The following is a 56,657-nucleotide window of genomic DNA, read 5'->3' as shown; positions in this document are numbered from 1 at the left end:
CTCGTCCATGAGGCCGGTCTTGGTGTGCAGGCGCCCGGCGGTGTCGATGAGCACCACGTCGGTGCCCATCTCCTTGCCCTCCTTCACCGCGTCGAACGCGACGGAGGCGGGGTCGCCGCCCTCCGGCCCGCGCACGGTGTAGGCGCCGACGCGCTCGCCCCAGGTCTGGAGCTGGTCGGCGGCGGCGGCCCGGAAGGTGTCGGCGGCACCCAGGACCACGCTGCGGCCGTCGGCCACGAGGACGCGGGCGAGCTTGCCGGTGGTGGTGGTCTTGCCGGTGCCGTTGACGCCGACGACCATCACGATGCCGGGCTTGCTGGTCTCGGGCTCGGTCTTGACCACCCGGTCCATGTCGGGGCCGACCAGCTTGAGCAGCTCCTCGCGCAGCAGGCCGCGCAGCTCCTCGGGGGTGCGGGTGCCGAGGACCCGGACGCGCTCGCGCAGTCCGTCCACCAGTTCCTGGGTGGGCTGGACGCCGACATCGGCGGTGAGCAGGGTGTCCTCGATCTCCTCCCAGGTGTCCTCGTCGAGGTGCTCGCGCGACAGGAGCGTGAGCAGCCCCTTGCCGAGGGCGGTCTGCGAGCGGGAGAGCCGGGCGCGCAGGCGGATCAGGCGGCCCGCGGTGGGCTCCGGGACCTCGATCGCGGTCGGCGGGAGCTCCTCGACGACGGGCGGTTCCTCGACGGCGACCCCGGTCGAGCCGTCGGGAAGGTCCACCTCCTCTATGGTCCGGCGCTCTTCGTCGCGCGGTGTCTCGGCCTCGTCGCCGACGTGCGGCTCGGCCGGTGGGGCGGTGATGTCGGGGGCGGCGGGCGGCGGCGGGGGCGGCTGCTTCCTGCGCCGCGTGCCGACGAGGAGCCCGCCGAGCGCGGCGAGCACCACCACGGCGATGACTACAGCAAGGATGACGATGTCCATAACCCGTCCAGTATCAGCCATGGAGTCCCGCGACACCCCTATGGATGTCTGACACACCGTCAGCTAACGTCCACCTCCACACCCGCCCGGTGAAGGGGGACCCCCATGCCCGTCACGGTCGTACGCTTCAACCTCGTCGAGCCCGACGCGACCCCCGCCTCGCTCACCGCCCGCTACCGGGCGGCCCTGGAGATGGCCGCGTACGCCGACGAGCACGGCATCACCACCGTGCAGACCGAGGAGCACCACGGCGCCGACAACAACTGGCTGCCCTCGCCGTTCGCCTTCGCGGCGGCGGTCTTCGGCGCGACACGGCGCCTCGCGGTCACCGTCTCGGCGATCATCGGCCCGCTGCACGACCCGCTGCGGCTCGCCGAGGAGATCGCCGTACTGGATCTGCTGAGCGGCGGCCGGCTGGTGACGGTCGCCGGGATCGGGTACCGGCCCGAGGAGTACGAGATCTTCGACGTGGAGTGGAAGCGGCGCGGGCGCCTCCAGGACGAACTGCTGGAGACGCTGCTGAAGGCGTGGACCGGCGAGGAGTTCGAGTACCGCGGCCGTACGGTACGGATCACCCCGCGCCCGTACACCGACCCGCACCCCCTGCTCCTGGTCGGCGGTTCCTCGAAGGCCGCCGCCCGCCGGGCCGCCCGGCTCGGCCTGCCGTTCTTCCCGAGCGCGCACCTGCCGGAACTGGAGGCGTACTACAAGGAGCGGCTGGTCGAGTACGGCACCGAGGGCTGGACCATGATGCCCGCGGCCGAGACACCGCTGCTGCACATCGCCGAGGACCCCGACCGGGCGTGGGCGCGGTACGGCGGTCACTTCCTGCACGAGGCACGGACGTACGCCTCCTGGCAGTCCGGGGACATCCGCTCGGCGGTGAAGTCGGGGGCCACGACGGTGGAGGAACTGCGCGCCGAGGGCGTCTACCGGATCGTGACGCCGGAGCAGTGCGCGGCGCTGGGGTTCGACAACTACGTGCTGCATCCGCTGTCGGGCGGGATGCCCCTGGAGGAGGGGTGGCGGAGCCTGCGGCTCTTCTGCGAGCGGGTGCTGCCGGCGCTCGACGCCTGACCCGTCGTACACGACACCGCCGCCCCGGCTCGGGCAGTGGCCGAGCCGGGGCGGCGGCGGGATTACGGGGAGAGGGGCAGCGGGGACTTGGCCCTTCTCCCCGAGTCGGGGGCGGTCAGCCCATCTCCTCCAGCTTCTTGCCCTTGGTCTCGGGCACGAACTTGAGGATGAACGGGATGGAGAGGAAGGCGAACACCGCGTACGCGACGTAGGTGAGCGACAGGTTCCAGTCCGCCAGGTCCGGGAAGGTGATCGTGATCAGCCAGTTGGCGATCCACTGGGCCGAGGCGGCCACGCCCAGGGCGGCGGCGCGGATCTTGTTCGGGAAGACCTCGCCGAGCATGACCCAGACGACCACGCCCCAGGACATCGCGAAGAAGAGCACGAAGGCGTTGGCGGCGATCAGCGCGACGTAGCCCTGCGCGGTCGGCAGCGGGTCGTTGCCGTGCTGGAAGGAGAACGCCCAGGCGGCCGCGGCGAGCGAGATGCCCATGCCCACGGAGCCGATGAGGGCGAGCGGCTTGCGGCCGATGCGGTCGACGAAGATCATCGCGATCACGGTGCCGATGATGTTGATGATCGAGGTCTCGAACGAGTAGAAGAACGAGCTCGACGGGTCGACGCCCACCGACTGCCACAGCAGGTTCGAGTAGTAGAAGATGACGTTGATGCCGACCAGCTGCTGGAAGACGGACAGGCCGATACCGATCCAGACGATCGGCAGGAGGCCGAAGCGGCCGCCCAGCAGATCCTTGAACGTCGACTTGTGGTCGCTCTTCATGGCCTGCTCGATCTCGCTGACCCGGCCGTCCAGGTCACCGTCGCCCTCGACGTCGGCGAGGACCTTCTTCGCGTCGGCGATGCGGCCGACGCTGATCAGGTAGCGCGGGGACTCGGGGATGGCGAAGGACAGCAGCCCGTAGATGACGGCGGGCAAAAGCATCACGCCGAGCATCCACTGCCAGGCCTCCAGGCCCGCGATCGTCCCGCGTTCCTCGCCGTCGGCCATGTTCAGGATGGCCCAGTTGACCAGCTGCGACACGGCGATGCCGATGACGATGGCGGCCTGCTGGAAGGAGGCGAGCCTGCCTCGGTAGGCGGGCGGGGCGACTTCGGCGATGTAGGCCGGGCCGATGACCGAGGCCATACCGATGGCGATACCACCGAGGACACGCCAGGCGGCGAGGTCCCAGGCGGCGAACGGCAGTCCGGAACCGACGGCGCTCACGGCGAACAGCACCGCCGCGATCTGCATGACGCGGATGCGGCCGATGCGGTCGGCTATGCGGCCGGCGATCGCGGCGCCGAGGGCGCTGCCGAGCAGGGCGCTGGCGGCGACCGTGCCGGTGACGCCGGAGCTGAGGTCGAAGCGGGCCTGGATGCCGCCGTTGGCGCCGTTGATGACGGAGCTGTCGTAACCGAACAGGAAGCCGCCCATTGCGGCCGCCGCGGTGATGAAGACGACGTGCCCGAGATGTTCGGGATGAGCCGTCCTTGCTCCTGGCGTGGATGCCTGCGCTGTGCTGGTCACGTGTACTCCTCGGGCCCCGGCAACGCTGCCGGGTGGGGGTCAGCCGCTTCAGGCAGTGATACCTGAAGTTAAAAGCAACGTTGGAGACCCTATGCCTTCAAGTTCCGAAGTCAATAGGCCTACTGCTGTGACTTTGGAGACGCAGTTGAGTGGAGAGTGTTCACTTCTTGAAGTGATGGTGAAGAAGTGAAGCCAGGCTCCGTGAGCGACCGGGCCCTAGCGAAGCCGCTGGCTGATGACCTTGGACACGCCGTCGCCCTGCATGGAGACGCCGTACAGCGCGTCGGCGACCTCCATCGTGCGCTTCTGGTGCGTGATCACGATCAGCTGCGAGGCCTCCTGCAGCTCCTGCATGATGCGGATCAGCCGCTGGAGGTTGGTGTCGTCGAGGGCGGCCTCGACCTCGTCCATGACGTAGAACGGGCTCGGCCGGGCCTTGAAGATCGACACGAGCATCGCCACTGCGGTGAGTGAGCGCTCACCACCCGAGAGCAGGCTCAGCCGCTTGACCTTCTTGCCCGGCGGTCGCGCCTCGACGTCGACGCCGGTGGTGAGCATGTTGTCGGGGTCGGTCAGGATGAGCCGCCCCTCACCACCGGGGAAGAGCCGGCTGAAGACGCCCTCGAACTCCCGGGCGGTGTCCCGGTAGGCCTCGGTGAAGACCTGCTCGACGCGCTCGTCGACCTCCTTGACGACCTGGAGGAGGTCGGCCCGGGTCTTCTTCAGGTCCTCCAGCTGCTCGCTGAGGAACTTGTGCCGCTCCTCCAGCGCCGCGAACTCCTCCAGGGCGAGCGGGTTGACCTTGCCGAGCTGCTGGTAGGCGCGCTCGGCCGCCTTGAGCCGCTTCTCCTGCTCCGCCCGCACGAACGGCCTGGGCTGGTTGCGCGGGTGCTCGGGGTCCTCGGGGAGCTGCTCGCCCTCGGCCGCCAGGGAGGGCGGCACGAGCTGGTGGGGGCCGTACTCGGTGACCAGGCCGGCCGGTTCGACGCCCAGTTCCTCCAGGGCCTTGGTCTCCAGCTGCTCGATCCGCATCCGCTTCTCGGCGCCGAGGACCTCGCCCCGGTGGACGGAGTCGGTCAGCTTGTCCAGCTCGGCCTTGAGGTCGCGACCGGCGGTGCGGGCGGCGGTCAGCTCCCGCTCCCGCAAGGCCTTGGCGGCCTCGGCCGCGCCGCGCTCCTCCTGCGCGCGGGCCACGGACACCTCGACGTGCGCGAGCAGCTGCCGGGTGCCGGAGGCGACGGCCTCCGCGACGGCCGCCTCGTGCCGCAGCCGGGCCCGCCGCTGCTCGGCACGCGCGCGTGCCTCGCGCTCCGCTCGGGCCGCGCGGTCGAGGGAGTCGGCGCGCCCGGCGAGGCCCTTGACCCGTTCTTCGTGTGTACGGACCTGAAGGCGAGCCTCCATCTCGGTCTGCCGCGCGTTGGCGCCGTCGGCGGCGAGACGGTCCCGTACCGAGGTGTCGGGCTCCTCCTCGACCGGCATCTCCTCGGCGACGGCCAGGCGTTCGGCGAGTTCCTCGACCTCCGTCAGCGCCTTGTCGAGCGACTCCTGCGCCCGCGCGGCGGCGGCGACGGAACGCTCCGCCTCGCCGGCCGCGCCCCGTGCCTGGCCGGCGAGCCGGCCGAGCTGCTGGGCCACGCCCGACTTCTCCCGGTCCGCCGCCCGACGCCGCTCCCCCACCGCCTCCACGAGCGCGGCGCATTCCTTACGCCGCTCGGTGGCCGCGTGCTGCGCCTCGGTGAGTTCCTCGCACCGCACCGCCAGCTCCTCCAGCTGGGCGGCGGCCTCGTCCACGGAGGCCTGCACTTCCAGGAGGCTCGGTGCCCCGGCGGAACCGCCTTGTGCGAAGTGGGCGCCGAGGAGATCGCCTTCGGCGGTGACGGCGGTGAGGTCGGGGTGGGCGTAGACCAGGTCTTCGGCGTCCTCAAGGGTGCCGACGACGACGATGCCGTTAAGGAGGCGGCGTACGGCGGGCATGAGTTCGGAGGGGCCGCGGACGAAATCCGCCGCGTACGGTGGTCTGGCGTCTGCGGGCTCGTCGTGGCTGGTCGCGCCCTGCGGCGGAGCCGCATATTGATACGGCCCCGCGCCCCCTGGGTCGGCTGCCGTACCGGTGTCTTCCTGTGCCCCCGCCAGCAGCAGCGCCGCCCGGCCGCCGTCCTGCTTGCGCAGCAACCGGATCGCGTCGGCCGCGGCCGACGGCGATGTCACCGCGATCGCGTCCGCCGCCGCCCCGAAGGCGGCCGCGAGGGCCACCTCGTACCCCGGCGTCACCGTCAGCAGCTCCGCCGCCGGACCCAGCAGCCCCGTGAGGCGGTCCTTCGCGCCGAGCAGCGCGCCCGTGCCGTCCTTGCGCCGCAGGCCGAGTGCCAGCGCTTCGTGCCGGGCCTGGGTCGCGGCCCGCTTGCGCTCCGCCGCCGTGGCCGCCTCGCGGGCCGCCGTCAGGGCGGCCTCCGCCTCCGCGAGCTGGGACTTCGCGGCCTCGTGCTGCTCGGCGAGTTCCGCGTCACCGGCGTCCAGGCCGTCGACCTCGGCCTTCAGCGCCTCGTACTCCTCCTGCGCGGTGAAGGCCCGCTCCTGCGCCTCGTCCCGCGCGGAGGCCAGACGCTCTATCTCCGACTGGGCGGCGGCGGCACGCGAACGGGCCGCGTTGACCTGGCCGTTCAGCCGGGCGAGCCCCTCGCGCCGGTCGGCGATGGCGCGGGCGACGTCCTTCAGGCGGCGCTCTTCGAGGGTGAGCTCCCGCTCCAGTTCGGCACGGTGGGCGACCGTGTCCTCCAGGGCCCGCTCGGCCGCCTCCAGGGCCGCTTCCAGCTCGGCCTCCTGCTCACGGATGCGGGCGGCCTCTCGCTCCATGTCCTCGGGGTCGCGGCCCCGGCGCTCCTCCGGCGGCGCGGACGTCGCGCTCTTCACCCGCGCGTCGGCCAGCGAGATCGTGCCGCGCACCCGCTCGGCCAGCTGGGACAGCTCGTACCAGGTCTGCTGGGCCCGCTGCAGGCGCGGCGTGAGCTGCCGTACCTCGTCCTCCAGGAGGGCCTCGCGCTGGAGCGCCTTCCTCAGCTCCTGCTCGGCGGCCTCCTTGCGTTCCTTCAGCGCGGCCTCGTCGGCGACCTCGGTCTGGAGCGCCTCCCGCAGCCGTACGAGGTCGTCGGCGAGGAGGCGCAGGCGGGCGTCGCGCAGGTCGGCCTGGATGACGGCGGCCCTGCGTGCGACGGCGGCCTGGCGGCCGAGGGGCTTGAGCTGTCTTCTGAGCTCGTCGGTCAGGTCCTGCACGCGCGCGAGTTTGGCCTGCATCGCGTCCAGCTTGCGCAGGGCCTTTTCCTTGCGCTTGCGGTGCTTGAGGACGCCCGCGGCCTCCTCGATGAAGGCGCGGCGGCCCATCGGGTCGGCGTGCAGGACGGAGTCGAGCTGGCCCTGGCCGACGATCACGTGCATCTCGCGGCCGATGCCTGAGTCGGACAGCAGTTCCTGGATGTCGAGGAGGCGGCATGTGTCGCCGTTGATCTGGTACTCGCTGCCGCCGTTGCGGAACATGATCCGCGTGATGGTGACCTCGGCGTATTCGATGGGGAGCGCCCCGTCGGAGTTGTCGATGGTCAGCGACACCTCGGCGCGGCCCAGCGGGGGGCGGCCGGTGGTGCCGGCGAAGATGACGTCCTCCATCTTGCCGCCGCGCAGCGACTTGGCACCCTGCTCGCCCATGACCCAGCTGAGCGCGTCCACGACGTTGGACTTGCCCGAGCCGTTCGGACCGACGACGCACGTGATGCCCGGCTCGAACCGGAGCGTGGTCGCCGACGCGAACGACTTGAACCCTCGGAGGGTCAGGGCCTTGAGGTGCACGCCGGTGGACTCTACCTTCCGGGGAAGTGTCACTCCATGAACGCACGGTTTCACCACTGAACGTGCAGGGCACACCAGACGTTAAAGAGGGTGAAAGGATGCGCGGGGCATTAAGTCGGGGGGAAAGAAAGAAGGGACGCCGAAGCGTCCCTTGCAACTTCTGACGGCTGGCATGCCAGACGTCTGACAACTTAGCGGTTGACAACGGGTTGATACGGGCCGCCCAACCACTGCTGATGCTGTCGTGGAGCGATGCAGTGATCAGGTGAGCGCAGGCTCCGCCTGGTGTGCGTCGATGCTCTCCATGATCCTGTCGTGAGAAGCGGCAGCCGTCAGCGCGTCGTTCTCGGCCTGAATCCGTACGAGCTCGGATTCGAGGTCCTGGACGCGCTGCTGGAGCCGTCGCATCTCGGCGAGGAGTCGCGGGTCGGAGCCGCCGACGTAACCGAGAAGCGCCTTTGCCATGATGGATGGTCCTCCACACTGAGTGACCGACCGAAGCGGTGTGGGTCGTGAGGGATTCGCACCCGCGTCTGCTTGGCAGGCCTGGAGTTGTACTGCCGTTCAGCCACGCCAAACAGCGAAGGTGCGCGGGGCTTTCAGCGTCTCACCAAAAAGTTTGACGGTCAACACGATCACGCCCCGTATTGGCGGGCAAACCCGGGGGCACACGGCCGAAAGCGGCGGTGCGGCGACTCCTGCGGGCCCCTGGAGGCGTGGCGATCATCCTTCAGTGCGGAGCCTGCCACCGCGAGCCGTTCTTGGCAACCACCTGCTCATTTCTGCTCGGGGCAGTTGCCGGTGGCAGGTCCGTCCGGTTGTGCCTGGGCCGCTTTACAGAACCGGCTCAGCGGATGGCGAAGCCGTCGTAACCCCCGCGGGGTGTGTCCCAGATCTCGGTGACGCCGTCCACCCGCCCGGGCGTGTCGTCGCCCTGGAGCCAATCCAGGAGTCCCTCACAGCCCCTTCGCGGGCCCTCCGCGACGACCTGGACCCGGCCGTCGGCCAAATTGAGAGCAAAACCACTCAGGTCGCCGATCTCGAGGGCCTTGGCCCGCGTGAACCAGCGAAAACCCACACCTTGGACGCTTCCACGCACCCAGGCGACCAGCCGCACATCCTCGCTCATGACTGCAACCTAACGGGCCAATGTCTCTCCGGGCACTTCCTCCTCTGGCGCCATGCGGTACCGTCCCCACCCAATGAATCTCATATGAAACTCACCTGATCGTGTGAGTTCAGTGAGGACGTTGAGACCGCAGGACGAGGAAGGCCAGGACATGGGACGCCACCGACGCTCCGCCGCCGGACGCGCCGCCACGGGCCGCGCCACGGGGGTCACACATACGGACGGCTCCTATACGGAGGGCCACGACCCACGGGACTCGTACGCGAGTGACCGACCCAGGGGCATCGCGCCCTATCTGAACCCGGAGGCGTACGCCGAGGCCTACGCGAGGAGTGACGCCTACCTCTTCGCCACGGAGGACGGCTACGGCCGCATCACCGACACCACGACCTTCCCGGACGAGGGGACGGCCTTCCGCAGCGAGGGCTTCACCCCCGACTCCGGCGCCCGGCGCCCCGGCACGCACCGCCGTCGCAAGAAGAAGGCCGCGGCACCGGTGAAGACCGGGCTGCTCGGCGTCTCCGCCGCGGTGGCCCTCGGCACGGTCGCGGTCGCCACGGGCGTGGTGCCCGGCATCGACAACTACCAGCTCGGTGGCGGCAGCGGCAGCGACCGGGTCCAGGCCGCCGACTCTCCGACCAACACCCCCGCCGAGCAGGGCGGCACCTCCGGCAGCGCCGACCGGGACGACGCGACCAGCCGCGACGCCCAGCGGCCCAGCTCGCCGGCCCCGTCGACGTCCTCGGCCGCGCCCACGAAGGCCCCGTCGAAGAAGCCGTCGGCGACGCCGAGCGAGAAGCCGAAGGAGACTCCTTCGCGCAAGGCCACGAAGGCCCCGGCTCCGCAGAAGACCAAGGAGCCGGAGAAGGAGCAGACCAGCGCCCCGGTGCAGGTCTCCGCGGAGGCCGCCGCCGCGGCCGAGGTGCTGCGGCTCGTGAACGAGGAGCGCGCGCAGGTCGGCTGCAGCGCGGTCGCCGCGAACAGCTCGCTCACCGATCTGGCCCAGGCCTTCAGCGAGGACATGGCCAAGCGGGGCTTCTTCGACCACACCGACCCCACCGGCGCCTCCCCGTGGGACCGCGCCGCGAAGGTGGGCATCACCGACCTCGGCGGCGAGAACATAGCCCGCGGCCAGGCCGACGCCGCCGCCGTGATGGAGGCCTGGATGAACAGCCCGGGTCACAAGGCCAACATCCTGAACTGCGACTTCACGACCCTGGGGGTCGGCGTGCACTTCGGTGCGGGTGGGCCGTGGTGGACACAGGACTTCGGCTACTGAGACAACCGCAGGTCGGAGACCTGGGAACCCTTCTGCGCCGCCTCGGGGCCGTCATCCGCGGATCCGTCGTCCCCAAAGACGCGATCCACGGCGGCCCTGGGGCCGACACGTGGGCGAAGATCCCGCGCCGGTACCCCGCCGACAGCCGGGGGCTCGGACGCCGGGATGGACGGGGCGACGTATGCGAGTGCTCGCCGCCTCGGCTCTGAAAATCACTGTCCGATCGTCGGAACGCAGTGATAGAGACTCCACGTGACGACGACACTTACGTTCCCCGCTCTGTTGCGACTGATCGACGAACGGTCGAGCGCCTTCCGCGCCGCGGTCGCCTCCGCGCCCAGCCTCGACGTACAGGTGCCGACCTGCCCCGAGTGGACGCTGTTCGATCTGGCGGAGCACATCGGCGAGGGGCGCCGCGCCTGGGCCGCCACCGTCGCCGCAGGGCCCGCTCCGGCCAAGTCCGAAGCGGAGGGCGCCCCGGAGGCGCCTCGGGAGCGCGAGGCCCTGCCGGCATGGTTGGCGGAGTCCACGGAGCAGTTGCTGGACGCACTGCGGAAGGCCGGCCCGGATCGCGGTTGCTGGACGTGGTGGGGTGCCTCCCAGTCGCCGCAGACCTGTGGCGCCGTCGCCCGGCACCAGCTCCAGCAGATGGCGGTGCACACCTACGATGCCCAGGTCACTGTGGGTGCCCCGGAGCCGCTGCCGGATGAGGTGGCACTCGACGGTGTCGAGGAGTTCCTGTTCACCTGCGTCGCGACGCCGAGTGCCTGGCCGCACAAGCCCACCGCCTTCGACTTCCACGCCACCGAGGGCCGCTCCTGGCGCCTTACGGTCGACGCCGACGGCGCACGCTCCACCCGTATCCCCGCGCCCGGCACGACGTCTGTCACCGCTGCCGACGAGGGCCCGAACGCGCCTGGCGTCTCCGTTCGCGGCACGGCCAGTGAGCTGGTTCTCTTCGTGTACGACCGGATCCCGGCGGACTCCCTGCAGCTCGAGGGAGACGCAGGTTTGTTCGACCTGCTCCGCGCGTGGGAGCCGGAGGAGTAGGACGGGTGCGGGGTTCGGCACCCCTTCCCCGTTGCCGCCCTGCAAGACCTCCGGCGGAGCCCCTCGTCGCTTCGGCGCTTACGCGGCGAGCGCGGTGCGCCCCCGGGCGAACACCTTCGCCGTCTCGGCCACCCGGCGCCCCAGGTGCTCGGCCGTCGCCACGTCGGACTTGTGGACGGCCTCCGGGCCCTGGTCGACGTTGGTCTGGGCGGCGGCGCCGGTGAAGACGCCGAGGCGGTTGAGGTCGTTCTCGGAGCCGGCGCTGTGGTTCCAGCCGGGCAGCAGGCCGAGGTTGATCCAGTGCATGCCGAGCTGGGCGGCCAGGATCTGGAAGAACTGCAGGGTGTGCAGCTTGTCGCCGCTCTTGGAGGCCGAGTTGGTGAAGCCGGCGGCCAGCTTGTCCGTCCACGCCTGGTCGGCCCAGCGCTTGGAGGTGGCCTCCGCGAAGACGTGGAAGGCGCCGGACGCGGTGCCCATGTAGGTCGGCGAGCCGAAGACGATGGCGTCCGAGGCGTCGAGGATCGCCCACTGCTCCTCGGTGATCTCGTCCACCTTGATCAGGTGTACCTCGGCGCCGGCGTCCAGGGCACCGGTGCGGACGGCCTCGGCGATGACGGCGGTGTGGCCGTAGCCGGAGTGGTAGGCGATGGAGACGACAGGGGTGGTCACGTGGGTACTCCTGAAATAGGCAGTTCACTGGCGATGAGGAAAGGAAAGCACTAACCAGAAGTTAGTGCAACCTGCCGGTTAGCGCTGCGCTCGAGTACGCTTCAGATATGGACACCACGCAGGAGCGCACGGAGGCGCAGGACCTCCCGTACAACGTGTTCGCCAAGGCCTGCCCCTCGCGCGGCACGCTGGAGCACGTCACGGGCCGCTGGGGCGGGCTCACGCTCAGCGCCCTGTACGAGGGCTCGCTGCGCTTCAACGAGCTGCGCCGCCGGGTCGACGGCGTCAGCGAGAAGATGCTGTCCCAGACGCTGCACGCCTTGGAGCGGGACGGCCTGGTGCACCGCGACGCCCAGCCGACCAACCCGCCGCGGGTGGACTACGAACTGACGCCACTGGGACGCGGGGTCGCCGAGCGGCTGCTGAGCCTCATCCACTTCGTGGAGGGGCAGATGGACGACGTGCTCGACGCACGCCGGCGTTACGACGACACGCGCGGCGGCCTCTGACACTTCGGGCAGAAGTAGCTGGACCGGTTCATCCAGGGCCGTCGGCGCATCGGCGTACCGCACCGCTTGCACGGCAGTCCTTCACGGCCGTAGGCGTCCAGTGATCGGTCGAAGTAGCCCGACTCCCCGTTGACGTTGACGTAGAGGCTGTCGAAGCTCGTGCCGCCGACCGCGAGGGCGGCGTTCATCACGTCCCTGACGTGGCCCAGGAGTTCGAGGCTGCGCGGGCGGGTGAAGGTGGCGGTCGGGCGGTCGTAGTGGAGGCGGGTGCGCCAAAGGGCCTCGTCCGCGTAGATGTTGCCGACGCCGCTGATCAACGACTGGTCGAGCAGGGCTCGTTTGACGGTCGTGCGCTTGCGCCGCAGGGCCTGGTGGAACGCCTCGTCGTCGAAGAGCGCGTCCAGCGGATCGCGCGCGATGTGCGCGATGACGTCGGGCAGGCCGTCGGGGGTGTTGTCGTGCAACGACAGTCCGCCGAAGGTGCGTTGGTCGACGAAGCGGAGCTCCGTGCCGAGCTCGTCGGCGAACCGGACGCGGATGCGCAGATGCTTCTCGGCGGGCGCCTCGTGCGGCTGCACCAGCAGCTGCCCGCTCATGCCGAGGTGGGCCAGGACCGACTGGTTCGTGTCCTCCAGGGGCAGCCATAGATACTTGCCGCGACGGCTCGGGACACCGATGCGATGGCCCTTGAGCCGGTGCGCGAAGTCGTCGGCACCGGCGATGTGCCGACGCACGGCACGCGGGTGCATGACCTCGGCGTCGGCGACGGTGCGATGGGCGACCCACCGCTCCAGACCGCGGCGGACGACCTCGACCTCGGGCAACTCGGGCATGGGATCCCCCGTACGCACCTTGCGGGTATGGACCGAGCGCCCGCCCCAGGGCCGGGACGGGCGCTCGGATCGCGCTGTTCGGTCAGGCGGAGGCCGACGACGCGTCCGCGTCGGGCTCGGCGGTGTCGGCCGCCGACTTGCGGGCGCGCTCGTCCGCGGCGGCCTTGATGGACCGCCACGCGGACTCAGCTGCCTGCTGCTCCGCCTCCTTCTTGCTGCGGCCGGTGCCGGTGCCGTACGAGACGCCTCCGACGCGGGCGGCAGCAGTGAAGGTCTTCTCGTGGTCGGGGCCGGTCTCCGTGACCAGGTACTCGGGCACACCGAGCCCCTCGATCGCGGTGAGCTCCTGGAGACTGGTCTTCCAGTCCAGGCCGGCTCCGAGGTTCGAGGACTTCTCGATCAGGGGGTCGAACAGGCGGTGCACGAGCTCCGCCGCCGATTCCAGGCCCTGGTCGAGATAGACCGCGCCGATCACCGCTTCGAGGGTGTCGGCGAGGATGGACGCCTTGTCCCGGCCGCCCGTGCCCTCTTCACCGCGGCCGAGCCGGATGAAGGAGCCCAGGTCGAGCCCGCGGCCGACCTCCGCCAGCGCACGCGAGTTGACCACCGCGGCCCGCAGCTTGGCCAGTTGGCCTTCGGGCAGGTCGGGGTGGGTTCGGTACAGCGTGTCCGTGACGACGAGACCGAGCACGGAGTCCCCGAGGAACTCCAGCCGCTCGTTCGTCGGCAGACCGCCGTTCTCGTACGCGTAGGAACGGTGGGTCAGCGCACGCACCAGAAGGGCGGACTCGAGCTTGTACCCGAGCCGCCCTTCCAACAGCGTGTGGGACGAGGCTGTGTTGTCCGCAGCGTTCTTCCTGGGCGTGGACACAGTGCCTCTCACCAGCCGCTCAGACCTCGAGGACCTGGCGCTTGTTGTAGGTGCCGCAAGACGGGCACGCGATGTGCTGCTGCTTGGGCTCGTGGCAGCGCTCGCACGCAACCAGGGTGGGGACCGCAGCCTTCCACTGCGACCGGCGGTGGCGCGTGTTGCTGCGCGACATCTTCCGCTTCGGAACAGCCACGGCTACTTCTCCTGCTTCTCGTCGACGCCCGCTTCCGCTTCGGCGCCGCTCATCTCGTCCTTCTCGCCGTCTCCGAGTGAACCGGCGAGTCCCTGCAGTGCCGCCCAACGGATGTCGACGGCGTCATGGTGGTGGTCCGGGTCGTCCGCGAGGCGTGCGCCGCACTCGGCGCACAGTCCCGGGCAGTCTTCCTGGCACACCGGCTGCATCGGCAGTGCGAGCACCACCGCATCACGCAGCACGGGTTCGAGGTCGAACAGGCCGTCCTCGAGAAAGAGCCTGTCCTCGTCGTCCTCGGCGTCGTCGCCGGGTTCCGCGTGGTGAACGCGGCCCCGGTCGTCGGCGTCAGGGTACGAGAACATCTCCTGGAATTCCGCTTCGACGTCGAGCTGAAGCGGCTCCAGACACCTTACGCACTCCCCCTCGGCCTGTGCACGGGCGGTGCCTGTGACAAGCACCCCTTCCATGACCGACTCGAGCCGGAGTTCGAGCTCCACCGGGGCGCCTTCCGGCACTCCGACGACCCCCTGGATACCGAAGTCCTTGGGAGCGTCGATCTCGCGGGTCAGGCGCTGCAGCGCACCGGGCCGCCGACCCAGCTCGTGTGTGTCGAACACGAGAGGGTTGCGGTGGTCGAGGCGGGCTGTCACGCCATTCCTGCTTTCGATCTGCTGAGCTCAGAGGGTCACTGCCCAGTGGTGCCTGCGGGCAGCGTTGATCGCGGACGTACGCGCGACCGAAGAGCCAGGATACTGGACCTTTCGCTCACGGCCCAATCCGCAGGTCTCCTACTGGCCGCGACCCTGCTCGTACGCCCTCAGCTGCTCCGGAGTGATCATGCTGGTGTCGAAGAGGCTGGTCTCGTCGAGGGCGTACGACTGGTGGGTCGCCTGCTGAGGCTGCTGGGGCTGCTGAGGCTGCTGGTCGTAGCCGGTCTGCTGGTCGTAGCCCTGATAGGCGTACGGGTCGGCCTGCTGGTAGCCGTACGGGTCCGCCTGCTGGGCGTAGGCCTGCTGCTGCGGGTAGCCCCCGTAGGTGTCCTGCTGCTGGTAGCCGTACGCCGGCTGCGGGTCGTACTGCGGCTGTGCCGGTACGGCCGGCGCCGGCTCGGCGGGAGCCGCCGGGGCCTCCTGCTCCGCGAGCGCGGCGAGGTCGGCGAGGTAGTCGGCGTCGCTGGAGTGCCGGACGGTGCTGGTGTCGTCGGCGAGGGCGCCTAGGTCGTCGGTGGCGATCCGGCCGTGCAGCTTCTGCCGGCCGCGGCCGACGGCCTCCAGGGTCTTGGCGAGGACCGCCTCGAAGGCGCCGAGCTTGACGTCGACGTACTGGTCGGCGCTGTGGCGCAGGGTCTCCGGGTCGTGGCTGCGCTCGGGGGCGTCCTCGTCCTCGTAGCCGTTCTCGTCCAGGCCCGGGCCGGTGCCGAGGAGCTTCTCGCGGCCGCGGCCGACGGAGCCGAGGGTCTTGGTGAGGACGACCTCGAAGTTGGCGAGCTTGGAGTCGACATAGTCGTCGGCCTCCGCGCGGATCTCCTCGGCCTCCTGGCGGGCCTCGGTGACGATCCGTTCCGCCTCGGCCTGGGAGCGGCGGGCGACCTCCGTGTCGGAGATCAGCGAGCCGCGCTCGGCGTGGGCGCCCTGGATGATCCGCTCGGCCTCCTGACGGGCCTGCTCCACCATCTGCTCGCGGCCGCCGATCAGCTCCTGGGCCTGCGCGAGGGAGCCGGGCAGGGCCTCACGGAGCTCCTCGAGCATCGAGAGCAGTTCGGCGCGGTTGACCACGCACGAGGCCGACATCGGCATCGAACGGGCACCTGAGACCGACGCGACGATCTCGTCGAGCTTCTTCTGTACGTCCACCGTGTGCTCGCCACTCTCTACAGCTGTGATGGAGACGGACGGGACGACTGTAGCCCCCCGTTCAGCCCTGGCGCAGACGCTTGTTGAGGGCCTCCAGCACCAGCGGCGGCACCAGGTGGGAGACGTCGCCTCCCCAGGTGGCGACCTCCTTCACCAGCGAGGAGGAAAGGAAGCTGTAGGTGGGGTTGGTCGGCACGAAGAGCGTCTCCACGCCCGACAGGCCGTTGTTCATCTGCGCCATCTGCAGCTCGTAGTCGAAGTCGCTGACGGCGCGCAGGCCCTTGACGATGGCCGGGATGTCGCGCTGCTTGCAGAAGTCGACGAGGAGGCCGTGGAAGGCCTCGACGCGGACGTTGCCGTACTCGGCCGTGACCTCACGGATCAGGTCGAGTCGCTCGTCGACCTCGAACAGGCCCTTCTTGGCCTTGTTGATCATGACGGCGACGTAGACCTCGTCGTACAGCCTGGAAGCGCGGGAAATGATGTCGAGGTGTCCGTTGGTGATCGGGTCGAACGACCCGGGACAGACGGCGCGGCGCACTTGTGATCCCTCGCTCTCCGGTCCGGTCATCGTGCGTCTTCGCACGTAGAGGCGTTGTCGCCGATGGCGGCGGCGCGACCGTACCAAAACGTTCCCTCGCCGTAGCGACGGGCCCGGATCGCTTCGAAGCCGTCCGGCCATCGGAACTCGCCGCCTCTGGTGCTGCGCTCCACGGTGACGAGGGCTTCCGGCGCGAGCCAGCCCCCTGAGCGGAGTGTGAGCAGAATCTCGCGAAGATCGTGATCTGTGACTCTGTAGGGCGGGTCGAGGAAGACGAGGTCGTACGGCTCGGCCGGTGCCGGAGTCTGGATGATCTGTTCGGCTTTGCCCGCCCTTACCTCGGCGCCTGGGAGGCCGAGGTTCTTGACGTTCTCGCGGACGATGCGGGCCGCTCGCGCGTCGGCTTCGACGAGGAGGGTGTGGCCGGCGCCTCGGGAGAGGGCCTCCAGGCCGACGGCGCCCGAGCCCGCGTACAGGTCGAGGACGCGTTCGCCCTCCAGGGGGCCGCCGAGGAGGGACTGCCAGGTGGAGAAGAGACCTTCGCGTGCGCGGTCTGATGTGGGGCGGGTGCCGGTGCCTGGCGGCACGGCGAGGCGACGTCCGCCGGCTGCGCCGGCGATCACGCGGGTCATCTTGGGTCCTTGGTTGTGGGCGGCTTTGGGTTCAGTGTGGCTGGTCGCGCCCCCGCGGCGGTAGCCGCATATGGATTACAGCCCCGCGCCCCTCAGGTGAGTCCGCATCACCCCTTTTCCAAGTACTGCTCCCTGTCCTCGTCCAGGAGGGCGTCCAGGGCTGTACGCAAGCCGGGGAGGTGCCGCAGCTCCGGATCCGCCGCCACCAGTCCCGCCGCCTCCTCCCTCGCCTCCGCGATGATCTCCTCGTCCTCGATCACCGCCAGGACCCTCAGGCTGGACCTCGCGCCCGACTGCGCCTGGCCCAGGACATCGCCCTCGCGGCGCTGCTCGAGGTCGATGCGGGAGAGCTCGAAGCCGTCGAGCGTGGAGGCGACCGCGGTGAGGCGCTGGCGGGCCGCGCTGGCCTCCGGCATCTCGGTGACCAGGAGGCAGAGGCCGGCCGCCGAGCCACGGCCGACGCGGCCGCGCAGCTGGTGGAGCTGGGAGACGCCGAAGCGGTCGGCGTCCATGATCACCATGGCGGTGGCGTTGGGGACGTTCACGCCGACCTCGATGACGGTCGTGGCGACCAGGACGTCGGTGTCCCCCGCGGCGAAGCGGCGCATGACCGCGTCCTTGTCGTCGGGGTGCATCCGGCCGTGCAGCACCTCGACGCGCAGGCCTTGGAGGGGGCCCTTGACCAGCTGGTCGGCCACGTCGAGGACGGCGAGCGGCGGGCGCTTCTCCGCCTCGTCCTCCGGGGACTTCGTCTTGCCGGCCTTCTTCGGGTCGTCCTCCTCGTCGCCGATGCGGGGGCAGACGACGTACGCCTGATGGCCATTGCCGACCTCCTCGCGCACCCGCTCCCAGGCGCGGGCCAGGAAGTGGGGCTTGTCGGCGGCCGGGACGACATGGGAGGCGATGGGCGAGCGGCCGGCGGGGAGCTGGTCGAGGACCGAGGTCTCCAGGTCGCCGAAGACGGTCATCGCGACCGTGCGCGGGATGGGGGTGGCCGTCATGACGAGGAGGTGGGGCGGCTGCTTGCCCTTGCCGCGCAGGGCGTCGCGCTGCTCCACGCCGAAGCGGTGCTGTTCGTCGACGACGACCAGGCCGAGGTCGTGGAACTGCACCTTGTCCTCGATCAGGGCGTGCGTGCCGATCACGATCCCGGCCTCGCCGGTGACGAGGTCGAGCAGCGCCTGGCGGCGGCCGGCGGCGCCCATGGATCCGGTCAGCAGCACGATGTTGGTGGCGTGCTCGGAGCCGCCGAGCATGCCGCCCTCGGCCAGCTCGCCCATCATCTCCACGATCGAGCGGTGATGCTGCTGGGCCAGCACCTCGGTGGGCGCCAGCATGGCGGCCTGACCGCCGGCGTCCACGACGGCGAGCATGGCGCGCAGCGCCACCATCGTCTTTCCGCTGCCGACTTCCCCCTGCAGCAGCCGGTGCATCGGATGCTCGGTCGCCAGGTCGTCGAAGATCTCCTTGGAGACCTTCTGCTGGCCCTCGGTGAGGGTGAACGGCAGGCGCGCGTCGAAGGCGGTCAGCAGGCCGTCGGGGGCGGGCCTGCGCGCCGCCGCGGGCAGTTGGGCGTCGGCGAAGCGGCGGCGGGCGAGGGCCACCTGGAGGACGAAGGCCTCGTCCCACTTGAGGCGGGAGCGGGCGTCGTCGATGTCGGCCTTGGTGTGCGGGCGGTGGATCTTGAGGAGGGCTTCGGGGAGGGTGACCAGGCCGCGGCCCGCGCGGAGGTTGTCCGGGAGGGGGTCGACGGCTTCCTGGGCGCTGGGCAGGACCGTCTGGATCGCCTTGCCGATCTTCCAGGACTCCAGCTTGGCGGTGGCGGGGTAGATGGGGATCAGGGCGCCCGCCCAGGTCTCGACCGTCTCCGCCGCCTCGTCGTCGGCACCGCGCAGCAACTCGTACGCCGGATGTGCCAGTTGCAGACGGCGGTTGAAGACGGAGACCTTGCCCGCGAACATCGCGCGTGTGCCCGGCAGGAGCTCCTTGTGGGGCTTGTGAACGCCGTTGCCGAAGAAGACCAGTTGGAGGCGGCCGCTGCCGTCCGTGATCGTGACCTCGAGGCGCTGGCCCTTGCCGCGCGGGGCCTTGCTGGAGGCGAAGGTGTGCAGGCGGGCGTCGGCGACCATGGCGACCACCGTGACGTGCTCGTCCATGGGGAGGTCGGCGAGATGGGTGAGCTGGCCGCGCTCCTCGTATCTGCGGGGGTAGTGGTGCAGAAGGTCGCCGACGGTGTGCAGGCCGAGGTGCTCGGCCATCACCTTCGCGGTGGGAGGGCCGAGCACTTTTTTCAGTGGTTCTTCCAGTGCGGGCACGAGATCCATTCCACACCACGGCACTGACAATGCCGTAGAGGTCGCGGCCCCCGTCCTGGTAAACGTCCCGGAAACCCCTGGTCAGGCGGTTCGTTTGGGCCCTAGGATGGCGCGCTCCGGCCATCCTTTCGCGGTCACCGCCTCACCGGGGCCGCCCGACCCCGCGCCGTCGACAGTCCCCCCACCGGCGTTGTGACGATGGACTCCCAGACCTCACAGTCATCCCAGGCACCTCAGCCATCCCAGCCACCTCATACGTTCCAGGTCGACCTGCGCGGTCTGGTGGACCTGCTCTCCCACCATCTCTACTCCAGTCCGAAGGTCTACCTGCGCGAGCTGCTGCAGAACGCCGTCGACGCCATCACCGCCAGACGCGCCGAGGAGCCGGGCGCGCCGGCCAAGGTGCGGCTGTACGCCGAGTCGGGCGCGCTGCGGGTCGAGGACTCCGGGGTCGGGCTGACCGAGGCGGACGTGCACAACCTCCTCGCGACCATCGGGCGCAGCTCCAAGCGTGCCGAGGGGCTGCAGGAGGCCCGCTCCGACTTCCTGGGGCAGTTCGGCATCGGTCTGCTGGCCTGTTTCGTGGTCGCCGAGCGGATCCGGGTGGTCAGCCGCAGCGCCCGGACCCCGGACGCGGCGCCGGTGGAGTGGACGGCGGCGGACGACGGTTCGTACACCGTGCGGACGCTGCCGGCCGACGCCCGGCCCGAACCGGGCACGACCGTGCACCTGGTGGCGCGGGCGGGGGCCGCCGAGTGGCTGGCCGAGGACCGGGTGCTGGCGCTGGCGCGGGACTTCGGCTCGCTGCTGCCGTACGACGTCCGGGTCGGCGGCGAGGCGGTCACCGATCTGCCGGCGCCCTGGGACCGGCCGTATCCCTCCCCCGCCAACCGCAGGGTCGCCCTGGCCCGGCACTGTCACGACCTGTTCGGCTTCACCCCGCTGGACTCGATCGAGCTGAACGTGCCGCTCGCCGGGATGCGCGGGGTGGCGTACGTGCTTCCCTCGGCGGTCAGCCCGGCCCAGCGGGCCGGTCATCGCGTCCACCTCAAGGGCATGCTGCTGACCGAGCGGGCCGAACAGCTCCTGCCCGACTGGGCGTTCTTCGTGCGGTGCGTGCTCGACACGGACAGCCTGCGGCCGACGGCGTCGCGGGAGGCGCTGTACGAGGACGAGACGCTCGCGGCCGTGCGGGAGGCGCTCGGCGAAAGGATTCGGTCCTGGCTGACGGGGCTCGCGGCGGGTGATCCGCAGCGGCTGGCGGCGTTCCTGTCCGTGCACCACCTGGGCGTCAGGTCCCTGGCGCGGCACGACAAGGAGATGCTGCGCACGATGTTGCCGTGGCTGCCCTTCGAGACGACCGACGGGCGGCTGTCCCTGGAGGAGTTCGCGCAGCGGCACCCGGTGGTGCACTTCACGCGGACGGTCGAGGAGTACCGCCAGGTCGCGCCGATCGCGTCGGCGCAGGGCGTCGGGGTGATCAACGGCGGCTACACGTACGACAGCGAGCTGGTCGAGGCGCTTCCGTCGGTGCGGCCGGGGACGGTCGTCGCCGAGCTGGACGCGGACACCGTGACCGCACACCTGGACGCGGTCGACCCGGCCGAGGAGCTGGCCCTGTCGGGCTTCCTGGCGGCCGCGCGGGCGAAGCTCGACCCGCTGGGCTGCGACGTCGTCCTGCGCGCCTTCCATCCGCTGTCGGTGCCCGCGCTGCACCTGGACGACCGGGCGGCCCGGCACGAGCAGGCGCGTGCGGAGGCCGAGGAGCAGGCCGACGACCTGTGGGCGGGCATCCTGGGCTCGCTGCGCGGCAGCGCGCCACGCGCGCGTCTGGTGCTGAACCACCTCAACCCGCTGATCCGCCGCATCAGTTCGCTGGGCGATCCGGAGCTGATCGGCACCGCCACCGAGTCCCTCTACGGGCAGGCCCTGCTGATGGCGCAGCGCCCGCTCAGGCCCGCCGACTCGGCACTGCTGAACCGGGCCTTCATCGGCCTGCTCGAATGGGCCACGAACGGCGAGGGAGGCCGCTGATGAGTGAGATCACCGACTTCGACTCGCTGCGCCGGGCCATGGCGGAGAACGGCGAGGAGCCGGAGGGCCCGGCCCGCAACGCGCGCGCGGAGCAGCTGCTCGCCGAGGCCGAGAAGCTGAACATCCCGCTCGCCGTGATCGAGGCGCTCGGACACCAGCTGAAGGTCTACAACTACAGCTCCGAGAAGGACAAGATGTTCGTCCCCTTCGCGCGTCTGCTGCGCATGTGGGACGAGCGGCCCGAGGACTTCGACGAGTACGAGACGCATTCGCTGCACTGGGTCTTCAAGTGGATGTCGTCCGGCATGCTCGACCAGCCGCACGTCCCGCTGGCCTCGATCGAGAAGTGGCTCGGCGAGATGGAGCACCGCTACCGGCTCGCCGGGCACTCCGAACGGGCCGTGCGCAGCGCGGAGTTCAGCGTGGCCGCGCATGTCGGGGACGTGGCGCGGGCCGAGCGGGCGTACGGAGCGTGGCTGGCCGCCGACCGCGACAGCATGGCCGACTGCCACGCGTGCGAGCTGCACGGGCAGGGGTGGTGGCAGGCCGAGCTGGGCCAGGACGCCGAGGCGGTCCGGCTGTGGGGGCCCGTCCTGGAGGGCGAGTTCACCTGCGCCCACGAGCCGCACACGGTCCTCGCGTCCTCCCTGGTGCCGCTGCTGCGGCTGGGCCGGCTCGACGAGGCCCGCGCGCACCATCTGCGGGGCTTCAGGCTCGTACGAACCATGGAGAGCATGCGCGGCGCGTACGCGGACCACGTGGAGTTCTGCGCGCTGACCGGCAACGAGGCGCGCGGCCTCGAGCTGCTCGCGGAGCGGCCGGCGTACTTCACGGACGACGGGCATCCGCGCAGCAAGCTGGAGTTCATGACGGTGGTGGCCCTGCTCATGGACCGTCTGAGCGCGCTCGGGCTCGGCGATCAGCGGGTGCCCGGTCCCGCGGGCCGCACCTGGACCGCCCGCGAACTCGCCGCGCACGCGCGCGAGGAGGCCCTCGCCCTGGCCGCGCGCTTCGACGAGCGCAACGGCACGACACACCTCAGCGAGCGGGCACGCGCGCGTATGGCACAGCTGCCCCTGGTGGAGCGGCTGCCGCTGGGGGTGCGTACGGCGGCTCGGCCGGCGGCCCCGGCGATGCCCGCGCCGGCCGCGGTGAACGGGTCCGAGGACACACCGCCCGACCTGCCCGCCCTGATCGCCGAGGCGCGGCGGCTGTCGGACACGCTCCAGCCCAACGCCGTCGAGGCGTGGGCCGCCGTCTCCCGGGCCGCCCGGGGCGTCGAACTGGACGCCCTCGACCGCGCGGAGATCGCCGACCACCGGGCGATGGATCTGGGCCCCGAGGGCGTCCCCCTGTTCGAGGAGGCCGCGGAGCTGTACGCGGAGGCGGGCGACCCCGGGGAGGCGCTGGCGGCACGCGCGCGTGGAGCGTACGTGCGGGCGCTCACGGGCGAGGTCTCCGAGGCCCTCGCGGCGATCGACGGGCTGTACGACCGGGTGCTCACGCTGTACGCCGAGGACGGTACGGGCGTACGTCAGACGGCGGCCGTGCTCATGAGCCGGGCGCGGATCCTGATGCGGCGGGTGCACGAGGCGGAGGGCGAGGTGCCGCGGTCCCTCGCGGCCGACGCCGGGACCGCCGCCCGTGAGGTGCTGGCGCTGGTCGACGGACGGGCCGGGGACGACGTACGGCTGGCCTCGCGGGCCGCGGAGGCGCAGGCGATGCTCGCGGAGCTGGCGGCGCTCGCCGGGGACGTGGCGGGGGCGGCTGGGCTCTTCGCGCGGGCCTCGGCGGCGTTCGTCGGGGCGGGGCTGCCGTGGTTCGCGGTGGAGTACGAGGCACGGCTGGCCGGGCTCGCGCACCACCTCGGCGACATCGCGGAGGCCGAGCGGGCGCTGCGGGCGGCCCTGGAGCACGGCGGACCGCATCTGGAGGCCACGGGACGCGCTCAGCTGCACCTTCAGCTGGCCGAGGTGGTCGGCGGGCGCGGGCAGTTGGAGGAGGCCGCCGAGCACGCCCTCCAGGCGGCGCACTGGGCCGACGAGGCGGGCGAGAGCCGCACGCTGGGCGCCTGGGCGCGGCACCAGCTCGGCGGGTTCCTGCTGCGGCAGGGGCGGTTCGCCGAGTCCGCCGAGGTGCTGGAGTCGGCGCTGCCCGACCTGAGCGCCGAGACGCACGGCGACGGGGCGGTCGTCCAGACGCAGTGGTGGCTCGGCGACTGCCTGAGCGAGCTCGGCGAGCACCGGGCGTCGGCCGAGCGCCGGCTGCAGGCCGCCGAGATCGCCCGGCACTGGCCCGAGCAGCACGACCACGCCACCCTCGCCCACCTGGCCGCCGAGTCGCTGTCCCACGCGGGCCTGCACGCGGAGGCGGACCAGGCGTACGCGCGCGCGGGCGCGCTGTGGCGTTCGCTGGGCAACGCGCACGGCCTCGTCCGCTCGCTGCGCGCCCGCGCGTGGCTGGCGTTGCGGAAGGACGAGGGGGCCGGGCCGGCTTCCGAGCTGATGGCGAGCGCGGTCGGGGAGTGCCGGGCGGCGCTGGAGGCCGCCGACGACGCGGAGGCCCGCGAGCGGCTCACGGTCGAGCTCGCGCACACCCACCGGCAGTTCGGCGACCTCCTCGCCCGGTCCGCCACCGAGGACGCCGAGGACGAGTCGATCCGCACCGCGCTGGAGGACGCCCTGTCCCAGGTGACCGAGGCGATCACGGTGTTCGCCGCCCTGGGCGAGGACGCCCTGCACGACCGCACCGGCGCCGAACTCGCCGCGGGCTGGCTGGAGGCGGACCTGAGCCGTCCGTCCGACGCGGCCGCACGCGCGCGTGCCGTACTGGCGGCCTACGCCGGTGCCGCCGAGGACGACGAGGCGGCGCGGGAGCGGCGGGGCGAGGCGGAGCAGATGCTCGAGGTCGTGGAGGAGCGGACGCCGTAGAGGTCACTCCACGCCGATGAGCAGCAGCGCTCCCTGCCGGCCGCCCCGGTACACCACCGTGTCGACGGCGAGGTAGGACTCACGCACGCGTGCTTCGAGGTGGTCGGCGATCGTGTCGGGCGCCTCGTCGCCGAGGACGAGGGTGACGAGTTCGCCGCCCGCCGAGAGCATGCGGTCGAGGACGGTCTCGGCGGTGGCGGTGACGTCCGCGCCGATCACGGCCACGTCGCCGTCGATGAGGCCGAGGACGTCGCCGGCCTGGCAGATGCCGGCCATGGTCCAGGACTGGCGTTCGGCGACGGCGACCTCGGCGTAGCGGGTGGCGCCGGCCGCCGAGGTCATCGAGACGACGTCCTCGTCGAAGCGCCGCTCCGGCTCGTGCACGGCGAGGGCCGCGATGCCCTGGACGGCGGAGCGGGTGGGGATGAGCGCCACGCGGATGCCCTCGGTGCGGGCCTGCTCGGCCGCCGCGGCTGCGGTGTGGCGCAGTTCGGCGTCGTTGGGCAGCAGCACGACCTCCCGCGCGTGGGCGCGCCGTACGGCCTCCACCAGCTCCCCGCTCGCGGGCGGCTCCCCGGGGCGCGCGAGGACGGTGGTGGCGCCGGCCTCGCCGTACAGCCCGGCCAGTCCCTCACCGGGCACGACGGCGACCACGGCCCGCTGGACCCGTTCGCGGGGCGAGCGCTCGCCCGTGGTGTGCGCGTCACCGGCGCCGAAGTGGGTGATCCGGATCCGGTACGGCCGCCCGGCCTCGACGCCGGCCTCCACGGCGGCCCCCGCGTCGTCGACGTGCACATGCACGTTCCACAGCCCGTCGCCGCCGACGATCACGAGCGAGTCGCCGAGACCGTCGAGCCGGGCCCGCAGCCGCGCCACGGCCGCGTCCTCGGCCTCCAGCAGGTAGATCACCTCGAAGGCGGGGCCCCCCTCGTCCACGGTCTCGGCGCAGTCCTCGGCGTCGGTCCGCACGCGGCCCATCCCGCCCACGCCGCCCACGCCGCCTTCCACGCGCGCGTGGACCGCGGAGAACACCGGAACCGATTCCCCCGTGAACGTCTCCACCAGCGCGCCCAGCACCGCCACCAGCCCCCGCCCGCCGGCGTCGACCACCCCCGCACGCTCCAGGACCGCGAGCTGTGCGGGCGTCGCCGCCAGTGCCGCCCGCGCCCCCTCGTACGCGGCCCGGGCGACCGCACCGCAGTCCCCCTCCGCCCCGTCGGCCGCGTCGGCGGCGGCCGAGGCGACCGTGAGGACCGTGCCCTCGACGGGGTGGGCCACGGCCTGGCGGGCGGAGTCGGCCGCCTGCCTCAGGGCGAGGCGCAGACCGGAGCCGTCGGTGTGAGCCGTCTCACCGTCGGCGAGCACCTGGGCCATGCCCCGCAGCAGCTGGGCGAGGATCGTCCCGGAGTTCCCGCGGGCGCCGATCAGGGCCCCGTGCGCCATCGCGCGGGCGGCGTCGGCCAGGGTGGGCTTCCCCACCTCGTAGGCGGTGAACACGGCCTCCACGGCCGCGACCGCCGACTCCACGGTCAGGTAGAGATTGGTCCCGGTGTCCCCGTCGGCCACGGGGTAGACGTTGATCGCGTCGATCTCCTCGCGGGCGCGACCGAGCGACTCCAGCGCCAGGCCGCACCAGGTGCGCACCGCGAGAGCATCGAAGAATGTCTGCGGCACCTGCGCCACCTGCGCCTCCTTGAACGGCCGAACGTGGCACGCAGCGTAGACCCAGGGCCCGTGGGCGGCGGAAGAGGGCCGGGAGCGGGCTCCTGATCAGCCATGGTAGTTTCGTTGGACTGGCGCAGTCGTTGTATGCTGCTCCGGTTGCCCGATGAAAATCGGGCCGTCCCCTGGCAACGCCACTCAGATCTCTGATCGTAGATCTCGATCCCGGCATGCCGGGATTATCCGTAAGAGCATCTGAAGTCTTTGGAGTGACCCGTGGCTGCCAACTGCGACGTCTGCGGCAAGGGGCCGGGCTTCGGCAACAACATCTCGCACTCGCACCGCCGTACGTCCCGTCGCTGGAACCCGAACATCCAGCGCGTCCGTACCGTGGTCGGCGGGACGCCGAAGCGCGTGAACGCCTGCACCTCGTGCATCAAGGCCGGCAAGGTCTCGCGCTGACGCCCACAGCTGAGCGCGCGGCCACTGCTGGTTCGCTGCACTGAGCCGGTCCACCTAGGTGGACCGGCTCTTTGCTGTGCCCGGCGACTGCCCGGGGCGCCGCCGGGCGCTACGCTCCGTCGCGGAACCGCCACCCGTGATCCACCGGCCCGATCCCCGCGCCGAGCGCGAACCCGGCCTTGATCGCCCCGGTGACGTACTCCTTGGCCGCCGCCACCGCCTCCGGCACGGGAAGCCCCTTCGCCAGCCCCGAGGCGATCGCGGAGGCGAGCGTGCAGCCCGTCCCGTGGGTGTGCCGGTTGTCGTACCGGGGAGCGCGCAGCCAGTGCTCCGCGGAGCCGTCGGTGAGCAGGTCCACGGCGTCCCCGGACAGATGACCGCCCTTGATCAGCACCCAGCGCGGCCCGTACGCCAGCACGGCCGCCGCGGCCTCGGGGAGCTGCTCCTCGGACTCGACGTGCACGCCGGTCAGTTGCGCCACCTCGTCGAGGTTCGGCGTCGCCACGGTCGCCACCGGCAGCAGCTTCGTCCGCACCGATGCGAGCGCGGAGGACGCCAGCAGCGAGTCGCCGTGCTTGGAGACACCCACGGGGTCGATCACGGCGGGCGCGTCCGTGTCGGCGATCAACTCCGCCACCGTCTCGACGAGTTCGGCCGACGCGAGCATGCCGGTCTTGACCGCCTGGACGCCGATGTCGTCGACGACGCTGCGGTACTGCGCCCGCACCGCGTCCACCGGCAGCTCCCAAGCGCCCTGCACACCGAGCGAGTTCTGGGCGGTGACCGCGGTGATCACGCTCATGCCGTGCACGCCGAGCGCGAGCATCGTCTTCAGGTCGGCCTGGATGCCCGCGCCCCCGCCGGAGTCGGAACCGGCCACCGTGAGGACGTTCGGGATCATGACTCGATGTCCCCGCCGAAGTGGTCCCAGCCGCCCTTCTTGGTCCACGGGGCCCCGTCGACCGTGACCTGCGGCAGCGCCGAGGGGTTGAGGACCTCGCCGATGACCTTCCAGCGGGCCGGCAGCTTCACGTCCGGCGGGAAGGTCGCCACGATCGCGTGGTCCTCTCCCCCGGTCAGCACCCACTGCATGGGGTCGACGCCGACGGCCTGCCCGATGTCGTTCATCTGGGTCGGGATGTCGATCGCGCCCGAGCGGACGTCGATGCGGACCTTGCTGGCCTCGGCGATGTGCCCGAGGTCGGCGATCAGCCCGTCGCTCACGTCGCACATCGCGGTCGCACCGAGCCCGGCGGCGGCCGGACCCGCGTGATACGGCGGCTCCGGGCGCCGGTGCGCCTCCACGAAGGCCCGCGGCGAGCGGAAACCCCGGGACAGCACGGCGTATCCGGCCGCGGACCAGCCCAGCCAGCCGGTCACGGCGACGAGGTCGCCGGGCTGCGCGCCGGCCCGCGTGACCGGCTCCTGGTTGCGCAGATCGCCGAGCGCGGTGATCGACACCATGATCGTGTCGCCGCGTACGACGTCCCCGCCGACCACCGAGGCGCCCGCGACCTGGCACTCGTCGCGGATTCCGTCCATCAGCTCGCTCGGCCAGGTGACCGGGAGTTCGGCCGGCACGACCAGGCCGAGCAGCAGCGCGGTCGGCACGGCGCCCATGGCGGCGATGTCCGCGAGGTTCTGCGCGGCGGCCTTGCGGCCGACGTCGTACGCCGTGGACCAGTCGCGGCGGAAGTGCCGCCCCTCCAGCAGGATGTCGGTGCTGGCGACCACCCTGCGGTCGGGTGCGGCCACCACCGCGGCGTCGTCGCCGGGGCCGACCCGGACCGCCGGGGTGGTGGTCAGACGGGAGGTGAGCTCCCTGATGAGCCCGAACTCGCCGAGCTCACCAACAGTGCCCTTCATTGCCCTTACGCCCCTTCTGTCCCTGTCCGCACCCGGTCGCGCGTCCCTACTGCCCTCGATACCGTCGAGGTGTTCGTCAACTTCTGTCGTGTCCGCGCCGCGGCGCGGGGGCCCTGGCCACCGCGGGTCTCCCCGTGACGAGCGGCGACGCGATACCGTGGCGTTCCTTTTCCCCACATGATCCTCGTGGCCGCCCTGGAGGTTCCGTGGTACAGGCGTACATCCTGATCCAGACGGAGGTCGGCAAAGCGTCGACCGTCGCCGAGACGATCAGCAAGATCCCTGGAGTCATCCAGGCCGAGGACGTCACCGGACCGTACGACGTCATCGTGCGCGCCCAGGCCGACACCGTCGACGCACTGGGTCGCATGGTGGTCGCCAAGGTCCAAGCAGTGGACGGCATCACCCGCACCCTGACCTGCCCGGTCGTACATCTGTAGCCCCCGTCTACCCTTGGCCGGTGAACTCTTTCCGTCACCGGCCCATTTCTGTCATCGGGCTGCCCGCGCTCGTCCTGCTGATCACCGCTGCCGGCTGCTCATCAGCAGACGGCAGCGCGTCGGCGGCGGTTCCCAGCCCCGGTACGAAGGCCGCGAAGCTGTGCCAGAACCTGGACAAGGTTCTGCCGGCCGAGGTGGACGGTGCCAGCCGTGAGGATCCCTCGCCCGCGTCCGCGCTGACCGCGGGCTGGGGAGACCCGGCGATCATACTGCGGTGCGGTGTCCTACGACCGGCCAAGATGAGCGACCCGAAGGTCGCCGAGGGCAGGGACGACGACGCGGTGGCCGGCGGTGTGAACGGCGTACGGTGGCTGATGGAGGAACAGGGCGACGGGACCTACCGGTTCACCACCGCACTGCGTCGCGCGTATGTCGAGGTCAGCGTGCCCAAGGGCCGGGACAGTTCGGGTGTTCTGATCGATCTGGCGGCGGCCGTGAAGAAGGCGATCCCCGTGGGGATCGCCGACTAGAACACGGCCCGCCGAGCCGTACGGGGCCTACCTCAGGCCGGTGGAACGCCTGAGCGCCGCCTGGATCAGCCGGTCCACCAGGTCCGGGTAGCTGATCCCGCTCGCCTGCCACATCTGCGGGTACATCGAGATCGGCGTGAAGCCGGGCATCGTGTTGATCTCGTTGATCACGAACTCCCCGTCCTCGGTGAGGAAGAAGTCCGCGCGGACCAGGCCCTCGCAGGAGGCCGCCTCGAAGGCGTCCACGGCCAGGCGCTGCACGTCGGCCGTCTCCTCGGGCGTCAGCGGCGCCGGCACGATGCCGGGCGTGGAGTCGATGTACTTGGCCTCGAAGTCGTAGTACGCGTGCGCGTCCGGCGGCGGGATCTCGGCGGGCACGGAGGCGCGCGGGCCGTCCTCGAACTCCAGGACGCCGCACTCGATCTCCCGGCCGCGCAGGGCCGCCTCGACGAGGATCTTCGGGTCGTGCCGCTGCGCCTCGGCGATCGCGTCGTCCAGGCCCGCCAGGTCCTCGACCTTGGTGATGCCGATCGACGAACCCGCGCGGGCGGGCTTCACGAAGAGCGGCCAGCCGTGGTCGCCGGCGAGGTCGATGATCTTCTTGCGGGCGGCGGACTCGTCCTGCTCCCACTCGCGCGGCCGGATCACCACGTACGGGCCCACCTTGAGCCCGAAGGAGGTGAACACCCGCTTCATGTACTCCTTGTCCTGGCCGACGGCCGAGGCGAGCACGCCGGAACCCACGTACGGCACGCCGGAGAGCTCCAGCAGGCCCTGGAGGGTGCCGTCCTCGCCGTAGGGCCCGTGGAGCACCGGGAAGACCACGTCGATCTCGCCGAGGGCCTTGGGCACCGATCCGGGCTCGGTGTAGACGACTTCGCGGCTCGCCGGGTCGACGGGGAGCACCACGCCGCCCTCGCTGGACTCGACCAGCTGCTCGACGCTGGGCGTACGGCGCTCGGTGATCGCCATCCGCTCCGGTTCGTCGGCGGTGAGCACCCAGCGGCCACTCTGCGTGATGCCGATCGGCAGGACGTCGTACTTCGTCCGGTCGATCGCGCGCAGTACGGCGCCGGCGGTGACCATGGAGATCCCGTGCTCGGAGCTGCGGCCGCCGAACACGACGGCCACACGCGGCTTGCGCTGCGGCTGGTCAGGGCTCTGGGGGAGGTTCTCGGTGCTCATATCGCGTTGAGCGTACCCGCCCGTAGGGGCCGAGTCAGCGTCCGGAGGGGGGCATTCCCCCAGGCGTCGCTCAGCGTCGCTCGGGCTTGGCGCTGCGCGACATCAGCTCCTTGAGAGCGACGACGGGCGGCTTGCCCTCGTGCACGATGCCGACGACCGTCTCCGTGATCGGCATGTCGACGCCGTGCCGGCGGGCCAGATCCAGCACGGACTCGCAGGACTTGACGCCCTCGGCGGTCTGCTTGGTGACCGCGATGGTCTCCTGGAGGGTCATGCCCTTGCCGAGGTTGGTGCCGAAGGTGTGGTTGCGCGAGAGCGGCGAGGAGCAGGTGGCCACCAGGTCGCCGAGGCCCGCGAGTCCGGAGAACGTCAGCGGGTCGGCGCCGAGCGCCATCCCGAGCCGGGTCGTCTCGGCGAGGCCGCGGGTGATCAGCGAGCCCTTGGCGTTGTCGCCGAGTCCCATGCCGTCCGCGATGCCGACGGCGAGGCCGATCACGTTCTTCACGGCTCCGCCCAGTTCGCAACCCACCACGTCCGTATTGGTGTACGGGCGGAAGTACGGCGTGTGGCTGGCGGCCTGGAGGCGCTGGGCGACGGACTCGTCGGTGCAGGCCACGACGGCCGCGGCGGGCATGCGGGAGGCGATCTCACGGGCCAGGTTGGGGCCGGTGACGACGGCGATGCGGTCGTGGCCCACCTTGGCGACGTCCTCGATGACCTCGCTCATCCGCATGGTGGTGCCGAGTTCGACGCCCTTCATCAGGGACACCAGGACCGTGCCCGGCGCCAGCATCGGGGTCCACTCGGCGAGGTTGGCGCGCAGCGTCTGGGAGGGGACGGAGAGCACCGTGAAGTCGGCGCCGGCCATGGCCTCGGCGGGGTCGGTGGTGGCCCGCACACCCTGCGGGAGCTCGACGCCCGGGAAGTAGTCGGGGTTCGTCCGGGTCGAGTTGATGGCGTCGGCGACCTCGGGGCGGCGGGCCCACAGCGTGACGTCGCAGCCGGCGTCGGCCAGGACGATGCCGAAGGCCGTACCCCACGAACCGGCACTCAGGACTGCCGCCTTGACGGGCTTGCTCACGTGCCCTGCCCCTCTTCCTGCTCGGCCTTCGGCTGCGTCTGCCGGCTGTTCTGCGCGGCGGTCCTGCGGCGCTGCTCGATGCGCTCCTGGCGCGGGTCGTACGTCGTCTCGGGCGCCTTCTCGCCGCGGATCTCCTCCAGGTGGCGGGTGATGGCGGCCATGATGACCTCGGTCGCCTCCTTCAGGAGCTCCGGGGTCATGTCCTTGTCGTAGAAGTCCGTCAGGTCCACCGGCGGGCCCGCGAGCACGTGGTGGGTCTTGCGCGGAAGGATGTTGGGCTTCTTCGCGTAGGGCGGCAGCAGTTCGTTGGCGCCCCACTGCGCGACCGGGATGACGGGGCACTTGGTCTGCAGGGCGACCCGTGCGGCACCGGTCTTGCCCGTCATGGGCCACTGGTCGGGGTCCCGGGTGATGGTGCCCTCGGGGTAGAAGGCGACGCACTCGCCGCGCTCCACGGCGTCGATCGCGGCCCTGAACGCGCTCAGCGCGTCCGTGGTCTCCCGGTAGACGGGGATCTGCCCGGTGCCGCGCATCGCGGCGCCGACGAATCCCTTCTTGAAAAGCCCGCTCTTCGCCAGGAATCGCGGAACCCGCCCGGTGTTGTACTGAAAGTGCGCGTACGCGAAGGGATCGATGTGCGAATTGTGGTTCACCGCGGTGATAAATCCACCCTCGGCCGGAATGTTCTCCATTCCACGCCAGTCCCGCTTGATCAGAACCACCAGCGGCGGTTTGCAGAGCACCGCGGCGAAGCGGTACCAGAAGCCGATTCTGCGGCGGGGCACGCGTGCACCTTCCTCTAGGCATCAAGGACGTCGGGCCGGGGGGCCGCACAAGTGTCGCCCCAGGCCGCCGGTCTGTCGAGAACACCGTACGCCTCGCCGCCCCCGCCACCAGATGGCCCTGGTGACGGCTGAGTGACAATGACCGCGACTAGAGAGGGACGGAAACGCTGGTGCAGTGGACCTTGGTCGTACCCCTGAAGCCCTTGGCACGGGCGAAGAGCAGGCTTTCCGACACGGCGGCGGACGCGCTGCGCCCCGGTCTGGCGCTCGCTTTCGCACTGGACACCGTGGCAGCGGCGCTGGCGTGCCCCGCGGTAAAGGATGTGGCAGTCGTCACGGACGACGCGCTGGCCGGGCGTGAGCTGGGCGCACTTGGCGCGCACATCGTCCCCGACGAGCCCGGCGGCGGCCTGAACGCGGCGCTGGCACACGGCGCGGCGGTCGTACGCGCCGCGCGTCCCGAAGCCCCGGTGGCCGCCCTGAACGCCGACCTCCCCGCCCTGCGCCCGCTGGAATTGGCGCGGGTATTGGACTCGGCGGCGGAATTCCCGCGTGCCTTTCTCGCGGACGCGGCAGAAATCGGCACAACCCTGCTGACCGCGGCCCCGGGCCGGGAATTGCTCCCGGCATTCGGCACGGATTCCCGGGCCCGCCATCGCGAGTCCGGGGCGAGGGAGCTCGGCCTCGCCGAGGTGGACTCGGTACGCCAGGACGTCGACACCGGAGCCGACCTGCGAGCGGCGCTGGCCCTGGGCGTAGGCCCCAGAACGGCGGCGGCAGTGGCACGCCTGGCCGCTACGCCCCCAGGGGCGCGGGAAACCGCGCGCCCAGCCCCCACCGCGCCCCACCACGACCCGTCATAGGCTGACACCCATGCAGGCCACCGCATACACCTACGACGAACAGTCCCGCTCCGGCAGCGTGCTGCTGGACGACGGCACCCCCGTCCCCTTCGACGCCCCCGCCTTCGAGGCCGGCGGCCTGCGGCTGCTGCGCCCCGGCCAGCGGGTCCGCATCGAGACGGAGGGCAAGGGCGAGTCGCTGCGCATCACGCTGGTGACGTTGCAGACCTTCTGAAAAACGCCGCGGGCCGGACTCCCCAGAGAGTCCGGCCCGGCGCGTGAGTGCCCCTTGGCGTTTCTACCTGCTGCGTGCGGTCCTCTTGGTGGCAGCCTTCCGCGCGGTCGACTTCTTGGCCGGCGCCTTCTTGGCGGTCGCCTTCTTCGCCGGGGCCTTCTTGGCCGTCGCCTTCTTGGCGGTGGTCTTCTTCGCCGCGGTGGTCTTCTTGGCGGCGGCCGTGGTCTTCTTGGCCGTCGTCTTCTTCGCGGTCGTCTTCTTGGCGGCGGCCGTGGTCTTCTTGGCCGTCGTCTTCTTCGCCGTCGTCTTCTTCGCCGCGGCCTTGGTGGTCTTCTTCGCGGCGGCCTTCTTGACCGTCGCCGAGGCACCACCGGTCAGGCTGCCCTTGGGCGCCTTCTTGACCGCGACCTCGCCGCCCCGCGGGAGCTTCTTCGAGCCGCTCACCAGGTCCTTGAAGCCCTGACCCGCACGGAAGCGCGGAACGGAGGTCTTCTTGACCCGAACCCGCTCGCCCGTCTGAGGGTTGCGGGCGTACCGCGCCGGGCGGTCGACCTTCTCGAACGAACCGAAGCCGGTGACCGAGACCCGCTCACCCGAGACAACCGCGCGGACGATCGCGTCCAGTACGTGGTCGACAGCATCGGCGGCCTGCTGGCGGCCGCCCATCTTGTCGGCAATCGCTTCTACGAGCTGCGCCTTGTTCACGTCTTCCCCTTCGGAGACATCGCCAGAACGAAAGTGTTCAAGCTTTTTCGCACGTTAGGCAGATATATACCGCAAATCAAACACGAAACGGGCTAATCACCCTTGTGCCGCAACAGACTCGACTGTCTCGAAGGTGTTCTCAGCGTTCCTCTTCGGGGAATCGCCCCGCGTCGAGGTCCGCGATGAACCGCTCCAGACGCCTTGTCGCTTCGGCGACGTCGTGTTTGGCCGCGGCCGTAATGACCAGCAGCTTCCGGGTCAGCGCCATCCGTACGCCCTCCGGGACTTGCAGTGCGCGCACCCTTGCGTGCGCTTCCTTCAGTTGGTCCGCGACTGCCGCATAGAGCTCGAGTTGGCCGTCGTGTTCCATGCACAGATTGTGCCATCTGGGGCGAGTTGTCGCCTGCCAGGGGTGCAACTCCGGCCTCAAATGGCCTTCCGGGCACTTGCGGAAGCCGTGGACACCTACCTCGCGTACCCCGGTAACACCCGTCGTAACGTGGGAAGTTGAGGGGCGTACCGGATCGGCGCAGGGCCGTTCGGGTGCAGACATGGCTGTACCCCCGATCGGGCTGATCGGGGGTACGGCGGGGGTGTTGCGGTGTCCGAAAGTCGCCTTGCGCGCGGGCTCGGCCCGAAGCGGGGCGGCCCCGAGCTCAGCTCTGGAGCGTGCGCGGCTTGAACGACGGCCGCTTCGCCTCGTAGGCGGCGATGTCGCCCTCGTTCTGGAGGGTGATCGAGATGTCGTCGAGGCCGTTCAGCAGCCGCCAGCGGGAGTTCTCGTCCAGCTCGAAGGAGGCGGTGATGCCCTCGGCGCGCACCTCACGCGCCTCAAGGTCCACAGTGACCTCAGCTGTCGGGTCCTTCTCCGTGAGCTCCCACAGGGCGTCCACGATCTTCTGCTCCAGAACCACCGTGAGCAGGCCGTTCTTGAGCGAGTTGCCACGGAAGATGTCCGCGAAGCGCGAGGAGATGACGGTCTTGAAACCGTAGTTCTGCAGCGCCCACACGGCGTGCTCACGGGAGGAACCGGTGCCGAAGTCGGGACCGGCGACCAGCACCGTGGCGCCCTGCCGCTCGGGCTGGTTGAGGATGAACGTCTCGTCCTTGCGCCAGGCCTCGAACAGCCCGTCCTCGAACCCGTCCCGCGTGACCTTCTTGAGCCAGTGAGCAGGGATGATCTGGTCGGTGTCGACGTTGGAGCGGCGCAGCGGGACGGCCCGGCCGGTGTGCTTGGTGAATGCTTCCATGGCTGATCAGACTCCAGCGGGCGTACGGGTCTCGGCGTCGGACAGGTCGGCCGGGGAGGCCAGGTGGCCCAGTACGGCCGTGGCGGCCGCGACCTGCGGCGACACCAGGTGCGTACGACCGCCCTTGCCCTGCCGGCCCTCGAAGTTGCGGTTGGAGGTGGACGCGGAGCGCTCACCGGGGGCCAGCTGGTCGGGGTTCATGCCCAGGCACATCGAGCAGCCCGCGTGCCGCCACTCGGCGCCGGCCTCCTTGAAGACGACGTCCAGGCCCTCGGAGACGGCCTGCAGACCGACCCGCGCGGAGCCGGGGACGACCAGCATCCGTACGCCGTCGGCGACTTTGCGGCCCTTCACGAGCTCGGCGGCGGCGCGCAGGTCCTCGATGCGGCCGTTGGTGCAGGAGCCTACGAAGACGGTGTCCACCTTGATGGAGCGCAGCGGCTGACCGGCCTCCAACCCCATGTATTCCAGGGCCTTTTCGGCGGCGAGGCGCTCCGAAGCGTCTTCGTACGAAGCAGGGTCGGGGACGGACGCCGAAAGCGGCGCGCCCTGGCCCGGGTTGGTGCCCCAGGTGACGAACGGCGACAGCTCGGCGGCCTCGATGACGACCTCGGCGTCGAACTCGGCGTCCGCGTCCGTCTTCAGCGTCTTCCAGTACGCGACGGCGGCGTCCCAGTCCTCGCCCTTGGGCGCGTGCGGGCGGCCCTCGAGGTAGTCGAAGGTGGTCTGGTCCGGGGCGATCATGCCCGCGCGGGCGCCGGCCTCGATCGACATGTTGCAGATGGTCATCCGGGCCTCCATCGAGAGCTTCTCGATGGCGGAACCGCGGTACTCCAGGACGTAGCCCTGGCCGCCGCCGGTGCCGATCCGGGCGATGATCGCCAGGATCAGGTCCTTGGCGGTGACGCCGTCGGGCAGCTCGCCGTTGACCGTGATGGCCATGGTCTTCGGGCGGACCAGCGGCAGCGTCTGGGTGGCCAGGACGTGCTCGACCTGGGAGGTGCCGATGCCGAAGGCCAGACCGCCGAAGGCGCCGTGCGTGGAGGTGTGGGAGTCACCGCAGACGACGGTCATGCCGGGCTGGGTCAGGCCCAGCTGCGGGCCGACGACGTGGACGACGCCCTGCTCGACGTCGCCCAGCGGGTGCAGCCGCACGCCGAACTCGGCGGCGTTCTTGCGCAGCGTCTCCAGCTGGACCCGGGAGACCGGGTCGGCGATGGGCTTGTCGATGTCGAGGGTGGGGGTGTTGTGGTCCTCGGTGGCGATGGTCAGGTCGAGCCGGCGCACCTGGCGACCGCTCTTGCGAAGGCCGTCGAAGGCCTGCGGGCTGGTCACCTCGTGCAGCAGGTGCAGATCGATGAAGAGGAGGTCGGGCTCGCCCTCGGCGCGCCGGACGACATGGTCGTCCCAGACCTTCTCCGCGAGTGTCCTACCCATCGCTTTCCCTCCGGCCGGCATACGGTCCGCCGGCCCAACTAGAGATCTTGAGGAGGCGACTGCCGCCCGCGCCCCTGCTTCCGGGCGCCCGCCGCCAGGCCCGTTCTGGTCCACGGGCCGCTGTGCCTTCGTGTCTTCCAGAGTGGCGTGTTCCACGGAAAATTGAACTTGCGTTTCACAGAGTGAGACGCGAGTATCGTTGCATGGACAACAGTAGCGGCGTCGGCGTTCTGGACAAGGCAGCCCTTGTCCTGAGCGCCCTGGAGTCCGGTCCGGCCACCCTCGCAGGGCTCGTCTCGGCCACCGGATTGGCACGACCCACGGCCCATCGGCTGGCCGTGGCTCTGGAACACCACCGCATGGTGGCGCGTGACATGCAGGGCCGTTTCATTCTCGGCCCTCGCCTGGCAGAACTGGCCGCGGCCGCGGGTGAGGACCGTCTCCTCGCCACCGCGGGCCCGGTGCTCACCCACCTCCGTGACGTCACGGGCGAGAGCGCGCAGCTCTATCGCCGCCAGGGCGACATGCGCATCTGCGTCGCCGCGGCGGAGCGGCTGTCCGGTCTGCGGGACACGGTCCCGGTCGGCTCGACGCTCACGATGAAGGCCGGCTCGTCGGCGCAGATCCTCATGGCCTGGGAAGAGCCGGAGCGGCTGCACCGGGGCCTGCAGGGCGCCCGCTTCACGGCCACCGCGCTCTCGGGCGTACGGCGCCGTGGCTGGGCCCAGTCGATCGGCGAGCGCGAGCCGGGCGTCGCGTCCGTCTCCGCCCCCGTCCGCGGCCCGTCGAACCGCGTGGTGGCCGCCGTCTCGGTCTCCGGCCCCATCGAGCGCCTCACCCGACACCCCGGCCGGATGCACGCCCAGGCGGTCATCGACGCGGCGGGCCGTCTGTCGGAGGCCCTGCGCCGCACCGGCTGAGGACGCCGACGTCGTCGTACCCCCGTCGGAAAGGGACCGGGCTCAACGCCGCGGCCGGTCCGTCACCGGCGGGGATCCGACGACGTCGATCAACTGCGGGAGTCCCCGGGCCGGTTGACGCACAGGCCCGGGGGGGGAACGACGAAGGCCCTCCACCGAAGTGGAGGGCCTTGATCTGTGTACCCCCGACCGGATTCGAACCGGCGCTACCGCCTTGAGAGGGCGGCGTGCTAGGCCGCTACACAACGGGGGCGTGGATCTTACAAGCGTTTGATGAACACCGCCGCAGATCCGAGCTGGTCTACCTGGACTCGAACCAAGACTAACTGAACCAGAATCAGTCGTGCTGCCAATTACACCATAGACCAATGTGGTTTAGACCAGTTCGTACCCCCGACCGGATTCGAACCGGCGCTACCGCCTTGAGAGGGCGGCGTGCTAGGCCGCTACACAACGGGGGCCCTAGCAGTTCCGAGAAGATCGGAACCAGTACCCCCGACCGGATTCGAACCGGCGCTACTGCCTTGAGAGGGCAGCGTGCTAGGCCGCTACACAACGGGGGCTTTGCAGATGAGCTCTGCGAGCTGGCCTACCTGGACTCGAACCAAGACTAACTGAACCAGAATCAGTCGTGCTGCCAATTACACCATAGGCCACTGGAACGCAAGCCCCTTCGGGGATCTTGTTCTAGTTTGCTCCTCCGGTTCCCGGCCTTTCGGCCCGCTCCCCGGCGGCGCAGGAAGAACATTACCCGAAGGTGGACGGGGCTCCAAAACGGGTATCCGCGCCGAGGATCGCGGGGAGTTCGGCGAGGGAGGCGATCCGGTGCGGTCCGCCGGGGCCGTTGTCGCTGGTGTACGCCCCGTCACGGTCGATCCACACCGACAGCAGCCCGGCGGCCGCGGCACCCCGTCCGTCGATGTCGGGGTGATCCCCGACATACGCGACCTGCTCCGGGGCGAGGCCGAGAGCGGCGCAGGCGGCGTGGAAGGCGCCGGGCTCCGGCTTGGAGACGCCGAGCTCGGCGGCGCAGAGGATCGCCTCGAAGCGGTCGTGGACGCCGAGCACCCGCAGCTTGCGGTCCTGGACGATGAGGCTGGAGTTCGACAGCACCGCGTGCCGGTGGCTGGCGGCGAGCAGGTCCAGGACGGGCAGGACGTCCGGGAAGAGCGCCCAGGCGGCCTCGTAGTGCCCGATGTAGCGCTCGAACCAGGCGTCGGCCTCGGCGTCGGTCAGCTCCGCGCCCAGGAAGACCCGCACCCGGTCACGCCGCTGGCCCTGGAAGGTCGCCTCCCCGGCGGAGAACCGCGCCCACTGGGCGTCCGTGACCTGCCGCCACCGCCCGAGGGCCTGTTCGACGCTGTCGTAGGCGTCGAGCAGGCCCTCGGTGAGCAAGTGCTGCCGCATTCCGGCGCGGTCGGCGGTGGTGTAGTCGAAGATCGTGTCGTCCACGTCCCAGACCACGGCCCGAATCCCCATGATCCGACGGTAGCCCGGACGACGGGGATCTGTCCGTCAGTTGACCGTCGTGGTCCCGGTCACAGTGAGGGCGGGGCCCACCTCGTCGCGGGGCTGGGCGGCCAGTTTCCAGGTGTACGTGCCGGTGATCCGGCGGCCGTCCTCCCCGTGGCCGTCCCAGGCGGCGCGGACCGCGGCGCCCTTGGTGCTGCCGGTGAGGGTCCGGATCACCGTGCCGCCGCTGTTACTCAGGGTGAGCGTCCAGGCGGCGGGCTTGCTGAGCTGCCAGACGGGCTGCCAGGGGGTGGACTTCGTCGGGCCGAACGGCACCGCGTCCGTCTGGGCCTCCATCTGCGCGAGCGGCGAGGCGGGGACACCGCTGTTGACGACGGACACCTCGCCGTAGGTGCCGTTGAGGTAGGCGACGTGGCCGCCGAAGCGGTCGACGGCCCAGCGGCCGTTGCTGCCTCCGGTGTTCCAGTCCCCGTTGGGCAGCTTGACCAGGGTGCGGGTGGCGGCCGTGCCGGTGTGGAAGTCGGTGAGCAGCAGTTCGTGGGTGGTGCGGTTCTCGCGGAGGAGGTAGCCGTCGGCGAGGCGGGCGGGGCCGTTGTCGGCGGGGACCGTGATCTTGCGGCCTGTCGCCCGGTCGTAGACGCCGGCGGTGGAGCCGCAGGACCAGTAGAGCCAGGTGTTGACGGCCTGGAGGTCGGTCGGCGTGCAGGGGGCGCCGGTGGCCACGGTGGCGACCGTCTGGCCGGTCTTGAGGTGCTTGCCGACGACGGAGCCCTGGGTGGTGCCGGGGGTCCAGAGCACCTGGCCCCAGACGGCGGCCGCGGTGCGGGCGCGGGTGAGGACGGTGGTGCCCTCGGTCGTGCCGTTCGGGAAGTCGACGACCCGCTGGGTACCGGAGCCGCCGTTGTACAGCACGTATCGGCCGCTGCCACTGGGGATACGGCCGCCCGAGTCGCCGTCGGTGGGCTCGGCGCGGACGGTCGTGGTGTCGAGACCGACGCTGAGGACCGATTCCTGACGGTCGGCGTTGGTCCACAGGAAGGAGACCCGGCCGTCGCCCGTGGCCTCCAGCTGGGGGCAGGCGGCGTCGCCGGTGAGGCAGGTGCCGGCGCTCAGGCCCGGGCTGCGCTTGGTCTGCTGACCGGTGGGCCTGCCCGTGGCGTCCAGGTCGAAGCTGTTGACGCGGTAGGAGGCGGCGGGCGTCGTGCCGTAGATGAGCAACTCGCCGCCGGCGACGGCCAGTCCGTGGACGCCGGCCGCCGTGGCGGGGATCTGGGTGACCTTCTCGGTGGCGGTGCCGCCGTCCTCGGTGGGGGTGATCCGGTGGACGTTCCAGTCGAGGCTGGACGGTCCGGCGGTGGCGAGGGCGCTGCCGTCCAGGGTCGGTCCGATGCCGCCGAACGACGAGCTGAGCACGGTGGTGACCGCGCCGGTCGTCAGGGAGCGGGCTCGGAGTGCGGCCTCGGTGCCGCCCGTGACGATGTCCGGGTTTCCGAAGAGGAGCTGGTCGCCGACGACAGCTTCGAGGTGGTCCCACGGGGTGATCGCGGTGGGCTGGGTGCCGGGCTCGGCGTCGGTCCGGATCGACTTCCAGTCGGCGACGAGCCAGCGGTCGTTGAAGACGACCTCCGGGTTCTCGGCCACACCGGTGACATAGGTACGGAAGGTGCCGTCGGCGAGGTCGAGGAGACCGACGGAGCGCGTGCCGTCCTGCTGGTGGACGACCGCGATCCGGCGGACCGAGCCGCCCCGCGGGTAGCTGACGGGCTGGGCGTCCGCCGGGAAGCCGACGACCGGCAGATCCGTGGTGGTGCCGTCGGGAGCCGCGCGCAGCACGTGCAGGGCGCCGGTGGTGTCCCGGGTCAGCGCGCTCCAGCCCACGGCTGCCAGATAGGTCTGACCGGACGGGATCGTGAGGGTCGCGGTCACACCGGTGGAGCGGTGCCGCTGGGTGATGGTCGCACCGCTCATCGTGACGACGGTGACGTCGGTGCCGGTGGCCAGGTCGTCCGGTCCGGCGTGCGCGGGCGGGACGAAGTCCGGGTAGTCGGACCAGGTGGTCGAGCCGCCGTTGACCGAGCCCCACTGGAATCCGGACGCCCCGGCCCAGACGTACCGGATCTCCGGCCGCTTCTCCGCGGCGAGCCGGACCGTCCCCACCGGCGACTCCACGGCCTGCGCGGGCGTGATCGGCAGGGCCCATGTCAGGGCCATCGCGCCGCCGAGCGCCACCGCGGCAAGTCTTCGTGAACGAGTCACGTTCCCTCCCCCTGTCCACAGGTGCACACGCGGATCATGTGCACGAGGGTCATCCAACGTGCCCTCGGGAAGCGGGAGTTGGCCGGAGCGGTTAACTCCGGGCGACGGCTGGGCGTACACGCGAAGGGCGGCGTCCGAACCGGACGCCGCCCTTGCTGTGCACACGCTATGCGGCGAGCTTCGCCAGCGCCGCGTCGATCCGGGCCAGGGTCGTCTCCTTGCCCAGGACCTCCAGGGACTCGAAGAGCGGCAGGCCGACCGTGCGGCCGGTGACGGCCACGCGGACCGGGGCCTGGGCCTTGCCGAGCTTGAGGCCGTGGGCCTCACCGGCGGCCAGGACCGCGTCCTTCAGGGAGTCCGGCGAGCTCCAGTCGGCCGCGTCCAGCTTCTCGCGGGCGGTGCGCAGGAGGGCGTCGGAGCCCTCCTTCATCGCCTTGGTCCAGGACGGCTCGTCGAAGACCGGCTCGGTCAGGAAGAGGAAGTCGACGTTGTCCGTGATCTCCGACAGCACCTTCAGGCGGGTCTGCGCGTGCGGCGCGATGGCCTGCCACTTGACCTCGTCGAAGGCCTCCGGGGCCCAGGGGGCGAACGGCGCCTGCAGCCACGGGCGGCAGCGCTCGGTGAAGTCCTTCACGTCGAGCAGCCGGATGTGGTCGCCGTTGATCGCCTCGCACTTCTTCAGGTCGAAGCGGGCCGGGTTGGGCTGCACGTCCGAGACGTCGAAGGCCGCGACCATCTCGTCCATGGTGAAGATGTCCTGGTCGGCGGAGAGCGACCAGCCCAGCAGGGACAGGTAGTTGAGCAGCCCCTCCGGCAGGAAGCCGCGCTCGCGGTAGAGGTTGAGCGAGGACTGCGGGTCACGCTTGGAGAGCTTCTTGTTGCCCTCGCCCATCACGTACGGCAGGTGCCCGAAGGCCGGCACCCGCTGGGCGATGCCGAGCTCCATCAGCGCCTTGTACAGGGCGATCTGACGGGGCGTCGAGGAGAGCAGGTCCTCGCCGCGCAGGACGTGGGTGATCTCCATCAGGGCGTCGTCGACCGGGTTCACGAGCGTGTAGAGGGGCGCCCCGTTGGCTCGTACGATCCCGTAGTCCGGGACGTTCTCCGGCGTGAAGGTCAGCTCGCCGCGGACGAGGTCCGTGAAGGTGATCGTCTCGTCGGGCATCCGGAACCGGACGATCGGCTCGCGGCCCTGGGCCTTGTACTCCTCGACCTGCTCGGCCGAGAGGTCGCGGCAGTGGCCGTCGTAGCCGGACGGCTTGCCGGCGGCCCGGGCGGCCTCGCGGCGGCTGTCCAGCTCCTCCTGGGAGCAGTAGCAGTGGTAGGCGTGGCCGCCGTCCAGCAGCTTCTGGGCGACCTCCTTGTACAGGTCCATGCGCTGCGACTGGCGGTACGGCGCGTGCGGGCCGCCGACCTCGGGGCCCTCGTCCCAGTCGAAGCCCAGCCAGCGCATGGAGTCGAGCAGCTGGTCGTAGGACTCCTCGGAGTCGCGGGCCGCGTCGGTGTCCTCGATGCGGAAGACGAGCGTGCCCTGGTGGTGCTTGGCGAACGCCCAGTTGAACAGGGCGGTGCGGACCAGGCCCACATGCGGGTTACCGGTGGGCGAGGGGCAGAAACGTACGCGGACGGGTGCGCTAGCCACGCTTGACAACCTTGTTGGTGAGAGTGCCGATGCCTTCGATGGTGACGGCGACCTCGTCGCCGACGTTGAGCGGGCCGACCCCTGCCGGGGTGCCCGTGAGGATCACGTCGCCGGGGAGCAGCGTCATGGCCTCGGAGATGTTGACGATCAGATCCTCGATGGAGTGGACCATCTCGCTGGTCCGGCCGAGCTGGCGCTGCTCGCCGTTGACGGTGAGCTGGATGGTGAGGTCGGAGGCCTTCTCGAGGTCCAGGTCCGTTTCCACCCAGGGGCCCAGCGGGCAGGAGGTGTCGAATCCCTTGGCCCGCGCCCACTGCTTCTCGCGCTTTTGGACGTCCCGTGCGGTGATGTCGTTGGCGCAGGTGAAGCCGAAGATCACGTCCTTGACGCGCTCGCGCGGGACCTCGCGGCACATACGGCCGATGACGACGGCCAGCTCGGCCTCGTGGTGGAGGTCCTCGGTGAAGGACGGGTACTGGATGTCGTCGCCGGGGCCGATCACCGCGGTGGACGGCTTGAAGAAGGCGAACGGGGCGTCCGGCACGTCGTTGCCGAGCTCGCGGGCGTGCTCGGCGTAGTTGCGGCCGAAGGCCACGACCTTGTTGGGGAGCACCGGCGGCAGCAGCCTGACCTTGCTCAGGGGCACCTTCGTGCCGGAGAGCTCGAAGTCGGCGAACGGGATGCCCTTGATGATGTCGAGGACGAGCTCGTCAGGCTTGTCGCCTTCGACCGCGCCGAAGGCGACGTTCCCGTCGATGGAGAATCTGGCGATGCGCACGGGATCCCTGCGCCCCTCACTTGAGCCGGCTGGAGTCTGACGCTCCAGGCTAACGCGGTCAGGGGCGGGCGCCTCGCCCATTGTGGCGGGCGCCCCGGCCGTCGTGCGGAAGCCGTCGCACGGCCGATTGTTCGTACATGAAGTGCTGGTCCACGAATTGTTGGTACATGGTTGAACAATCGGCCGCCCGGCCGCGTACTACTGGGCGGCGGCGGTGACGGGGATCTGCTCGAGGATGGTGCGCTTGGGGTTCGCGGTCTGAGCGGGGAGGGCAAGGGAGTGCTCCGGCTGCTGCGGGATCCGCAGTTCCTCCGCGTCGGCGAGGTGGGCCAGCGTCGTGCGCCGCGGGTTGGCTATCGTGCGGATCATCATCGTCGTCTTCACGGTTGCACTGGATCCTGTCGTGACGGGTGGGCAGAAACATCCCTCTTGTAAAGCGCCAGGCTAAACATGCGATTCCCGGTGGAACTCGCGAGGAGCCCCTGATCGGTATGTGAGTTTGCTCACGGACCCAAGGGCAAACCGGTCATTTCCGACTCGCATTTCACCCCTACGAAACGGACATTGGGCACCTGAAGCCATCATTCCGCTCCTGATCATCGCGACTGGGACACCTTCCGCGCACGAGCGGCTCGCGGGCATAAGTCCGATATAGGCGAGATTAGTTTCTACGGCAGGTAATCTCGCCCTCACGTGGTGTCACGTATGTCACGGCTCGACCTACGGGCCTTGTTGGAGATCCTGCACTGTGCTGGAATTCCACGGACCGCCGCAGGATCGAGCCGGCGCACAGGGGGCGCATCGAGCGCCGAGCGGCGGCTAGAAGGGGGAGCCAGCGCCGGTCCATCACGACCATCGGGGAGCGTGTTCAGGACGCTCCCTACTACGCCGACACCGTGTCCGTCCGCTCGCGCGGAGGGGCGCCTGGTCCAGAGGTTGCGACGCTAGTGCAGGGACGTTTCAAGAGGGATGGCAGCGCTTCGGCGGAGCCGGAGCACGGCGGGGCCGACCGAGGTCCCTCGCCCCAGCACGCCCAGAACCCGGGCCCGGTTCAGACGGTCGACGGCGGTGAGCGCTCCGGGCGCCCCGCCGTGTCCGCGTCCCCGGGTGCGGCGAACCCCACCACACCGCCGACGAAGAAGCCGCCGAAGGGCACCGTGGGCCCCGGCTCGCGAATAGCCCTGCGCAACTGGCGTATTTCCACGCGCCTCGTCGCGCTGCTGACGCTCCCGGTGGTCGCGGCCACCTCGCTGGGTGCCCTGCGCATCAGCGACAACATGGACGACATCCAGCAGCTCGACAACATGCGGCTGCTGACGGACATGACCAAGCGGGCCACCGAGCTCGCCGCCGCCCTCCAGGAGGAGCGCGACCAGTCCGCCGGTCCGCTCGCGCACGGCGCGAAGGCGACGGACTACACGGTCAAGGGCTACCGGGACAAGACGGACCGGGCCATGGACAGCTTCGTCGAGGCGTCCGAGGAGATCGACGACAACAGCTCGGACGGCAACCTCAAGGGCGTCCGTGACAACCTCGTCCAGCTGGTCGGCGACCTGAGCGACATCGCCAAGATCCGCAACACCGCCTACGAGGCCAAGGACAACTCCACGCAGACGGTGGAGGCCTACCACCGGCTGATCACCAACCTGCTCGGCCTCTCGCAGGACATGGCCGAGGCCACCAGCAACCCGGAGATGATCCAGAGCACGCGTGCCCTGGCCGCCTTCTCCACCGCCAAGGAGTACGCCTCCATCCAGCGCGCCGTCCTCGCGGCCGCGCTGCCGGCGAACAACGACACCTTCGGCAACCTCTCCGACAACGACCGGCTGTACGCCGACTCGGCACTGGCGAGCCAGCGCTCCGAGCTCAAGAGCTTCCGGAGCATCTACGGCACCCAGGCCGCGGCCGACCTGCTGAAGTCGATCGAAGAGGGCAACCCGACGATCAAGGCCAGCGACACCTACGCCAGCCGCGCCCTCAGCTCCGACACCGGTCTGCAGTCGCTGGACAAGCGGTCGTACCGGGACTGGGTGGACGACAGCACCACCAAGCTCCAGGGCATGCGCGCCATCGAGACCACGCTGCTGGAGGAGATGGAGCAGAAGGCCCGCGAGCTGCGCAACGAGTCCGAGCGCGAGGCGATCATCTCCGGTGCGCTCATCCTGCTCGTGCTCGGTGTCTCGCTGGTCGGCGCCTTCGTCGTCGCCCGCTCCATGATCCGCTCGCTGCGCCGCCTGGAGGAGACCGCCACCAAGGTCGCCCAGGACCGCCTGCCCGAGCTGGTCAAGCAGCTCTCCGAGTCCGACCCGCAGGACGTCGACACGTCCGTCGAGTCGGTCGGTGTGCACTCCCGGGACGAGATCGGCCAGGTGGCCGCGGCCTTCGACGACGTGCACCGCGAGGCGGTCCGCCTCGCCGCCGAGCAGGCCTTGCTGCGGGGCAACGTCAACGCGATGTTCACCAACCTCTCGCGCCGCTCCCAGGGCCTCATCCAGCGTCAGCTCTCGCTCATCTCCGAACTGGAGTCCCGCGAGGCCGACCCGGACCAGCTGTCCTCGCTCTTCAAGCTCGACCACCTCGCGACGCGTATGCGCCGTAACGGTGAGAACCTCCTCGTCCTCGCCGGTGAGGAGCCCGGCCGCCGCTGGACCCGCCCGGTCCCGCTGGTCGACGTGCTCCGTGCCGCGGCGTCCGAGGTGGAGCAGTACGAGCGCATCGAGCTGGCCTCCGTGCCGACCACCGAAGTGGCCGGCCGCGTGGTCAACGACCTCGTGCACCTGCTCGCCGAGCTGCTCGAGAACGCGACCTCCTTCTCCTCGCCGCAGACCAAGGTCAAGGTCACCGGTCACGCGCTGCCCGACGGCCGTGTGCTGATCGAGATCCACGACACCGGTATCGGCCTCTCCCCCGAGGACCTCGCGGCGATCAACGAGCGGCTCGCCTCGCCGCCCACCGTGGACGTCTCGGTGTCCCGCCGCATGGGTCTGTTCGTGGTCGGTCGACTCTCGCAGCGCCACGGCATCCGCATCCAGCTGCGTCCGTCCGACTCCGGTGGTACGACCGCGCTGGTCATGCTGCCCGTCGACGTCGCCCAGGGCGGCAAGAAGCCCGCTGCCGGCAAGCCCGGCCCGAACGGCCCGGGTGCCTCCGGCGGTCCGGCCGCCGCGCAGGCCGCCGCGGGTGCGGCTGCCGCCCGTCGCCAGGCCCAGGCCGGTGGCGGCTCCCTCGGCGCGGGTGCGCCGGGCGGTGCGCTCGGTGCCGGTGCCTCCGGCGGGGGCCTGCTCGGTGGCGGTCAGGGACCGCGGGCCGCGCTGCCCGGACGTGACGGTGGCGGGATGCCGGGTGGACCGGGCGCGCCGCGCGGGCCGCAGGGCGGTCCCGGCGCTCCGTCGCAGGGCCGGCCGGCTCCGGCCGGCGCGGGCTACGGTGGCCAGGCCCCCGGTGCGCCGCAGGGCATGCAGGCCTCGGGCATGGGCGCGGACGGGTTCGGCGGGGGCCAGGACGCCTTCGGCGGCTCCCGTGGTCAGGGCCAGCAGTCCCGGCCGGCGCCGCAGTCGCCGCCCCCCGGTGGTGAGAAGGGCCGTCGTGGCCGCCAGCCGCAGCTGCCGCCGCGCGGTGGTCCGCGTGCCGAGCTGCCGGGCGCCGGCCAGCCCTCCCGTCCCAGCTGGAGCGACGAGAACGCGCAGCCGCCGGTGCCGCGCGCCTCGCTCGACACCCCGCGCGGACACGACGAGGACCCCTCGCAGACCTCCCGGATGCCGCGCGTCGACGACCGCCAGGGCCCCGGCTCCACCTCGGAGTTCGCCCGCCAGGACTTCGACGCCCCGGCCCCCGGCGGTTACAACTCCCAGAACACGGGCCAGTACGCCCGCCCCGGCGCCGGCGGACCGCAGAACCCCGGTGCGAACGGGCAGCAGAACACCGGCCAGTTCGTCCGCCCCGATGTCTTCGGCACCCAGGGCGGGCAGAACAACCCGTCGCAGACGGGCCAGTTCTCCGTACCGCAGGCGTACGACGGCAGCTCGACCGGTCAGCACTCGCTGCCCGGCCGTGGCAACCCGGAGTCCACCGGCCAGTTCGAGCGGCCCCAGGTCAACGGCAGCTACGGCGGCAACTCGGGCCTCGTCGGCCCGGCGCAGCCCCCGGTCCCGCCGCGTCCGCAGCAGCGTCCGACGCGTCAGGAGCCCGAGGCCCTGCCGCCGGCGACCGGTCCCGGCGACGGGCGTACGCCGCTGTACGACACGCTGGAGACCAACTGGTTCCACGGCGCCCAGGGCGGTCAGCAGGAACGCCGGCCCGGCGCCAACGGCTCGGCCCAGGCTCCGCACCACGAGCCGCCGGCCCCCGCGGAGCGGCCGCAGGCCCCCTCCGCCCCTCAGCGTCCCCAGTCGACCGCCTGGCGCACCTCGCCGAACGACGATCTCGTTCGGCAGGCGGAGCGCGTCCGGCAGCCGGCCGCGGGCGGTGTCACCACCTCCGGCCTGCCGCGCCGGGTGCCCAGGGCGAACCTCGTCGCGGGTACGGCTCAGCAGCAACAGCACCAATCCGGTCCGGCTGTCTCGCGTGCGCCTGATGACGTACGCGGCCGTCTGACCAATCTCCGTCGGGGTATCGCGCAGGGTCGCCAGGCCGGCACCGGCCAGACCGGCAGCTTCCCGAGCCCCACTCACCAGCAGGAGCGTTAGTTGAGCCAGATGAGCCAGGCGGCACAGAACCTCAACTGGTTGATCACCAACTTCGTGGACAACACCCCGGGTGTGTCCCACACCGTCGTCGTGTCCGCCGACGGTCTGCTGCTGGCGATGTCGGAGGGTTTCCCCCGCGACCGTGCCGACCAGCTGGCGGCCGTCGCGTCGGGTCTGACGTCTCTGACAGCGGGAGCGTCCCGGATCTTCGAGGGCGGCGACGTGGCTCAGACCGTCGTCGAGATGGAGCGGGGATTCCTCTTCCTCATGTCCGTCTCGGACGGCTCGTCCCTCGCCGTCCTGGCACACCCCGAATGCGACATCGGCCTCGTCGGCTACGAGATGGCGCTGCTGGTCGACCGCGCGGGCGCGGTGCTCACGCCCGACCTGCGCGCCGAGCTCCAAGGCAGTCTGCTCCACTGATCGCCCCGGATCCAACCCGTCTCACCAAATCACCGTCCGGCCGCCACAATCCCCCCACTGGCCCTTACCAGACGGCTTGAATGACCGACTTGCTGTCCCAGCCCGGAGGATTCATGACCCCGCCCACCGCCTCTCATGATCCGTACGCGGAGCCGTACGAGGATGAGGGCGACCAGCCGCTGGTCCGTCCGTACGCGATGACCGGCGGCCGGACCCGGCCGCGCTACCAGCTGGCCATCGAGGCCCTGATCAGCACCACGGCCGACCCGGCAGCGCTCATGGGGCTCCTTCCCGAGCACCAGCGCATCTGCCATCTGTGCCGTGAGGTGAAGTCGGTCGCCGAGGTCTCCGCGCTGCTGTCCATGCCGCTGGGCGTGGCCAGGATCCTGGTCGCGGACCTCGCCGAGGCCGGCCTGGTCGCCATTCACCAGCCGGGTGGCGACGAGAACAACGGCGGCGCTCCGGACGTGACGCTGCTCGAAAGGGTGCTCAGTGGACTTCGCAAGCTCTGAACCGGGCCGGGCGACCACATCCGCCAAGATCGTGGTGGCGGGTGGCTTCGGCGTGGGCAAGACCACGTTCGTCGGCGCCGTCTCGGAGATCAACCCGCTGCGCACCGAGGCCGTCATGACGTCCGCGAGCGCGGGCATCGACGACCTCACGCACACCGGTGACAAGACCACCACCACGGTGGCCATGGACTTCGGCCGTATCACCCTGGACCAGGACCTGATCCTGTACCTCTTCGGTACGCCCGGCCAGGACCGCTTCTGGTTCATGTGGGACGACCTGGTGCGCGGTGCCATCGGCGCCGTCGTCCTGGTGGACACCCGCCGTCTCGCCGACTGCTTCCCCGCGGTCGACTACTTCGAGAACAGCGGGCTGCCCTTCGTCATCGCCCTCAACGGCTTCGACGGGCACCAGCCCTACACGCCCGACGAGGTGCGCGAGGCGCTGCAGATCGGTCCGGACGCGCCGATCATCACCACCGACGCCCGGCACCGTGCCGATGCCAAGAGCGCGCTGATCACACTGGTCGAGCACGCCCTGATGGCACGGCTGCGGTAGATCAAGTCGGCAGCGTCATACGGCAGTTGTCGTAGTTGTGCCGGAGCCGACTGTGGCCTTTGACACGGTCGGCTTCGTTGTTCATAACGTTTCGGCAGAGGAATCGGGTGGTATGGCCACTCGTCGCGGTCAAGCGGTGTCGCTGCGTTCACAAATGCCCCGTCTTTTGACGGGGCTCGCTCTTTATGACCGTTTTATCTAGGGCTTACATCGCTCGGAATCCGATCCTTCCACTGTTTGGAAGAGCGCAGGCCGACGTGCTGGAATGCGAGAACTGCCCAATAGTCAAAGACGTACTCAGCAGTAGCACGTACTCGATGGCGAACTGGGCTCTGAGACACAGCGGCACATACGTAGGTGCCGACCCCGCCGGAAGGTTGTTGGTCGAGTGAGGCGAAGCAAGAACAGTCCCGAGCCGTCGGCCCGGGGCAACTTCACCCCGCCGCCGCGCGGAGCGGCGCCCGCCCCTGTGCCCGGATCGGAACCGACGGCGGCGCCCGCGCCGAGCGGCGGCCGTCTCTCCCCGCGCAACTGGCGCGTGCCGACCCGGCTGAACGCGATCCTGCTCATACCCGTGCTGGTCGGCCTCGTCATGGGCGGCTTCCAGGTGAAGAGCTCGATCGACACCTGGCAGGAGGCCGAGGACGCGGAGAGCACCGCGCGTCTGGTGCGGGCCTCCCTGAACTACGCCGACGCGCTCTACAACGAACGTGACGCCTCCGCCGCCCCCCTGCTCCAGGGCAAGGGCCAGGACGACCCGACCGTCACCGCGCTCCGCAGCAAGACGGACAAGGCGGCCGACGAGTTCGACGTGGCCGCGCAGAACATGCCGCCGAAGCCCGGCCTGGAGCGCCGTCTGAGGCTGTTCCGCGAGGCCGAGCCGAAGCTCGCGAACCTGCGGGCGGCGGCCTACACCTCCAAGCTCACCGGCGTGCAGACCGAAGAGGGCTACGTCGAGGTGGCGCACCCCCTGACGGAGTTCGCCAACGAGCTCGGTCTCGGTACCGGCAACATCACCTCCTACGGCCGTACCGTCTACGCGATCGAGCTCACCAAGGCGGCCCTGTCGCTGCAGCGCTCCATCGGCATGCACCTGCTGGTCAAGCCCGGCCCGACGCCGGCCAGCTTCGCCAGCCAGCGGGTCGCCCTCTCCTCGTACGCCTACCTCGAGGGCATCGCCGTCGAGGAGTACAAGGGCGGTGGCACCGAGGCCGACGCGCAGAAGCTCAAGGACGCCGAGGCGGACATCAGGGCCGAGGGCGCGGCCATGGCCAAGGAGGCCGCGGCCAAGAACCCGGACTACGTCCCGCCGCCGGCCAAGCCCACCGACATGGTCAAGGGCATCGGCGGCCTGCAGTCCACGGACACGAGCGAGCGCGCCGCGCTGGCCGAGAAGGGCATCACCGCCGAGAACTGGTGGGCGGTCAACACCCTCAAGTACAGCGCGTACCAGCAGATCGAGTCCGACCTGGCCGACACCGCGGTGAACGAGGCGTCCAACATCGCCGACGAGGCCAAGCGCGACGCCCTGATCACCGGTGCCGCCGTCGTGGTCGCCCTGCTCGCCGCGTTCATCCTGGCCGGCATGGTCGCCCGCCAGATGTCCCGCTCGATGCGCCAGCTGCGCAACGCCGCCTTCGGCATCGCCGAGCAGCGCCTGCCGATGCTGGTCGACCAGCTCTCGCGCACCGACCCGGGCCGCGTGGACACCCGCGTGCAGCCCATCCCGATCAACACCCGCGACGAGATCGGCGAAGTCGCCCGCGCCTTCGACCAGGTCCACCGCGAGGCCGTCCGGCTCGCCGCCGAGCAGGCCCTGCTGCGGGGCAACATCAACGCGATCTTCACCAACCTCTCGCGCCGCAACCAGTCGCTGATCGAGGGCCAGCTGACCCTGATCACCGACCTGGAGAACAACGAGGCCGACCCGGACCAGCTGGAGAACCTCTTCCGCCTGGACCACCTCGCGACCCGTATGCGCCGCAACGGCGAGAACCTCCTGGTCCTCGCCGGCGAGGAGCCCGGCCGCCGCTGGGACCAGCCGGTCCCGCTGGTCGACGTGCTGCGCGCCGCCTCCTCCGAGGTGGAGCAGTACGAGCGCATCGAGCTCTCCGGCGTCCCGGAGGCCGAGATCCACGGCCGCGCCGTGACCGACCTCGTGCACCTGCTCGCCGAGCTGCTGGAGAACGCGACGACGTTCTCCTCCCCGCAGACCAAGGTTCGCGTGACCGCCACCCGTCTCCCCGACGGTCGGGTCATGATCGAGATCCACGACAAGGGCATCGGCCTCACCGCCGAGGACTTCGCGGACATCAACCACAAGCTGGCCAACCCGCCGACCGTCGACGCCGCGATATCCCAGCGCATGGGCCTGTTCGTGGTCGGCCGGCTGTCCGACCGGCACGGCATCCGCGTCCAGCTGCGGCCCTCGGGCGAGCAGGCCGGCACCACCTCGCTGGTCATGCTGCCGGACGCCATCACCCACGGTGGCGGCGGCGAGCAGCAGCCCGCCCACGACGAGTTCACCGTCTCGCAGATCATCCCGGAGCAGAGCTTCCAGGGTGAGAACTTCAGCCAGCCGATGCGTACGGCGGCCGAGCTCGGCTTCGACGACACCCGCTACGCCCAGGTCCCGGACGACCTCCGCGACCTGGACCCCGTCGGCCGCTCGCTGATGCGCGAGGAGCGCCGTGCGGCCCTGGAGGCCGAGGCCCACGGCCAGCCCGCCCTGGAGGGCCCCGAGGCGCCCGCCTACGCGGACGACTTCCCGGCCCAGCCCTCCTACGACAACGGCGCGAACGGCTACGCCGAGCAGCCCTCGGCGTACGACCGTCAGCCGGCGTACGAGGAGCAGCAGCAGGCGGCGTACGACGAGCAGCAGATGCCCTCGTACGAGGAGCAGCACCAGGCGTACGACGACACGTACTACGCGCCGAACGGCGGCCTGTCGCGGGACGACACCTTCTCGTCCGGCGGCGGCTACCCCGAGCCGTCCTATCCGGAGCCCGCTCGTGAGGAGCCCGCGGCCGGACGGCAGTCGGCACCGGAGTCCTTCCCGGCCTTCGAGCAGCGACGCCACCAGGACGACTGGCCGCAGCAGGACGAGTACCAGGGCGGCTACCCGGACCAGTACGCTCCGCAAGCGGAATCCGCGCAGGCCGGTGACGTGGACGAGCGTGACCGCGTAGGCTTCGACCGTCCGGGACCGGCCCCCGCCGCCGGCCACGCGCTGACCGACGCCGGGCTTCCCCGTCGCGGAGCCGCGGCGAGCGGTACGAACGGCGCACGGCCCGCGCGGCAGGAAGCACCGGCACCGGCCCCCACACCGGAGAGCAACGGCGACAGCTGGCGTTCGCAGAACGACGAGCGCTGGCAGCAGGCCTCCGCACTCCGGAAGCCCAAGGCGGGCGGGGTCACCTCCTCCGGCCTGCCGCGGCGGGTCCCGAAGGCCAACCTGGTCCAGGGAGCCGCCGAAGCCACCCCCCAGGGCGGCCCACAGGTCTCCCGCGCTCCCGAGGACGTCCGGGGCAGGCTGAGCAACCTGCGCCGGGGTGTCCAGCGGGGTCGCAGTGCGGGAAGTGAAACGAACGGCCAGGGCTTCGGTCCTGACAGCACCTACAACCAGGAGCGTTAGTGTGAGCCCGATGAGCCAGGCGGCACAGAACCTGAACTGGTTGATCACCAATTTCGTGGACAACACCCCCGGGGTGTCGCACACGGTGGTGGTCTCCGCCGACGGACTCCTTCTGGCGATGTCCGAAGGCTTTCCGCGCGACCGCGCCGACCAGCTCGCGGCCGTCGCCTCCGGTCTGACGTCACTGACGGCAGGCGCCTCCCGCATCTTCGAGGGCGGCAGCGTGAACCAGACGGTTGTGGAGATGGAGCGGGGATTCCTGTTCATCATGTCCATCTCCGACGGTTCGTCGCTCGCGGTTCTCGCACACCCCGAGGCGGACATCGGCCTCATTGGGTACGAGATGGCGCTTCTGGTCGACCGTGCCGGTACGGTCCTGACGCCGGATCTGCGTGCGGAGCTCCAAGGCAGCCTGCTCAACTAACAGACAGTCGGTGCGTTTTGGCGTCCCGTGGCCGTAAGGTTTCGGGACGCGGCTCCACATGATGGGTGCCAGGCACAGTCGGAGGAGGAGAGAGAGTGGCAACACCCCCAGGCGGTTCGTCGTCGGGTAATTGGTCGTACGGTCCTGGCCAGGGCCAGAACGACGGTTCCCAGAACCCGAACCGTTACAACTTCCCCTCCGCACCGAGCCAGCGGCAGCCGTACGCCCCGCAGGGTCCCGGACCCTCGCCGTACGACCAGCCGCCGGCGCCGCGTATCCAGCCGGTGCAGCCGCAGCGACGCGCCCCTGAGCCGGCGCCCGCCGGGGCGTCGAACAACCCCCTGGTGCGCCCGTACGCCATGACCGGCGGCCGGACGCGCCCGCGCTACCAGCTCGCCATCGAGGCACTGGTGCACACCACCGCGCAGCCGCACCAGATGCAGGGCCAGTTGCCCGAGCATCAGCGGATCTGCAACCTCTGCCGCGAGATCAAGTCGGTGGCGGAAGTCTCCGCCCTCCTGACGATCCCTCTCGGCGTGGCCAGGATCCTCGTCGCCGACTTGGCGGAGGCGGGCCTGGTCGCCATCCATCAGCCCGGCGGCGACGAGAACGCCGGCGGCCAGCCAGACGTGACACTGCTCGAAAGGGTGCTCAGTGGACTTCGCAAGCTCTAGCGGCGGTCCTTCCCGCTCCACCACCTCGGCGAAGATCGTGGTGGCGGGTGGCTTCGGCGTGGGCAAGACCACGTTCGTCGGGGCCGTCTCGGAGATCAACCCGCTGCGTACCGAGGCCGTCATGACGTCTGCTTCGGCAGGCATCGACGACCTCACCCACACCGGAGACAAGACGACCACGACGGTCGCCATGGACTTCGGCCGTATCACCCTGGACCAGGACCTGATCCTGTACCTCTTCGGTACGCCCGGCCAGGACCGCTTCTGGTTCATGTGGGACGACCTGGTGCGCGGTGCCATCGGCGCGATCGTGCTGGTGGACACCCGCCGTCTCGCCGACTGCTTCCCCGCGGTCGACTACTTCGAGAACTCGGGTCTGCCCTTCGTCATCGCCCTCAACGGCTTCGACGGCAACCAGCCGTACAACCCGGACGAGGTCCGCGAGGCGCTGCAGATCGGCCCCGACACCCCGATCATCACGACGGACGCCCGGCATCGCGCTGACGCGAAGTCCGCGCTGATCACGCTCGTGGAGCACGCTCTGATGGCGCGTCTGCGGTAGCGGCCCCGCTCTTCGGCACGGCCCTCGTTCCTCTCGCGGGAGGAACGGGGGCCGTTGCTCGTTCCGTGGCGGCTGCGGGTGAGTGGGGGCGCGAACGGCCCACGACCGCCCGCAGCCGCCCGCGAGGCAGCACCCCCCGAGCTCCTGAGCGCCTCATGCCTACGGCCCCGCCCTCCCGACGGGAGAACGGGGCCGTACAAGCGTTACAGGCGTCAGCGCCAGCTGTGCGGGGCGCGGAAGCCGGGCTCGCGCTCCAGGCGGCGCCAGCCGGCCTTGGCGCGGCCGCGGTGGGCCGGGGCGGCGTCGGTCGGCTGGGCGGCGGCGCGAGCGAGCAGGATCGCCGTGATGGCGGCGACTTCCTCGGGCTCGGCGTGGCCCTTCTCGACGCGGATGTCAGGGAGGTTCATGGGTGTCAGTCTCCGTGGATGAGGTTTCCGCAGTGGTACCGGTGGGTTACTGCGGGGGGTTGCCGTGCTTGCGGGACGGCAGATCGGCGTGCTTGGTGTGCAGCATCGCCAGGGACTTGACGAGTACTTCGCGGGTCTCGGCGGGGTCGATCACGTCGTCGACCAGGCCGCGCTCGGCCGCGTAGTAGGGGTGCATGAGCTCGGACTTGTACTCCTTGACCATGCGCGCCCGCATGACCTCGGGGTCCTCGGCCTCCGCGATCTGGCGGCGGAAGATGACGTTGGCCGCGCCCTCCGCGCCCATCACGGCGATCTCGTTCGTCGGCCAGGCGTACGTGAGGTCCGCGCCGATGGACTGGCTGTCCATGACGATGTAGGCACCTCCGTAGGCCTTGCGCAGGATCAGCGAGATCCGCGGCACGGTCGCGTTGCAGTAGGCGTAGAGCAGCTTCGCGCCGTGGCGGATGATGCCGCCGTGCTCCTGGTCGACGCCCGGAAGGAACCCGGGGACGTCCAGGAAAGTGACGATCGGGATGTTAAAAGCGTCACACATCTGGACAAAGCGCGCAGCTTTTTCCGACGCCTCGATGTCCAGGACGCCCGCGAGGGACTGCGGCTGGTTGGCCACGATGCCGACGACCTGGCCGTCGAGGCGGGCCAGCGCGCAGATGATGTTCCGCGCCCAGCGCTCGTGGACCTCGAGGTACTCACCGTCGTCGACGATCTCCTCGATGACCTTGGCCATGTCGTACGGCCGGTTGCCGTCCGCCGGAACCAGGTCGAGGAGCACCTCGCTGCGGCGGTCGGGCGCGTCGGAGGACTCCACCCGGGGCGGGTTCTCGCGGTTGTTCTGCGGGAGGAGCGACAGGAGGTAGCGGACCTCCGCGATGCACGTCTCCTCGTCGTCGTACGCGAAGTGGCAGACGCCGGAGGTCTCGGCGTGCACGTCGGCGCCGCCCAGGCCGTTCTGGGTGATCTCCTCGCCCGTCACCGCCTTGACCACGTCCGGGCCGGTGATGAACATCTG

Annotated in this window: 51 protein-coding genes and 5 tRNA genes (2 of these 56 running past the window's edge); 20 read left to right on the top strand and 36 right to left on the bottom strand. The window is 70.7% G+C overall.

Annotated elements, in window-relative coordinates:
• Positions 1-918 carry the 5' portion of a signal recognition particle-docking protein FtsY gene (gene ftsY, locus ACIRD7_RS19790; RefSeq protein ID WP_403454744.1) on the bottom strand. 294 nt of this gene lie to the left of the window's left edge, so 918 of the gene's 1,212 nt are visible here — the first part of the coding sequence; the start codon lies at positions 916-918; its stop codon lies off the left edge, out of view.
• A 105-nt stretch (positions 919-1,023) separates the two neighbouring features.
• On the opposite strand from ftsY, the gene ACIRD7_RS19785 reads away from it, so the two are divergent.
• Positions 1,024-1,995 carry an LLM class flavin-dependent oxidoreductase gene (locus ACIRD7_RS19785; RefSeq protein WP_403454742.1) on the top strand — a complete coding sequence of 324 codons (972 nt, stop codon included), beginning with the start codon at positions 1,024-1,026 and terminating at the stop codon, positions 1,993-1,995.
• Positions 1,996-2,110: 115 nt separating this feature from the next.
• Here ACIRD7_RS19785 and ACIRD7_RS19780 read toward each other — a convergent pair whose 3' ends face one another.
• From ACIRD7_RS19780 to ACIRD7_RS19765, 4 genes are all read right to left on the bottom strand, one after another.
• Complete coding sequence (locus ACIRD7_RS19780; RefSeq protein ID WP_403454740.1) at positions 2,111-3,526, bottom strand: sugar porter family MFS transporter; 1,416 nt, start codon at positions 3,524-3,526, stop codon at positions 2,111-2,113.
• A gap of 216 nt (positions 3,527-3,742) precedes the next feature.
• Positions 3,743-7,366, bottom strand: coding sequence for a chromosome segregation protein SMC (smc, locus tag ACIRD7_RS19775; protein WP_403454737.1), 3,624 nt, complete (start codon positions 7,364-7,366; stop codon positions 3,743-3,745).
• Positions 7,367-7,627: 261 nt separating this feature from the next.
• A complete protein-coding gene (locus tag ACIRD7_RS19770; protein WP_058922942.1) occupies positions 7,628-7,831 on the bottom strand; it encodes a hypothetical protein in 204 nt (67 codons plus the stop codon).
• A gap of 382 nt (positions 7,832-8,213) precedes the next feature.
• Entirely contained in the window at positions 8,214-8,495 is a 282-nt protein-coding gene (locus ACIRD7_RS19765; RefSeq protein WP_403454734.1) for an acylphosphatase, read from the bottom strand.
• 151 nt (positions 8,496-8,646) lie between these two features.
• Here ACIRD7_RS19765 and ACIRD7_RS19760 point away from each other — a divergent pair, with 151 nt between their 5' ends.
• Both ACIRD7_RS19760 and ACIRD7_RS19755 read left to right on the top strand, forming a co-directional pair.
• Positions 8,647-9,774 (top strand): CAP domain-containing protein, encoded by a 1,128-nt coding sequence (locus ACIRD7_RS19760; RefSeq protein ID WP_403454731.1) that lies wholly within the window; start codon positions 8,647-8,649, stop codon positions 9,772-9,774.
• Positions 9,775-10,026: 252 nt separating this feature from the next.
• On the top strand, positions 10,027-10,824 hold the full coding sequence (locus ACIRD7_RS19755) for a maleylpyruvate isomerase family mycothiol-dependent enzyme (RefSeq protein ID WP_403454728.1): 798 nt from the start codon (positions 10,027-10,029) through the stop codon (positions 10,822-10,824).
• A gap of 78 nt (positions 10,825-10,902) precedes the next feature.
• On the opposite strand, the gene ACIRD7_RS19750 is transcribed toward ACIRD7_RS19755, so the two are convergent.
• On the bottom strand, positions 10,903-11,493 hold the full coding sequence (locus ACIRD7_RS19750) for a flavodoxin family protein (RefSeq protein WP_403454726.1): 591 nt from the start codon (positions 11,491-11,493) through the stop codon (positions 10,903-10,905).
• Positions 11,494-11,600: 107 nt separating this feature from the next.
• Here ACIRD7_RS19750 and ACIRD7_RS19745 point away from each other — a divergent pair, with 107 nt between their 5' ends.
• Positions 11,601-12,002, top strand: coding sequence for a winged helix-turn-helix transcriptional regulator (locus ACIRD7_RS19745; RefSeq protein WP_403454723.1), 402 nt, complete (start codon positions 11,601-11,603; stop codon positions 12,000-12,002).
• On the opposite strand, the gene mutM is transcribed toward ACIRD7_RS19745, so the two are convergent.
• The 8 genes from mutM to recG all read right to left on the bottom strand — a co-directional run bounded on the left by mutM (position 11,975) and on the right by recG (position 19,249).
• Positions 11,975-12,835 carry a bifunctional DNA-formamidopyrimidine glycosylase/DNA-(apurinic or apyrimidinic site) lyase gene (gene mutM, locus ACIRD7_RS19740; protein WP_403454720.1) on the bottom strand — a complete coding sequence of 287 codons (861 nt, stop codon included), beginning with the start codon at positions 12,833-12,835 and terminating at the stop codon, positions 11,975-11,977. The genes ACIRD7_RS19745 and mutM overlap by 28 nt on opposite strands.
• Before the next feature lie 82 nt (positions 12,836-12,917).
• The gene (rnc, locus tag ACIRD7_RS19735) at positions 12,918-13,706 is read right to left on the bottom strand and encodes a ribonuclease III (protein WP_403454718.1); all 789 of its coding nucleotides are present in this window, start codon (positions 13,704-13,706) and stop codon (positions 12,918-12,920) included.
• Between the two features lie 19 nt (positions 13,707-13,725).
• Positions 13,726-13,899 carry a 50S ribosomal protein L32 gene (rpmF, locus tag ACIRD7_RS19730; protein WP_003951102.1) on the bottom strand — a complete coding sequence of 58 codons (174 nt, stop codon included), beginning with the start codon at positions 13,897-13,899 and terminating at the stop codon, positions 13,726-13,728.
• 2 nt (positions 13,900-13,901) lie between these two features.
• Positions 13,902-14,549, bottom strand: coding sequence for a YceD family protein (locus ACIRD7_RS19725; RefSeq protein ID WP_403454715.1), 648 nt, complete (start codon positions 14,547-14,549; stop codon positions 13,902-13,904).
• A gap of 138 nt (positions 14,550-14,687) precedes the next feature.
• On the bottom strand, positions 14,688-15,752 hold the full coding sequence (locus ACIRD7_RS19720) for an ATP synthase F0 subunit B (protein WP_403454714.1): 1,065 nt from the start codon (positions 15,750-15,752) through the stop codon (positions 14,688-14,690).
• Between the two features lie 61 nt (positions 15,753-15,813).
• Positions 15,814-16,293 carry a pantetheine-phosphate adenylyltransferase gene (gene coaD, locus ACIRD7_RS19715; protein WP_403454712.1) on the bottom strand — a complete coding sequence of 160 codons (480 nt, stop codon included), beginning with the start codon at positions 16,291-16,293 and terminating at the stop codon, positions 15,814-15,816.
• 26 nt (positions 16,294-16,319) lie between these two features.
• A complete protein-coding gene (gene rsmD, locus ACIRD7_RS19710) occupies positions 16,320-16,925 on the bottom strand; it encodes a 16S rRNA (guanine(966)-N(2))-methyltransferase RsmD (protein ID WP_403454710.1) in 606 nt (201 codons plus the stop codon).
• Positions 16,926-17,032: 107 nt separating this feature from the next.
• Positions 17,033-19,249, bottom strand: coding sequence for an ATP-dependent DNA helicase RecG (gene recG, locus ACIRD7_RS19705; RefSeq protein ID WP_403454708.1), 2,217 nt, complete (start codon positions 19,247-19,249; stop codon positions 17,033-17,035).
• Between the two features lie 189 nt (positions 19,250-19,438).
• Between recG and ACIRD7_RS19700 the strand changes: the two genes are divergently transcribed.
• Complete coding sequence (locus tag ACIRD7_RS19700) at positions 19,439-21,274, top strand: HSP90 family protein (protein WP_403454705.1); 1,836 nt, start codon at positions 19,439-19,441, stop codon at positions 21,272-21,274.
• Positions 21,274-24,204 (top strand): tetratricopeptide repeat protein, encoded by a 2,931-nt coding sequence (locus ACIRD7_RS19695; protein ID WP_403454702.1) that lies wholly within the window; start codon positions 21,274-21,276, stop codon positions 24,202-24,204. Before ACIRD7_RS19700 ends, ACIRD7_RS19695 begins: the two co-directional genes overlap by 1 nt.
• A 3-nt stretch (positions 24,205-24,207) precedes the next feature.
• On the opposite strand, the gene ACIRD7_RS19690 is transcribed toward ACIRD7_RS19695, so the two are convergent.
• Positions 24,208-25,887: a DAK2 domain-containing protein gene (locus ACIRD7_RS19690; RefSeq protein WP_403454699.1), complete on the bottom strand. Its 1,680-nt coding sequence runs from the start codon at positions 25,885-25,887 to the stop codon at positions 24,208-24,210.
• Between the two features lie 255 nt (positions 25,888-26,142).
• Here ACIRD7_RS19690 and rpmB point away from each other — a divergent pair, with 255 nt between their 5' ends.
• Positions 26,143-26,328, top strand: a complete 186-nt coding sequence (gene rpmB, locus ACIRD7_RS19685) for a 50S ribosomal protein L28 (protein WP_003993230.1) — start codon at positions 26,143-26,145, stop codon at positions 26,326-26,328.
• Positions 26,329-26,437: 109 nt separating this feature from the next.
• Here rpmB and thiD read toward each other — a convergent pair whose 3' ends face one another.
• Positions 26,438-27,229, bottom strand: coding sequence for a bifunctional hydroxymethylpyrimidine kinase/phosphomethylpyrimidine kinase (thiD, locus tag ACIRD7_RS19680; protein WP_403454696.1), 792 nt, complete (start codon positions 27,227-27,229; stop codon positions 26,438-26,440).
• Positions 27,226-28,194, bottom strand: coding sequence for a thiamine-phosphate kinase (locus ACIRD7_RS19675; RefSeq protein ID WP_403454695.1), 969 nt, complete (start codon positions 28,192-28,194; stop codon positions 27,226-27,228). The genes thiD and ACIRD7_RS19675 overlap by 4 nt, the downstream gene beginning before the upstream one ends.
• A gap of 206 nt (positions 28,195-28,400) precedes the next feature.
• Here ACIRD7_RS19675 and ACIRD7_RS19670 point away from each other — a divergent pair, with 206 nt between their 5' ends.
• Positions 28,401-28,634, top strand: coding sequence for an Lrp/AsnC family transcriptional regulator (locus ACIRD7_RS19670; protein ID WP_403454693.1), 234 nt, complete (start codon positions 28,401-28,403; stop codon positions 28,632-28,634).
• Between the two features lie 20 nt (positions 28,635-28,654).
• Positions 28,655-29,164, top strand: a complete 510-nt coding sequence (locus ACIRD7_RS19665; protein ID WP_403454690.1) for a DUF3515 domain-containing protein — start codon at positions 28,655-28,657, stop codon at positions 29,162-29,164.
• Positions 29,165-29,191: 27 nt separating this feature from the next.
• Here ACIRD7_RS19665 and ACIRD7_RS19660 read toward each other — a convergent pair whose 3' ends face one another.
• The 3 genes from ACIRD7_RS19660 to ACIRD7_RS19650 all read right to left on the bottom strand — a co-directional run bounded on the left by ACIRD7_RS19660 (position 29,192) and on the right by ACIRD7_RS19650 (position 32,215).
• On the bottom strand, positions 29,192-30,349 hold the full coding sequence (locus ACIRD7_RS19660; protein ID WP_403454688.1) for a D-alanine--D-alanine ligase family protein: 1,158 nt from the start codon (positions 30,347-30,349) through the stop codon (positions 29,192-29,194).
• Between the two features lie 70 nt (positions 30,350-30,419).
• Positions 30,420-31,430 carry an NAD(P)H-dependent glycerol-3-phosphate dehydrogenase gene (locus ACIRD7_RS19655; RefSeq protein ID WP_403454685.1) on the bottom strand — a complete coding sequence of 337 codons (1,011 nt, stop codon included), beginning with the start codon at positions 31,428-31,430 and terminating at the stop codon, positions 30,420-30,422.
• The gene (locus tag ACIRD7_RS19650; RefSeq protein ID WP_403454682.1) at positions 31,427-32,215 is read right to left on the bottom strand and encodes a lysophospholipid acyltransferase family protein; all 789 of its coding nucleotides are present in this window, start codon (positions 32,213-32,215) and stop codon (positions 31,427-31,429) included. Before ACIRD7_RS19650 ends, ACIRD7_RS19655 begins: the two co-directional genes overlap by 4 nt.
• A 170-nt stretch (positions 32,216-32,385) precedes the next feature.
• On the opposite strand from ACIRD7_RS19650, the gene cofC reads away from it, so the two are divergent.
• Both cofC and ACIRD7_RS19640 read left to right on the top strand, forming a co-directional pair.
• Positions 32,386-33,078, top strand: coding sequence for a 2-phospho-L-lactate guanylyltransferase (gene cofC, locus ACIRD7_RS19645; RefSeq protein WP_403454679.1), 693 nt, complete (start codon positions 32,386-32,388; stop codon positions 33,076-33,078).
• Between the two features lie 10 nt (positions 33,079-33,088).
• A complete protein-coding gene (locus tag ACIRD7_RS19640) occupies positions 33,089-33,292 on the top strand; it encodes a hypothetical protein (RefSeq protein ID WP_403454676.1) in 204 nt (67 codons plus the stop codon).
• A gap of 63 nt (positions 33,293-33,355) precedes the next feature.
• Here the strand turns inward: ACIRD7_RS19640 and ACIRD7_RS19635 are convergent, their stop codons facing one another.
• From ACIRD7_RS19635 to leuC, 4 genes are all read right to left on the bottom strand, one after another.
• Positions 33,356-33,997, bottom strand: coding sequence for an HU family DNA-binding protein (locus ACIRD7_RS19635; RefSeq protein ID WP_403454673.1), 642 nt, complete (start codon positions 33,995-33,997; stop codon positions 33,356-33,358).
• A 139-nt stretch (positions 33,998-34,136) separates the two neighbouring features.
• A complete protein-coding gene (locus ACIRD7_RS19630; RefSeq protein WP_003997611.1) occupies positions 34,137-34,367 on the bottom strand; it encodes a hypothetical protein in 231 nt (76 codons plus the stop codon).
• A 286-nt stretch (positions 34,368-34,653) separates the two neighbouring features.
• The gene (gene leuD, locus ACIRD7_RS19625) at positions 34,654-35,247 is read right to left on the bottom strand and encodes a 3-isopropylmalate dehydratase small subunit (RefSeq protein WP_403454670.1); all 594 of its coding nucleotides are present in this window, start codon (positions 35,245-35,247) and stop codon (positions 34,654-34,656) included.
• Between the two features lie 6 nt (positions 35,248-35,253).
• Positions 35,254-36,684 carry a 3-isopropylmalate dehydratase large subunit gene (leuC, locus tag ACIRD7_RS19620; RefSeq protein WP_403454667.1) on the bottom strand — a complete coding sequence of 477 codons (1,431 nt, stop codon included), beginning with the start codon at positions 36,682-36,684 and terminating at the stop codon, positions 35,254-35,256.
• Between the two features lie 203 nt (positions 36,685-36,887).
• On the opposite strand from leuC, the gene ndgR reads away from it, so the two are divergent.
• Entirely contained in the window at positions 36,888-37,604 is a 717-nt protein-coding gene (gene ndgR / locus ACIRD7_RS19615) for an IclR family transcriptional regulator NdgR (protein ID WP_048580622.1), read from the top strand.
• Positions 37,605-37,784: 180 nt separating this feature from the next.
• Here ndgR and ACIRD7_RS19610 read toward each other — a convergent pair.
• The 10 genes from ACIRD7_RS19610 to ACIRD7_RS19565 form a co-directional block, all read right to left on the bottom strand.
• Positions 37,785-37,857, bottom strand: a tRNA-Glu gene (locus tag ACIRD7_RS19610).
• Positions 37,858-37,900: 43 nt separating this feature from the next.
• Positions 37,901-37,972 (bottom strand) — tRNA-Gln (locus ACIRD7_RS19605).
• Positions 37,973-37,992: 20 nt separating this feature from the next.
• Positions 37,993-38,065 (bottom strand) — tRNA-Glu (locus ACIRD7_RS19600).
• Between the two features lie 29 nt (positions 38,066-38,094).
• Positions 38,095-38,167: transfer RNA gene (locus tag ACIRD7_RS19595), tRNA-Glu, on the bottom strand.
• A 21-nt stretch (positions 38,168-38,188) separates the two neighbouring features.
• Positions 38,189-38,260: transfer RNA gene (locus ACIRD7_RS19590), tRNA-Gln, on the bottom strand.
• A 91-nt stretch (positions 38,261-38,351) separates the two neighbouring features.
• Positions 38,352-39,083: an HAD family hydrolase gene (locus ACIRD7_RS19585; protein WP_403454664.1), complete on the bottom strand. Its 732-nt coding sequence runs from the start codon at positions 39,081-39,083 to the stop codon at positions 38,352-38,354.
• A 36-nt stretch (positions 39,084-39,119) separates the two neighbouring features.
• Positions 39,120-41,333: a hypothetical protein gene (locus ACIRD7_RS19580; protein WP_403454661.1), complete on the bottom strand. Its 2,214-nt coding sequence runs from the start codon at positions 41,331-41,333 to the stop codon at positions 39,120-39,122.
• Positions 41,334-41,499: 166 nt separating this feature from the next.
• On the bottom strand, positions 41,500-42,984 hold the full coding sequence (gene gltX / locus ACIRD7_RS19575; protein ID WP_403454659.1) for a glutamate--tRNA ligase: 1,485 nt from the start codon (positions 42,982-42,984) through the stop codon (positions 41,500-41,502).
• Entirely contained in the window at positions 42,968-43,753 is a 786-nt protein-coding gene (locus tag ACIRD7_RS19570) for a fumarylacetoacetate hydrolase family protein (protein ID WP_403454656.1), read from the bottom strand. Before ACIRD7_RS19570 ends, gltX begins: the two co-directional genes overlap by 17 nt.
• Positions 43,754-43,951: 198 nt before the next feature.
• On the bottom strand, positions 43,952-44,137 hold the full coding sequence (locus ACIRD7_RS19565) for a hypothetical protein (protein ID WP_403454653.1): 186 nt from the start codon (positions 44,135-44,137) through the stop codon (positions 43,952-43,954).
• Positions 44,138-44,700: 563 nt separating this feature from the next.
• Here ACIRD7_RS19565 and ACIRD7_RS19560 point away from each other — a divergent pair.
• From ACIRD7_RS19560 to ACIRD7_RS19525, 8 genes are all read left to right on the top strand, one after another.
• Positions 44,701-48,438 carry a nitrate- and nitrite sensing domain-containing protein gene (locus tag ACIRD7_RS19560; protein ID WP_403454650.1) on the top strand — a complete coding sequence of 1,246 codons (3,738 nt, stop codon included), beginning with the start codon at positions 44,701-44,703 and terminating at the stop codon, positions 48,436-48,438.
• Between the two features lie 9 nt (positions 48,439-48,447).
• Positions 48,448-48,861: a roadblock/LC7 domain-containing protein gene (locus tag ACIRD7_RS19555; RefSeq protein ID WP_005479910.1), complete on the top strand. Its 414-nt coding sequence runs from the start codon at positions 48,448-48,450 to the stop codon at positions 48,859-48,861.
• 113 nt (positions 48,862-48,974) lie between these two features.
• Positions 48,975-49,373, top strand: a complete 399-nt coding sequence (locus ACIRD7_RS19550) for a DUF742 domain-containing protein (RefSeq protein ID WP_003997626.1) — start codon at positions 48,975-48,977, stop codon at positions 49,371-49,373.
• A complete protein-coding gene (locus ACIRD7_RS19545) occupies positions 49,354-49,929 on the top strand; it encodes an ATP/GTP-binding protein (RefSeq protein WP_030051303.1) in 576 nt (191 codons plus the stop codon). Before ACIRD7_RS19550 ends, ACIRD7_RS19545 begins: the two co-directional genes overlap by 20 nt.
• 388 nt (positions 49,930-50,317) lie before the next feature.
• A complete protein-coding gene (locus tag ACIRD7_RS19540; RefSeq protein WP_403454647.1) occupies positions 50,318-53,563 on the top strand; it encodes a nitrate- and nitrite sensing domain-containing protein in 3,246 nt (1,081 codons plus the stop codon).
• 10 nt (positions 53,564-53,573) lie between these two features.
• On the top strand, positions 53,574-53,987 hold the full coding sequence (locus ACIRD7_RS19535) for a roadblock/LC7 domain-containing protein (RefSeq protein WP_004983065.1): 414 nt from the start codon (positions 53,574-53,576) through the stop codon (positions 53,985-53,987).
• A gap of 95 nt (positions 53,988-54,082) precedes the next feature.
• Complete coding sequence (locus ACIRD7_RS19530) at positions 54,083-54,661, top strand: DUF742 domain-containing protein (protein WP_388642165.1); 579 nt, start codon at positions 54,083-54,085, stop codon at positions 54,659-54,661.
• Entirely contained in the window at positions 54,642-55,223 is a 582-nt protein-coding gene (locus tag ACIRD7_RS19525) for an ATP/GTP-binding protein (RefSeq protein WP_026248371.1), read from the top strand. The genes ACIRD7_RS19530 and ACIRD7_RS19525 overlap by 20 nt, the downstream gene beginning before the upstream one ends.
• Before the next feature lie 212 nt (positions 55,224-55,435).
• Here ACIRD7_RS19525 and ACIRD7_RS19520 read toward each other — a convergent pair whose 3' ends face one another.
• Positions 55,436-55,630 carry an acyl-CoA carboxylase subunit epsilon gene (locus ACIRD7_RS19520; protein ID WP_369273619.1) on the bottom strand — a complete coding sequence of 65 codons (195 nt, stop codon included), beginning with the start codon at positions 55,628-55,630 and terminating at the stop codon, positions 55,436-55,438.
• Between the two features lie 46 nt (positions 55,631-55,676).
• Positions 55,677-56,657 carry the 3' portion of an acyl-CoA carboxylase subunit beta gene (locus ACIRD7_RS19515; RefSeq protein WP_403454643.1) on the bottom strand. 603 nt of this gene lie beyond the right edge of the window, so only the last 981 of its 1,584 coding nucleotides appear in the window; the start codon falls outside the window, past its right edge; it ends in the stop codon at positions 55,677-55,679.

The organism is Streptomyces sp. NPDC093568, assembly GCF_044764945.1.
Lineage (GTDB): Bacteria > Actinomycetota > Actinomycetes > Streptomycetales > Streptomycetaceae > Streptomyces.
The sequence above is the reverse complement of the archived record's forward strand: the minus strand, read 5'-3'. Positions and strand labels throughout refer to the sequence as shown.

What these genes read in the sequence shown, in the direction of transcription:
- ACIRD7_RS19785 (WP_403454742.1), top strand. Translation starts at nt 1,024, where the DNA reads ATGCCCGTCACGGTCGTACGCTTCAACCTCGTCGAGCCCGACGCGACC.
- ACIRD7_RS19770 (WP_058922942.1), bottom strand. Translation starts at nt 7,831, where the DNA reads ATGGCAAAGGCGCTTCTCGGTTACGTCGGCGGCTCCGACCCGCGACTC.
- ACIRD7_RS19765 (WP_403454734.1), bottom strand. Translation starts at nt 8,495, where the DNA reads ATGAGCGAGGATGTGCGGCTGGTCGCCTGGGTGCGTGGAAGCGTCCAA.
- ACIRD7_RS19760 (WP_403454731.1), top strand. Translation starts at nt 8,647, where the DNA reads ATGGGACGCCACCGACGCTCCGCCGCCGGACGCGCCGCCACGGGCCGC.
- ACIRD7_RS19745 (WP_403454723.1), top strand. Translation starts at nt 11,601, where the DNA reads ATGGACACCACGCAGGAGCGCACGGAGGCGCAGGACCTCCCGTACAAC.
- mutM (WP_403454720.1), bottom strand. Translation starts at nt 12,835, where the DNA reads ATGCCCGAGTTGCCCGAGGTCGAGGTCGTCCGCCGCGGTCTGGAGCGG.
- rsmD (WP_403454710.1), bottom strand. Translation starts at nt 16,925, where the DNA reads ATGACCCGCGTGATCGCCGGCGCAGCCGGCGGACGTCGCCTCGCCGTG.
- recG (WP_403454708.1), bottom strand. Translation starts at nt 19,249, where the DNA reads ATGGATCTCGTGCCCGCACTGGAAGAACCACTGAAAAAAGTGCTCGGC.
- ACIRD7_RS19700 (WP_403454705.1), top strand. Translation starts at nt 19,439, where the DNA reads ATGGACTCCCAGACCTCACAGTCATCCCAGGCACCTCAGCCATCCCAG.
- ACIRD7_RS19695 (WP_403454702.1), top strand. Translation starts at nt 21,274, where the DNA reads ATGAGTGAGATCACCGACTTCGACTCGCTGCGCCGGGCCATGGCGGAG.
- thiD (WP_403454696.1), bottom strand. Translation starts at nt 27,229, where the DNA reads ATGATCCCGAACGTCCTCACGGTGGCCGGTTCCGACTCCGGCGGGGGC.
- ACIRD7_RS19675 (WP_403454695.1), bottom strand. Translation starts at nt 28,194, where the DNA reads ATGAAGGGCACTGTTGGTGAGCTCGGCGAGTTCGGGCTCATCAGGGAG.
- ACIRD7_RS19660 (WP_403454688.1), bottom strand. Translation starts at nt 30,349, where the DNA reads ATGAGCACCGAGAACCTCCCCCAGAGCCCTGACCAGCCGCAGCGCAAG.
- ACIRD7_RS19640 (WP_403454676.1), top strand. Translation starts at nt 33,089, where the DNA reads ATGCAGGCCACCGCATACACCTACGACGAACAGTCCCGCTCCGGCAGC.
- ACIRD7_RS19630 (WP_003997611.1), bottom strand. Translation starts at nt 34,367, where the DNA reads ATGGAACACGACGGCCAACTCGAGCTCTATGCGGCAGTCGCGGACCAA.
- leuD (WP_403454670.1), bottom strand. Translation starts at nt 35,247, where the DNA reads ATGGAAGCATTCACCAAGCACACCGGCCGGGCCGTCCCGCTGCGCCGC.
- leuC (WP_403454667.1), bottom strand. Translation starts at nt 36,684, where the DNA reads ATGGGTAGGACACTCGCGGAGAAGGTCTGGGACGACCATGTCGTCCGG.
- ndgR (WP_048580622.1), top strand. Translation starts at nt 36,888, where the DNA reads ATGGACAACAGTAGCGGCGTCGGCGTTCTGGACAAGGCAGCCCTTGTC.
- ACIRD7_RS19585 (WP_403454664.1), bottom strand. Translation starts at nt 39,083, where the DNA reads ATGGGGATTCGGGCCGTGGTCTGGGACGTGGACGACACGATCTTCGAC.
- ACIRD7_RS19555 (WP_005479910.1), top strand. Translation starts at nt 48,448, where the DNA reads ATGAGCCAGGCGGCACAGAACCTCAACTGGTTGATCACCAACTTCGTG.
- ACIRD7_RS19550 (WP_003997626.1), top strand. Translation starts at nt 48,975, where the DNA reads ATGACCCCGCCCACCGCCTCTCATGATCCGTACGCGGAGCCGTACGAG.
- ACIRD7_RS19535 (WP_004983065.1), top strand. Translation starts at nt 53,574, where the DNA reads ATGAGCCAGGCGGCACAGAACCTGAACTGGTTGATCACCAATTTCGTG.
- ACIRD7_RS19520 (WP_369273619.1), bottom strand. Translation starts at nt 55,630, where the DNA reads ATGAACCTCCCTGACATCCGCGTCGAGAAGGGCCACGCCGAGCCCGAG.